Annotated in this window: 42 protein-coding genes and 1 riboswitch; of the genes, 17 read left to right on the plus strand and 25 right to left on the minus strand. The window is 68.7% G+C overall.

Features of this window, described 5'->3' with window-relative positions; genetic code table 11:
* The coding region (locus HR086_RS06900; protein WP_174465172.1) for a patatin-like phospholipase family protein at window positions 1-1,830 on the minus strand (1,830 nt) is incomplete at its 3' end.
* 297 nt (window positions 1,831-2,127) lie between these two features.
* On the opposite strand from HR086_RS06900, the gene HR086_RS06905 reads away from it, so the two are divergent.
* Window positions 2,128-2,481 (plus strand): hypothetical protein, encoded by a 354-nt coding sequence (locus HR086_RS06905; protein WP_141642337.1) that lies wholly within the window; start codon window positions 2,128-2,130, stop codon window positions 2,479-2,481.
* Window positions 2,482-2,549: 68 nt separating this feature from the next.
* Window positions 2,550-4,757: an ankyrin repeat domain-containing protein gene (locus HR086_RS06910; RefSeq protein WP_174465173.1), complete on the plus strand. Its 2,208-nt coding sequence runs from the start codon at window positions 2,550-2,552 to the stop codon at window positions 4,755-4,757.
* A 12-nt stretch (window positions 4,758-4,769) separates the two neighbouring features.
* On the opposite strand, the gene HR086_RS49530 is transcribed toward HR086_RS06910, so the two are convergent.
* The 3 genes from HR086_RS49530 to HR086_RS06925 all read right to left on the minus strand — a co-directional run bounded on the left by HR086_RS49530 (window position 4,770) and on the right by HR086_RS06925 (window position 7,991).
* Complete coding sequence (locus HR086_RS49530; protein ID WP_373564265.1) at window positions 4,770-5,963, minus strand: sensor histidine kinase; 1,194 nt, start codon at window positions 5,961-5,963, stop codon at window positions 4,770-4,772.
* A 638-nt stretch (window positions 5,964-6,601) separates the two neighbouring features.
* Window positions 6,602-7,276 carry a response regulator transcription factor gene (locus tag HR086_RS06920; RefSeq protein ID WP_174465174.1) on the minus strand — a complete coding sequence of 225 codons (675 nt, stop codon included), beginning with the start codon at window positions 7,274-7,276 and terminating at the stop codon, window positions 6,602-6,604.
* 112 nt (window positions 7,277-7,388) lie between these two features.
* Window positions 7,389-7,991 carry a sigma-70 family RNA polymerase sigma factor gene (locus tag HR086_RS06925; RefSeq protein WP_174455455.1) on the minus strand — a complete coding sequence of 201 codons (603 nt, stop codon included), beginning with the start codon at window positions 7,989-7,991 and terminating at the stop codon, window positions 7,389-7,391.
* Between the two features lie 220 nt (window positions 7,992-8,211).
* On the opposite strand from HR086_RS06925, the gene HR086_RS06930 reads away from it, so the two are divergent.
* The 5 genes from HR086_RS06930 to HR086_RS06950 all read left to right on the plus strand — a co-directional run bounded on the left by HR086_RS06930 (window position 8,212) and on the right by HR086_RS06950 (window position 16,189).
* Window positions 8,212-10,206 (plus strand): alpha-1,4-glucan--maltose-1-phosphate maltosyltransferase, encoded by a 1,995-nt coding sequence (locus HR086_RS06930; protein WP_174465175.1) that lies wholly within the window; start codon window positions 8,212-8,214, stop codon window positions 10,204-10,206.
* A 15-nt stretch (window positions 10,207-10,221) separates the two neighbouring features.
* The gene (gene treS / locus HR086_RS06935) at window positions 10,222-11,880 is read left to right on the plus strand and encodes a maltose alpha-D-glucosyltransferase (RefSeq protein WP_174455453.1); all 1,659 of its coding nucleotides are present in this window, start codon (window positions 10,222-10,224) and stop codon (window positions 11,878-11,880) included.
* Window positions 11,877-13,211: a phosphotransferase gene (locus HR086_RS06940; RefSeq protein ID WP_141642331.1), complete on the plus strand. Its 1,335-nt coding sequence runs from the start codon at window positions 11,877-11,879 to the stop codon at window positions 13,209-13,211. The genes treS and HR086_RS06940 overlap by 4 nt, the downstream gene beginning before the upstream one ends.
* Complete coding sequence (gene glgB, locus HR086_RS06945) at window positions 13,208-15,412, plus strand: 1,4-alpha-glucan branching protein GlgB (protein ID WP_174465176.1); 2,205 nt, start codon at window positions 13,208-13,210, stop codon at window positions 15,410-15,412. Before HR086_RS06940 ends, glgB begins: the two co-directional genes overlap by 4 nt.
* 567 nt (window positions 15,413-15,979) lie before the next feature.
* Window positions 15,980-16,189 (plus strand): hypothetical protein, encoded by a 210-nt coding sequence (locus HR086_RS06950; protein WP_141642329.1) that lies wholly within the window; start codon window positions 15,980-15,982, stop codon window positions 16,187-16,189.
* A 220-nt stretch (window positions 16,190-16,409) separates the two neighbouring features.
* On the opposite strand, the gene HR086_RS06955 is transcribed toward HR086_RS06950, so the two are convergent.
* The 3 genes from HR086_RS06955 to HR086_RS06965 are packed head-to-tail and all read right to left on the minus strand — an operon-like array spanning window position 16,410 to window position 18,534.
* On the minus strand, window positions 16,410-16,934 hold the full coding sequence (locus HR086_RS06955) for a gamma-glutamylcyclotransferase (RefSeq protein WP_141642328.1): 525 nt from the start codon (window positions 16,932-16,934) through the stop codon (window positions 16,410-16,412).
* Between the two features lie 11 nt (window positions 16,935-16,945).
* On the minus strand, window positions 16,946-17,539 hold the full coding sequence (locus HR086_RS06960) for a GbsR/MarR family transcriptional regulator (RefSeq protein WP_141642327.1): 594 nt from the start codon (window positions 17,537-17,539) through the stop codon (window positions 16,946-16,948).
* Window positions 17,536-18,534, minus strand: coding sequence for a polyprenyl synthetase family protein (locus HR086_RS06965; protein WP_141642326.1), 999 nt, complete (start codon window positions 18,532-18,534; stop codon window positions 17,536-17,538). Before HR086_RS06965 ends, HR086_RS06960 begins: the two co-directional genes overlap by 4 nt.
* 320 nt (window positions 18,535-18,854) lie before the next feature.
* On the opposite strand from HR086_RS06965, the gene HR086_RS06970 reads away from it, so the two are divergent.
* Entirely contained in the window at window positions 18,855-20,249 is a 1,395-nt protein-coding gene (locus HR086_RS06970) for an MFS transporter (RefSeq protein ID WP_371745619.1), read from the plus strand.
* Between the two features lie 26 nt (window positions 20,250-20,275).
* Here HR086_RS06970 and HR086_RS06975 read toward each other — a convergent pair whose 3' ends face one another.
* Window positions 20,276-21,808 (minus strand): methyl-accepting chemotaxis protein, encoded by a 1,533-nt coding sequence (locus HR086_RS06975; RefSeq protein ID WP_174455449.1) that lies wholly within the window; start codon window positions 21,806-21,808, stop codon window positions 20,276-20,278.
* A gap of 197 nt (window positions 21,809-22,005) precedes the next feature.
* Here HR086_RS06975 and HR086_RS06980 point away from each other — a divergent pair, with 197 nt between their 5' ends.
* Window positions 22,006-22,962 carry an alpha/beta fold hydrolase gene (locus HR086_RS06980; RefSeq protein ID WP_174465177.1) on the plus strand — a complete coding sequence of 319 codons (957 nt, stop codon included), beginning with the start codon at window positions 22,006-22,008 and terminating at the stop codon, window positions 22,960-22,962.
* A gap of 10 nt (window positions 22,963-22,972) precedes the next feature.
* Here the strand turns inward: HR086_RS06980 and HR086_RS06985 are convergent, their stop codons facing one another.
* Window positions 22,973-23,302, minus strand: coding sequence for a hypothetical protein (locus tag HR086_RS06985; RefSeq protein WP_174465178.1), 330 nt, complete (start codon window positions 23,300-23,302; stop codon window positions 22,973-22,975).
* Between the two features lie 82 nt (window positions 23,303-23,384).
* On the minus strand, window positions 23,385-24,743 hold the full coding sequence (locus HR086_RS06990; protein ID WP_174465179.1) for an amidohydrolase: 1,359 nt from the start codon (window positions 24,741-24,743) through the stop codon (window positions 23,385-23,387).
* Window positions 24,744-24,940: 197 nt separating this feature from the next.
* On the opposite strand from HR086_RS06990, the gene HR086_RS06995 reads away from it, so the two are divergent.
* Window positions 24,941-26,002: a hypothetical protein gene (locus tag HR086_RS06995; RefSeq protein WP_174465180.1), complete on the plus strand. Its 1,062-nt coding sequence runs from the start codon at window positions 24,941-24,943 to the stop codon at window positions 26,000-26,002.
* A gap of 9 nt (window positions 26,003-26,011) precedes the next feature.
* Here HR086_RS06995 and sugE read toward each other — a convergent pair whose 3' ends face one another.
* The 4 genes from sugE to HR086_RS07015 form a co-directional block, all read right to left on the minus strand.
* Window positions 26,012-26,338: a quaternary ammonium compound efflux SMR transporter SugE gene (gene sugE, locus HR086_RS07000; protein WP_141642317.1), complete on the minus strand. Its 327-nt coding sequence runs from the start codon at window positions 26,336-26,338 to the stop codon at window positions 26,012-26,014.
* Between the two features lie 18 nt (window positions 26,339-26,356).
* Window positions 26,357-26,426: riboswitch (guanidine-III (ykkC-III) riboswitch) on the minus strand.
* A 69-nt stretch (window positions 26,427-26,495) separates the two neighbouring features.
* Window positions 26,496-27,524: an ATP-grasp domain-containing protein gene (locus HR086_RS07005; RefSeq protein WP_174455444.1), complete on the minus strand. Its 1,029-nt coding sequence runs from the start codon at window positions 27,522-27,524 to the stop codon at window positions 26,496-26,498.
* Between the two features lie 2 nt (window positions 27,525-27,526).
* Window positions 27,527-28,597: a putative zinc-binding metallopeptidase gene (locus tag HR086_RS07010; protein WP_141642315.1), complete on the minus strand. Its 1,071-nt coding sequence runs from the start codon at window positions 28,595-28,597 to the stop codon at window positions 27,527-27,529.
* A 92-nt stretch (window positions 28,598-28,689) separates the two neighbouring features.
* Window positions 28,690-30,438, minus strand: coding sequence for a SulP family inorganic anion transporter (locus tag HR086_RS07015; protein ID WP_174462187.1), 1,749 nt, complete (start codon window positions 30,436-30,438; stop codon window positions 28,690-28,692).
* A gap of 214 nt (window positions 30,439-30,652) precedes the next feature.
* Here HR086_RS07015 and HR086_RS07020 point away from each other — a divergent pair, with 214 nt between their 5' ends.
* From HR086_RS07020 to HR086_RS07030, 3 genes are all read left to right on the plus strand, one after another.
* On the plus strand, window positions 30,653-31,369 hold the full coding sequence (locus tag HR086_RS07020; RefSeq protein ID WP_174455442.1) for an outer membrane beta-barrel protein: 717 nt from the start codon (window positions 30,653-30,655) through the stop codon (window positions 31,367-31,369).
* 148 nt (window positions 31,370-31,517) lie between these two features.
* Entirely contained in the window at window positions 31,518-33,353 is a 1,836-nt protein-coding gene (locus HR086_RS07025) for an aspartate:alanine exchanger family transporter (protein ID WP_174455441.1), read from the plus strand.
* 9 nt (window positions 33,354-33,362) lie between these two features.
* Entirely contained in the window at window positions 33,363-34,283 is a 921-nt protein-coding gene (locus tag HR086_RS07030) for an HAD family phosphatase (RefSeq protein ID WP_174465181.1), read from the plus strand.
* 60 nt (window positions 34,284-34,343) lie between these two features.
* On the opposite strand, the gene HR086_RS07035 is transcribed toward HR086_RS07030, so the two are convergent.
* Both HR086_RS07035 and HR086_RS07040 read right to left on the minus strand, forming a co-directional pair.
* Window positions 34,344-35,168 (minus strand): neuromedin U, encoded by an 825-nt coding sequence (locus HR086_RS07035; RefSeq protein WP_373564266.1) that lies wholly within the window; start codon window positions 35,166-35,168, stop codon window positions 34,344-34,346.
* Between the two features lie 176 nt (window positions 35,169-35,344).
* The gene (locus HR086_RS07040) at window positions 35,345-36,673 is read right to left on the minus strand and encodes a DUF1254 domain-containing protein (RefSeq protein ID WP_174465183.1); all 1,329 of its coding nucleotides are present in this window, start codon (window positions 36,671-36,673) and stop codon (window positions 35,345-35,347) included.
* A gap of 302 nt (window positions 36,674-36,975) precedes the next feature.
* Here HR086_RS07040 and HR086_RS07045 point away from each other — a divergent pair, with 302 nt between their 5' ends.
* Window positions 36,976-38,853 (plus strand): SulP family inorganic anion transporter, encoded by a 1,878-nt coding sequence (locus HR086_RS07045; protein WP_174462184.1) that lies wholly within the window; start codon window positions 36,976-36,978, stop codon window positions 38,851-38,853.
* Window positions 38,854-38,973: 120 nt separating this feature from the next.
* Window positions 38,974-41,883, plus strand: coding sequence for a patatin-like phospholipase family protein (locus tag HR086_RS07050; RefSeq protein ID WP_174465184.1), 2,910 nt, complete (start codon window positions 38,974-38,976; stop codon window positions 41,881-41,883).
* A 9-nt stretch (window positions 41,884-41,892) separates the two neighbouring features.
* Here the strand turns inward: HR086_RS07050 and HR086_RS07055 are convergent, their stop codons facing one another.
* The 4 genes from HR086_RS07055 to aspD form a co-directional block, all read right to left on the minus strand.
* Complete coding sequence (locus HR086_RS07055; protein ID WP_174455435.1) at window positions 41,893-42,783, minus strand: bile acid:sodium symporter; 891 nt, start codon at window positions 42,781-42,783, stop codon at window positions 41,893-41,895.
* Window positions 42,784-42,902: 119 nt separating this feature from the next.
* Complete coding sequence (locus HR086_RS07060; protein WP_174465185.1) at window positions 42,903-44,054, minus strand: hypothetical protein; 1,152 nt, start codon at window positions 44,052-44,054, stop codon at window positions 42,903-42,905.
* Window positions 44,055-44,087: 33 nt separating this feature from the next.
* Window positions 44,088-45,245: a type II asparaginase gene (locus HR086_RS07065; RefSeq protein ID WP_174455433.1), complete on the minus strand. Its 1,158-nt coding sequence runs from the start codon at window positions 45,243-45,245 to the stop codon at window positions 44,088-44,090.
* Window positions 45,246-45,280: 35 nt separating this feature from the next.
* Window positions 45,281-46,954, minus strand: a complete 1,674-nt coding sequence (gene aspD / locus HR086_RS07070; RefSeq protein WP_174455432.1) for an aspartate 4-decarboxylase — start codon at window positions 46,952-46,954, stop codon at window positions 45,281-45,283.
* Between the two features lie 274 nt (window positions 46,955-47,228).
* Between aspD and HR086_RS07075 the strand changes: the two genes are divergently transcribed.
* Together HR086_RS07075 and HR086_RS07080 are read left to right on the plus strand one after the other, a co-directional pair.
* Window positions 47,229-48,263 carry a formylglycine-generating enzyme family protein gene (locus tag HR086_RS07075; protein WP_174455431.1) on the plus strand — a complete coding sequence of 345 codons (1,035 nt, stop codon included), beginning with the start codon at window positions 47,229-47,231 and terminating at the stop codon, window positions 48,261-48,263.
* A 222-nt stretch (window positions 48,264-48,485) separates the two neighbouring features.
* Window positions 48,486-49,556 (plus strand): ornithine cyclodeaminase family protein, encoded by a 1,071-nt coding sequence (locus tag HR086_RS07080; RefSeq protein WP_371745617.1) that lies wholly within the window; start codon window positions 48,486-48,488, stop codon window positions 49,554-49,556.
* Window positions 49,557-49,559: 3 nt separating this feature from the next.
* On the opposite strand, the gene HR086_RS07085 is transcribed toward HR086_RS07080, so the two are convergent.
* The 5 genes from HR086_RS07085 to HR086_RS07105 form a co-directional block, all read right to left on the minus strand.
* Entirely contained in the window at window positions 49,560-50,558 is a 999-nt protein-coding gene (locus HR086_RS07085) for an NAD(P)H-quinone oxidoreductase (RefSeq protein ID WP_174455429.1), read from the minus strand.
* Window positions 50,545-51,072, minus strand: coding sequence for a MaoC/PaaZ C-terminal domain-containing protein (locus HR086_RS07090; protein WP_141642298.1), 528 nt, complete (start codon window positions 51,070-51,072; stop codon window positions 50,545-50,547). Before HR086_RS07090 ends, HR086_RS07085 begins: the two co-directional genes overlap by 14 nt.
* Window positions 51,069-51,959: an aldolase/citrate lyase family protein gene (locus HR086_RS07095; protein ID WP_174455428.1), complete on the minus strand. Its 891-nt coding sequence runs from the start codon at window positions 51,957-51,959 to the stop codon at window positions 51,069-51,071. The genes HR086_RS07090 and HR086_RS07095 overlap by 4 nt, the downstream gene beginning before the upstream one ends.
* A 20-nt stretch (window positions 51,960-51,979) precedes the next feature.
* Window positions 51,980-53,194: an aminotransferase class I/II-fold pyridoxal phosphate-dependent enzyme gene (locus HR086_RS07100; RefSeq protein WP_174455427.1), complete on the minus strand. Its 1,215-nt coding sequence runs from the start codon at window positions 53,192-53,194 to the stop codon at window positions 51,980-51,982.
* Window positions 53,195-53,200: 6 nt separating this feature from the next.
* A partial coding sequence (locus HR086_RS07105; RefSeq protein ID WP_254626218.1) for a condensation domain-containing protein occupies window positions 53,201-55,024 on the minus strand: 1,824 nt, incomplete at its 5' end.

The raw sequence follows: 55,024 nt of genomic DNA on the forward strand, positions 1-55,024 counted from the left end.
CGTCAGGACTCCGGCCCCCACCACGGGCCCCTGGGCGTTCATCCCCGCGTGGAGCTGGCAGTGCAGCCGCGTCGAGCCCTTCCACGCGTCCCCGCCCCGTCGATCATCGACGACCTTCGTCCCCTCCAGGAAGTAGTCGCGCCCTTGATGCGGGAAGCGCAGCCCATACGTCATCACCCTCGAACTGGGAGCGTCCGAGGGGCGGAAGATGTTGAAGCTTCCTCGTCGCACCGGCAGGTCCTCGCCGAACGGCGCGAAGCTCAACCGCGCCACCAGTCGCGCCGAGCACTTCACATCACTGACAAAGGCATCCAGGTCACCGACGCTGATGGTGCAGTGGATGGTCATCGGCTGGGCGCCTGGATGCAGGGCCCCTTGCGTGGGGTCGGTGACGCCCATCGAGAAGAGGCCGGTGAGGGACTCCACGAAGGTGAGGTCGGGTGAGGGCTCCGTGGTCCGGGTCATCTCCGGCGTGAGCGGCAGCCCCTGCTCACCGCATACGTCGAGGTAGCGCCACGTGTCCGAATAGCCCATGTCGATGAGGGCCGCCGCCGTGGCGCGCCCCGCGTAGAGGTCCGGGTCGAGCGCGAGCGGACGCTCGGGCTTGATGAGGTGGACGGCGATGGGACGCTGGTGGCCGGGCACGACCTCCCCTGCGTCGATGCGCTCGTTGAGGTCCTGGATGACGCGAAGCTGCGCGAACAGCGCGCCGTTGGTGCTCATCTCCACCAGGTAGGCGTATTGCTCGTAGAGGCCATCGTCGTAGACGGGCGTGTTGCCCAGGCACCACAGCACCCAGAGTTCGTTCGCGCCCCGGCGGATGGCATCGAGCAGGTGCGTGTCCTGAGTCCACAAGGCATCCGTGTAGAGCGTGCCGTCCCGCTCCACCGGTGGCATGAGGATGGGGGGAGAGATGGCCGCCAGCAGCAGCTCCCGGTCCAGGTCCCGATGCGGAATGGCCACGTCCGTCTTCCGCTCGAAGTCGCAGACATGGAAGGTGCCTTCCACGAGGGAGCTGGCGCGGATGGCTCCAAGGTCGATTCCCAGATGGGGGAAGACTCGACGGAGCACCTTCTCCGGGTCTCCGAGCGGCTCGACATGAAGCACGTCCAGCGTCTTCCTTGGCACCGCATGGGCGAGGAAGTCCTCCACGGACAGCGTCCTCCACCGCGCGCACGCCTCCCCGGGCGACGCTCCGGACAACAGCATCGCCAGATTGAGGGACCCCGCCGACGTCGCATCCGCGAAATGAAAACCCAGGTCCGCGTCCTCCAGCGCTCGAATCGCCCCCGCCTGCCATGCCGCGCGCAGTCCCCCGCCAATCAGGATGAGCGCGCGCTTCCGGGGACCTGGCGTGTCCACGAAGCCCGCGCCAGTGGCCGTCGAGGACGTCTCGCCCCTGTCCTGGGTGGAGAAGCGTGGGTCCTCCTCCGAGGAGGAAGCGACCTGCTCCGCCCGTGCCTCGGCCACGCCGTCGGGTGACGACGATTCGAGAGCGCGTTCCTCGGGCCGCATTCCGTCCTCGCGCCGCCACCTCCAGGGCGCCTTCCGGGTCGACATCTCCCAGGCGCCGCGCTCCGTGAGGAGGAGGTAGCCGAACACGAGCACGCCACCGACCAGACACACGAGCGCGAGGACGAGCAGCATCGACAGCCGCCTTCCCACCAGCACGCTCAGGTACAGCTCCGCGGCCACCGCGATGAGGATGGCGGAGAGGATGGCGAGTGCTCGGCGCCATGCCGGCCCCTGCATGCGCCACTGACGGTCTCGCTTTTCGGGCGACCGGATGGGCGATGGCGAGCGCGGTGGATTGGACGGTTCGACTGGCATGACGCGGGCCCCCTCGTCTCGACTCGACCAGGGGCCTCACGCTCGTGACGGACTGAACGCGAGACCCGCCCCCTCCGGCGGCACGGCGTCAGCCAGGGGAACCTACGGAAAACGTGGGCCGGCGCGGGGAGACGCGCAACCCGCGCATGGGTTGCGATGGCCAGCGATGGGACTTCCGACCGGGCACCGATGCACCCGCGAAGCGCCACCTCGGCCACTCGGGTGATGTGCCCCGGCTCGCGCCTTCGTGAAACACTGTTCGCTTGGAGTGCCCACCCAGGCTCCCGAGGAGAAGCGATGTCACCACAGCCGAGCGCCCCCTGGACGTCCTATGACGGCGGCACGTCCCTGGGCTGGATGGGCACCCAGGGCGGCACCATCGCTCGGGATGAGGACCAGGAGGGCCAGCTGCGCCTCACGTACGAAGTGGACGACTCCCGCTCCTTCCACGCCATCACCTGCTCCGTCACGGGGTGGCTCCTCCACCACCGGTTCTTCGACAACGCCGAGCAGGCCATGGAGGCCTTCGAGGCCATGAAGCCCGCGATGGAAGACCTTCGCGCCCAGCTCCGGGAAGGAGGGCCGGGCTCACCCGAGGAGGCTCGACGTGGAGGGCCCGTGCTCGCGGCGTTCCTCGCGCGCTTCTCCTGAGGCCGTTTCCACCGCGACATTTCCGACGGGGAAGCGTTGAGAAGGACGACTGCCCTGGAGCGCCCCCCATGTCACCCAAGAAGAAGCTGTCGAAGCCAGACGCCGCGCTGCTCTCCGCCGTCAAGAAGTCGAACGCCAAGGCGGTGGCCAGGCACCTGGCGGATGGGGCCGACCCCAACGTGAGCGACGACGAGGGTTATCCCGTGCTCCATACGGCGTGCGCAGAGGGAAACCTCGACGTCGCCCGGCTCCTGCTGGACGCGGGCGCGGATGTGAAGGGGCTGGATTCGGACTCCGCCACGCCCCTCGGCTTCGCCACCGCTCAAACAGGTGACGACGCCGTGGAGCTGGTGAAGCTGCTGATCGCCAGGGGCTCCGACGTCAACCACCAGTGGAAGGACGAGGCCCGCTCCACGGTGCTCACCGACCTGCTCAACCAGGAGACCAACGAGGAGCCCTCCGCGGAGGTCCTGAAGACGCTGCTGCGCGCGGGCGCGAACCCGAATATTACCAACGGTCGTGGCGAGACGCCGCTGATGTTGTCCGTCGACTACAAGGAACAACCCGAGCTGTTCGAGCTGCTGCTGGAGCACGGCGCCCAGGTGAACGCGGTCGACTCCAACGGCAGGTCGGTGCTGATGCAGGCCGTCCGCTACGGGAACGTCCCGGTGGCCGAGCGGCTCATCTCCAAGGGCGTCGACGTCAACGTCAGGACGACGGATAGCGATGGCAACACGGCGCTGACGATGGCGCTCGATCTGGATGAGATCTTCGGAGATCCATCCCTGGTGGTGCTGGGCGCGCTGCTCCGCGCGGGAGCGAAGCCGAACCAGCCCAACGCGCGCGGCTGGTACGCCCTCCATTATGCGGCCAGCCTCGAGGACGTGAAGTTCACCACGCTGCTGCTCGAAGCGGGAGCGGACCCGAAGGCCGCGAACGCGGGGGGCTACTACCCCATCGATACCGCGAACGGCCGGGGGAATACGCGGGTGGAGAAGCGCCTGCTCGCCGCGGGAAGCCCCACGCTGGAGCAGGCGGCTTCGCTTCGCGCGGAGAGCGTCTGGAAGCGCATTGGCGCGTGGGCCGCCAGACGCAACCCGACCTACGCCGAGCAACTCGCGAGTACGCGCCCCTCGACCGAGGCACGCGTCGTTGCCCTGGAGAAGGCGCTTGGGACCCCGCTGCCCCTGGACTTCCGCGCGTTCCTCCTCCGCTTCGGAGGCGGTGCACCGGCGGGAACGCCCGGCCTGTCCGTCTCCGAGTACGAAGTGCTTCCCGTCGACCAGATTCTGAGCACCTGGAAGGGGCTTCGGAAGCTGGTGGAGAAAGGCACCTTCAAGAAGGCCGAGCCCCATGAACTGTCCAAGTCCCAGAAGGACGTGAAGTGGACCTGGTGGCACCCCGGCTGGGTGCCTTTCGCGCAGGACGGTGGGGGCAACCTCAAGTGCGTGGACCTGGACCCCGGCCCGGAAGGAAAGCGTGGACAGGTCATCGGCTGGGAGATTCGCGGCGGCCCCCTGAGCCCCTATGCCCCGTCCATGGACGCATTCTTCGAGCACTACCTGGAGGGACTCGAGACCGGACGCATCGAACTGTACGGCGACGAGGAGCCGGACGAGCCCGAGGCCAGCGCGACCTCTGCTGCTCCCGTGACGGCTCCCGAGCCGCCAAGGGAGGGCACCGCCGCCGAGCGCGTGGAGGCGCTCTCGAACCAACTGGGAGCCTGGTACGAGGAGCACCACGCGCCCTATGCACAGCGCTTCGCCCGCACGAAATCCGCGTCCCAGCAGCAGGTGGACGCGCTGGACAAGAGCGTGGGGGCGGAGCTGCCCGCGGGCCTCCAGGCGTTCCTGCTCCGCTTCGGCGGGGGCGCACCGGACAAGAAGCAGGGCCTGTCCTTCTTCACGTATCAGGTGCTGAGCGTGAAGGAGATCACCGACCTCTGGACACAGTTGGAGACCCACCGTGAGAGCGGAGCGTTCGCGAAGTCCAAGCCCTTGGATCTCACCAAGGGCCAGAAGGAGCTCACCCGGACGTGGTGGAGCGCGGGTTGGATTCCGTTCGCGAAGAACGACCACGGCGAGGCGCTCTGCGTGGACCTCACCCCGGGCCCGGCCGGTCGGCGCGGACAGGTGCTGCGCTGGTCCGAATACGCGGGGCCCCTCGATGAGGCGAAGGCACCCTCGCTGGAGGATTACTTCGCCGACTACCTGAAGCGGCTCCGCGACAAGCGCTGGTACGTCCGCAGCGACAGTGACGACCTGCTCAGCTCCTGACGCCGCGTCCCCTCAGGCGTGCGGAGCGCGCGGCGCCGAGTCCTTGTCAGGAGCCAGCATCTCCCCCGAGAAGCACACCTCGAGCCCGCCATACTCGGACGGGTTCAACGTCAGGGCCCAGCCGTGGACCTGCGCGACGTGGTGGGCGATGTGCAGGCCCAGCCCCTGTCCTTCCGGGGCCCGGGTGCGCGCGACGTTTCCTCGGACGCCTCGCTCGAGGATTCGCGCTCGCTCCTCTTCGGAGATGCCGGGCCCGTCGTCGATGACGCGGAGCACGAAGCGTCCCTCACGGGTGCTCTCCAGCACGACGGCCACGTGCCCCTCCTCGCGGCCGTAGCGCACGCCGTTGCCCACGACGTTGCTGATGGCCTGCTCGATGAGCGTCACGTCGCCGAGCACTCGAACGGGCGTCGCGGGGACACCGCTCTCCAGGGAGATGCGCTGTTGCCGGGCGATGGGCTGATGGCGACCGAGGACTCGAGCAATCACGTCGTTGAGGTCCACGGGCGCGCGCTGGACGTGCGGCGCGCCAGCCTCCAATCGCGTCGCCGCGGTGAGGTTGTGGACCAGCGAGGCCATGTAGTGCGCCTCGCTCATGGCGGAGGACACCTCGGCCGCGTTCACGGGCTCGCCTCGGGAGAGGCGCTGCTGCATCGCGGACAGGTTGCCCTGGAGCACGGTGAGCGGCGTCATCACGTCATGGGTCGTGTTGGCGAGGAAGTCCCGCAGGCCTTGCTCGCGTGCTTCCTGTTGCGCCATCCGCGCCTGGATTTCCGCGCGAGCCTCCTGGAAGGCCCGGGCGAGGTCGGCGATCTCATCATGGCCGCGCACGGACACGGGCTGCTCGTAGCCGCTGCGCGCGGACGCACGCACGTCCTCGGTGAGCATGCGGATGCGGCGCACCACCGGGCCCAGGGCCAGCACCACCGCCGCGACGACAATGGACACAAGCAGGCTCCAGTCCTTGAGCGGTGGGAGGAAGAACGGCGAAGGCCCCGGAGGCTCCACACGACGGGCGAGGACGAAGGCGCACGGACCTTCGTCCCAGGACATGCGCACCAGCAGGTCGAGGACCCGCCGCCCATCCAGCTCCGAGCGCCAGGCGACCGTCGCCCCTTCGAGCGCGTCCTCACGGACCTCCGCTGTCAGCGCGGGCGCCCGAGGGTTCCGGGAAGTGAGCTGAGCGTCATAGGGAAAATAGAGCACCCGAGGAGGGGCCCGCCCTTCCCTTCCAGGCGGTGGTGGCCCATCGAAGGCGTCGCTTCCTCCCGGACGAGGCGGTGGTCCATCGAAGGCGTCGCTTCCTCCTGGACGAGGCGGTGGTCCATCGAAGGCTTCGCTTCCTCCCAGACGAGGCGGTGATCCCTCGAAGGCGTCGCTGCCGCTTGGACGCGGCGGTCGGCCTGGGGGCCTTGTCGGGGGAGGCTCCTCGTCGAGTGGACGTGCCTCGTCGAGCCCCGTGGCTCTCGGCACCGGCTCCCCACGAGACGGGAGTGCCTCATCCCTCCCTGATGCACCCGGCGATTCCCCGCGCGGTGGCAGCGCATCATCGTTCCCAGCCCTCCTCGGAGGCGGTGGTGGTCGTCCGTCGTCAACTCCACCTCGAGGCCCCAGGCCATCCGGCGGCGGACGCCCGGGCGGCGCGGGTCGCTCGAACGGGCGAGGTCGCCACGTCTCGGGCGAGGCCTCGCAGCGAGTGCGCTCCACCTGCATCTGCGCCAGCGTGGAGGCTTCGAGCACTTCCTCCTGCGAGCGTTCCCGGAGCGATTGCTGGAAGTACGCCATCGCCACCACGACAGGCAGCACCGCCGCCATCGCCGTGAGCGCCAGGCGCAAGCGGAGCTTCACGAACCGTCTCCCGCGACCAGTCGATAACCCACGCCCCACACCGTCTCCACACACTGCGCCGGCGCCAGCTTTCGCCGCAGCCGCGAGACGTGCACGTCCAGCGTCCGCTCCGTCCCCTCGCGCTCCGGATCCAACACGTGCTCGACCAGCCACTGCCGCGTCACCGCCTCGCGAGGCCTGCGGGCCAGCGCCGCGAGCACCTCGAACTCCACCCGCGTCAGCTCCACCACCCGCCCTTCCACGCGGACCTCCCGCGCCTGGAAGTCGACGCGCAACAGCCCCAACTCCAGCACCGCGTCCGCCTTCTGGAGCACCGGCCGGCGCAGCCGCGCGCGCACCCGCTCGATGAGCTCCTCCGGCCAGAAGGGCTTCGTCAGGTAGTCATCCGCGCCCAGCTTCAGCGCACGCACCTTGTCCAGCGTGTCGTTGCGCGCGCTCAGGATGAGCACCGGCACCTCCGAGAAGCCCCGGAGCGCCTTGAGCATGTCCAGGCCGTACGTCCCCGGCAGCATCAGGTCCAGCACCACCAGGCCCACGTCGGGAAGCTCCCCGGGCAGCAGCGCGCGGCCTTCCGTCCACCACAGCGGCTCGAAGCCCGCGCCCCTCAACTGCTCGACAATCTGCGCGCCGAGCCGAGCGTCGTCCTCCACCAGCAGGATTCGCTCCCCCATGTCCCGCTCGCCTCCTCCCACCCGGTCACCACGGTGCCGTCATGAATGGATGAATGAACGCCCACGGTATACCGAGGACCTTAAGACTCCCTTAACGGGAGCCGGCCGCGCCTCAGTCCGCCGGGCCGCGCTCGTCCCGGAGCAGGTCCGCGAGCTTCTCCAGCGCCAGCCGCGCCCGGGTCTTCACCGTGCCCAGGGGGTCTCCGGTGCGCTCGGAGATCTCCCGCTGCGACAGGCCCTCGAAGTAGGCCAGCTCCACCACTTCGCGCTGCTCGGGAGGCAGCGTCATCATCGCCCTGCGCACCCGCACGCGGTCCTGGCCCTGGGACGTCGCGTCGTCCGGAGCGGGAGGCGTCGCGCTCATCGGAGGCGGCTCGTGGGCGGAGCCCTCGGCGACTCGGGCGGCGGTGCCCATGGAGCGCAGCCGGTCGATGGCGCGCGTGCGAGCAATGGTCGCCACCCAGGTCTCCAGCCCGCCGCGGTCCGGGTCGAAGTCACGGGCGCGACGCCAGACCTCGAGGAAGGCCTCCTGGAGCACCTCCTCCGCGTCCGCTCGGGAAGGCAACAGCCGCAGCATCACCGCGAAGGCCCGGGCTCCGCAGCGCGCGTAGACCTCCCGCATGGCCACGCCGCTGCCCAGGGCGACCTGCTGGAGCAGGGCCCTGTCGGCGGCGGGGTCGCTCGCCCGCTGAGCGGAGGGTGGAGGAAGCGCCATGTCTTTCCCGGATACCGCAACCCGAGGTGCGGATCCCAGCTTCAAGTATGGGCAGCCGGGCAGTCAGCCCCTTTGAAGCCAACGGGTGGGCGTCCCCAGACCCCGTCCCTAACGTTCACGAGCCAACGCGGCCGACGCGCCAGTCGTCCTTCATCAACGCACCCCGCGACACGCCGCCCAGCTTCACCCCACCTCAGACCTATAAGGGCCGCGAGCCGATATGAAAGATCGAATCGGGAGCGTGTTCATCGAGGGAGTCAAGCCCCAGCTCGACGGCGGCCGCCACGCCGTCAAGCGTGTCGCCGGGGAGAGCCTCACCGTCCGCGCCGACATCTTCAAGGAGGGCCATGACGTCCTCGTCGCCGTCGTCCGCTGGCGACAGGCCTCTCCCCAGGAACAGCAGACCGACTGGCGCGAAGTGCCCATGCGCCCGCTCGGCAACGACGCCTGGGAGGCGGAGTTCCCCCTGGCTCGCAATGGCCGCTACCAGTACACGATTGAAGCCTGGCCGGATCTCTTCCGGACCTGGACGTCGGAGCTGAAGCGCAAGGTCGATGCGGGCCGGGACGTGCGCAGCGAGCTGTTGGAGGGCGCGGCCCTGCTGGAAGGCGCGGCGGCCCGAGCGCGCCCGGTGGACGCGGCCGACGCGCGGGTGCTCACCGAGGCCGCGGTGCGGATGCGTCAGCCCCCGACACCGGACCTGGTGGCCGTGGCGCTGGCGCCGGAGCTGGCCACGGTGGCGTCCACGTATCCCGACCGCGCGCTGGCGCGGCGGCACGAGCCGGAGCTGGAGGTGTTCGCGGACCGGCTCAAGGCGCGCTTCGGGGCCTGGTACGAGTTCTTCCCGCGCTCGGCGAAGCGCGATGGGCGCACGCATGGGACGTTCCAGGATTCAGAGGCCTGGCTGCCGTACATCCAGGGCCTGGGCTTCGACGTCATCTACCTGCCGCCCATCCACCCCATTGGCCGCACCGCGCGCAAGGGGAAGAACAACAGCCTCAAGGCGGGCCCGGAGGACGTAGGCAGTCCGTGGGCCATCGGCGCAGCCGAGGGGGGCCACAAGGCGGTGCACCCGAGCCTGGGCACGCTGGCGGACTTCCGTCACTTCGTGCAGGCCGCGCAGTCGTACGGCATCGAGGTGGCGTTGGACCTCGCGTACCAGTGCTCTCCGGACCACCCTTATGTGAAGGAGCATCCGGAGTGGTTCCAGCGCCGTCCGGACGGCACCATCAAGACGGCGGAGAACCCGCCCAAGCGCTACGAGGACATCGTCAACTTCGACTGGATGGGCCCCGCGCGCGAGTCGCTGTGGACGGAGCTGGAGTCCGTCGTACTGCACTGGGTGCAGCAGGGCGTGCGGACCTTCCGCGTGGACAATCCGCACACCAAGCCCATCCAGTTCTGGGAGTGGCTCATCCGCCGCGTGCAGGAGCGCCACCCCGATGTGCTCTTCCTCTCCGAGGCCTTCACCCGGCCCAAGGTGATGAAGGCCCTGGCCAAGGTGGGCTTCACCCAGTCGTACACGTACTTCACGTGGCGCAACTTCAAGGGCGAGCTCCAGGAGTACCTGGAGGAGATCACCCAGCCGCCCGTATCCGACTACTTCCGCGGCAACCTCTGGCCCAACACGCCGGACATCTTGCCGGAGCTGTTGCAGAACGCGGGGCCCGGTGCGTTCCGGTTGCGCGCGGCGCTTGCCGCGACGCTCTCCTCGGTCTACGGGATGTATTGCGGCTTCGAGCTGTGCGAGGGCCGCCCGCTGCCTGGCAAGGAGGAGTACCTGGACTCGGAGAAGTACCAGCTCGTCGCGTGGGACGCGGACCGGCCGGGCAACATCCGGGACTGGATTGCGCGGCTCAACAACGCGCGCCTGACGCAGCCCGCGCTGCACACCTACGACAGCTTGCGCTTCTTCGAGTCCGACAACGAGCGGGTCCTCTTCTACGGAAAGCGCACCCCGGACGGCACCAGCACCGTGCTGGTCGCGGTGAGTCTGGATCCGTACGCGCCGCAGGAGGCGCTGTTGCGACTTCCGCTGGAATGGCTTGGCGCGAACGCGGACGAGACCTATCAGGTGCACGAGCTGATGACGGATCAGCGCTCCCTGTGGCAAGGCTCGGACGTGCAGGTGCGCCTGACGCCCGAACAGCCCGCGGCCGTCTGGGCCGTCTACCGCTTCCGCCGTACCGAGCACGCGTTCGACTACTACGAGTGACAACCCGAGAGGCGTATGGACCTGGATCCCCTCTGGTACAAGAAGGCCCTCATCTACGAGCTGCACCTCCGAGCATTCCACGACTCCAACGGCGACGGGCATGGCGACATCCCGGGCCTCATCGAGAAGCTCCCGTACCTCCAGGACCTGGGCATCGACTGCCTGTGGATCCTCCCCCACTACCCTTCTCCGCTGCGCGATGACGGCTACGACATCGCGGACTACTACGGCGTCCACCCGGACTACGGCACGCTCGCCGACTTCCAGCGGATGGTGGAGGAGGCGCACAAGCGCGGCATCCGCATCATCACCGAGCTGGTGGTCAACCACACCAGCGACCAGCACCCCTGGTTCCAGGAGGCGCGCAGCGACCCGAAGAGCCCCAAGCGCGACTGGTACGTCTGGAGCGACACGGATGAGAAGTACAAGGGCGCGCGCATCATCTTCACGGACACCGAGCGCTCCAACTGGACGTGGGATCCGGTGGCCAAGCAGTACTTCTGGCACCGCTTCTTCAGCCACCAGCCGGACCTGAACTACGACAATCCTCAGGTGCAGGAAGCGATGCTGGACGCGATGCGCTTCTGGCTCAACATGGGCGTGGACGGCTTCCGCTGCGACGCGGTGCCCTACCTGTTCGAGCGCGAGGGCACCAACTGCGAGAACCTTCCGGAGACGCACGCCTTCCTCAAGCGCCTGCGGAAGACCATCGACGCCGAGTACCCCGGGAAGATGCTGCTCGCGGAGGCCAACCAGTGGCCCGCCGACGTGCGCGTCTATTTCGGCGACGGCGACGAGTTCAACATGGGCTTCCACTTCCCGGTGATGCCGCGCCTGTTCATGGCCATCCGCCGCGAGGACCGCACGCCCATCGTCGAAATCATGCAGCAGACGCCGGACATCCCGGAGTCGTGTCAGTGGGCCCTCTTCCTGCGCAACCACGACGAGCTGACGCTGGAGATGGTGACGGACGAGGACCGGGACTACATGTACCGGGAGTACGCCACGGACCCTCGGATGCGCATCAACCTGGGCATCCGCCGCAGGCTCGCGCCGCTGATGGACAACGGGCGCCGGCGCATCGAGCTGATGCACAGCCTGCTGTTCACCCTGCCCGGCACGCCGGTCCTCTACTACGGCGACGAGATTGGCATGGGGGACAACATCTACCTGGGCGACCGCAACGGCGTGCGCACGCCCATGCAGTGGACGGGAGACCGCAACGCGGGCTTCAGCCGGGCGGACTACGCGCGCCTGTACGCGCCCGTCATCGCGGACCCCGTCTATGGCTACCAGTCCATCAACGTGGAGGCGCAGGAGCGGGTGAAGTCCAGCCTCCTGCACTGGGTGAAGCGGATGATTCGCATCCGCCAGCGCTACCCCGTGTTCTCCCTGGGGACGCTGCGCTTCTTGCCCATGGAGAACCGCAAGGTGATGGCCTTCGTGCGGGAGTGGGAAGGCCAGACGGTGCTGGTGGTGTGCAACCTGTCACGCTTCGCGCAGCCCGCCGTGATGGACCTGCGTGACTGGGAAGGCAAGGTGCCCGTGGAGATGATTGGCGAAACGCCCTTCCCGCGGATCAGCGACCTGCCCTACCAGCTGTCGATGGGCCCCTACATGTTCTTGTGGTTTCGGCTGGACCAGCCGCTGCCGGGAGGAGGAAGCCGCGCATGACGACCTTGGACCTGACGAAGCTGCCGGAGTACCTCAAGAGCCAGCGGTGGTTCGCCGGCAAGGCCTGGCCCATCAAGCAGGTCAGCGTGGTGGACCACGCGAACCTGGACGCCACGCCGTGCAGTCTGTCGCTCGCCGTGGTGGAGGTCGTCTACGAGCTGGGCCAACCCGAGCGCTACCTCCTGCCGGTGAAACCCTCGGCGGAGGGCGTCAAGGACGCGCTGGAGGACGATGGCTGTCTGCGCGCCCTGTTCGACCTCATCCGCGACGGCGCCCAGCTCCCCTCCGCGTCGGGCCGCGTGGTGGGAGAATGGATTGGAGGGCCGGAGGGCCTGCTGGGCCTCCCCTCCCCGCTCTCGGTGCGCCGGCTGATGGTCGAGCAGAGCAACACCTCCATCGTGCTGGGTGAGAAGGTCATCGTGAAGGTCATCCGCAAGCTGGAGGCGGGGGTGAACCCGGAGCACGAGGTCGGGCGCTTCCTCGCCACGCGGACGACGTTCCGGGCCACGCCCGCGCTGCTGGGGGCGCTGCGATTGGAGGGCGCCGCCAGCGCCACGCTCGCGCTGGCACATCGCTTCGTCCCCGACGCGGTGGATGGGTGGAAGTACACGCTGGACCGGCTGCGCCAGGAGCGCCCCCTGGGCGAGCGCTTTCTCAGCGAGATGGAGGAGCTGGGCGGGCGACTGGGAGACCTGCACCAGGCCTTCGGCTCCGCGCCCATGGACGACGCGGCCTTCGCTCCGGAGCCGTTACTTCAGGAGGACCTGCAGCGCTGGAGCGCGTCCATCGTCGGAGAGCTGGGCGTGACGCTGGCCGAGGCCGGCCGGCTGCACCCGGACCTGGAGGGGCGCCGCGAGGGCCTCATCGAATACGCGAGGCGGCTGGCCCACGTGGCGCCCTCCGGACAGAAGATTCGCATCCACGGGGATTTGCACCTGGGTCAGGTGCTGCGGGCCAACGAGCAGTGGCTCATCTTCGACTTCGAGGGGGAGCCGGCGCGCAGCTTCACGTCGCGGCGCGAGAAGTACAGCCCGCTGCGGGACGTGGCGGGGATGCTCCGCTCGTTCGACTACGCGGAGGCCACGGTGGCGCTGGAGGGAGGCGCGCCGCGAGGACGCGTGGGCCCCAGCCGGGAGGCGTTCCTGGAGGGTTATCGCAAGGCAACCCAGGGAGCGACCTTCCTGCCCACGGACACGGCGGCATTCGAGACGATGTTGCGCGCGTTCGAGCTGGAGAAGCTCCTGTACGAAGTGAGGTATGAGATGCAGAACCGGCCTGACTGGGTGCGCATCCCCGTCGAGGCCCTCTTGAGGATGGAGGAGGCCCAGTGAGGAAGCCGGCGGACAAGGCACAGGTCGACGCGGAGCTTCGGCGCGTGGTGGAGCTGCGGCACCCGGAGCCCCACTCCGTGCTGGGCATCCACCCGGACGGTGACGGCGTGGTGATTCGCGCCTTCCGCCCGGACGCCGTGGCCATCCACGTCCTCCCGGAGTTCGGAGGCCGTGTCCCGATGACGCATCGTCAGGACGGCGTCTTCGAGGCTCGCGTCAACGGACGCGACAAGACCTTCGGCTATCTGCTGGAGGTGGAGTACCCCGGCAAGCGCGTCTTCACCCTGCGGGACTCGTACAGCTTCCTTCCCACGCTGGGGGAGATGGACCTGTACTACGCGGGTGAGGGGCGCCACGAGCGGCTCTGGGAGCGCATGGGCGCGCACCTCATCCACCACAATGGCACGCGCGGCGTGTCCTTCGCGGTGTGGGCGCCCACGGCGGCGGGCGTCTCCGTCGTCGGTGACTTCAACAGCTGGGATGGACGGCTGCACTCGATGCGGCGCATGGGCGCGTCGGGCATCTGGGAGCTGTTCGTTCCGGAGGTCGGAGAAGGCGCGCGCTACAAGTTCGAGATTCGCCCCGGCCAGGGTGGGCCGCGCGTGCTGAAGTCGGACCCGTTCGCCTTTCGCGCCGAGGTGCCTCCGGCCACCGCGTCCGTGGTGCATGACCTGGGACGGTACGGGTGGGGAGATGGCGCGTGGTTGGAGTCGCGCACCCAGAAGTCCGACGTCGCGCACCAGCCGTGGAGCGTCTACGAGGTCCACCTGGGCAGCTGGCGCCGGGTGGTGGAGGACGGGGACCGCCCCATGACGTACCGGGAGCTGGCGCCCGCGCTGGCCGAGTACGTCAAGCACATGGGCTTCACGCACGTGGAGCTGCTGCCCATGTCGGAGCATCCCTACGGTGGCTCATGGGGCTACCAGGTCAGTGGCTACTACGCGCCCACCGCGCGCTTCGGCCACCCCGACGACTTCCGCTTCATGGTGGACCACCTGCACCAGGAGGGCATCGGCGTCATCGTCGACTGGGTGCCCGGCCACTTCCCCCGGGACGCGCACGCGTTGGGCGAGTTCGACGGCACGGCGCTGTACGAGCACGCGGATCCGCGCAAGGGCGCGCAGCCGGACTGGGGCACGCTGGTCTTCAACTTCGGCCGCAACGAGGTGCGCAACTTCCTCATCGCCAACGCGCTGTTCTGGATTGAGGAGTACCACATCGATGGTCTGCGCGTGGACGCGGTGGCGTCGATGCTCTACCTCGACTACAGCCGCAAGCAGGGCGAATGGATCCCCAACCGCTGGGGCGGGCGGGAGAACGAAGAGGCCATCCAGTTCCTGCGCGAGCTCAACGACACCGTGCGCCGCAAGCACCCGGGCGTCGTGGTCATCGCCGAGGAGTCCACCGCGTGGCCCAAGGTCTCCTCCCCCGTCAGCGAGGGCGGACTGGGCTTCCACTTCAAGTGGAACATGGGGTGGATGCACGACACGCTGTCGTACTTCTCCAAGGACCCCATCTACCGGCAGTACCACCACAACCAGCTGACGTTCGGCCTGCTGTACGCCTTCAGCGAGCACTTCATGTTGCCGCTGAGCCATGACGAGGTGGTGCACGGCAAGGGCAGCCTGTACGGGCGCATGCCGGGAGACCCGTGGCAGAAGCGCGCCAACCTGCGCTCGCTGTTCGCGTGGATGTGGGCGCACCCGGGCAAGAAGCTGCTCTTCATGGGCGGCGAGTTCGGCCAGCCGGCCGAGTGGAACCACGACAAGAGCCTGGACTGGCACCTGACGCAGGACCCGGGGCACCAGGGCATCCAGCGCCTCGTCGCGAGGCTGAACCGCATCTACAAGGAGCTGCCGGCGCTGTACGACGCGGACAGCGAGCCCGTGGGCTTCCAGTGGCTCCAGCCGGACTCCGCGTCGTCGAACGTGCTGGCCTTCGTCCGCCGCTCGCGACAGCCCGGCCGTCACGTGGTGTGCGTGGCCAACCTGTCCCCCACCGTGCGCGAGAAATACCGCGTCGGCTTCCCTCTCCAGGCCAACTACGTCGAGGTGCTCAACTCCGACGCGGGCGAGTACGGCGGCTCCAACACGGGCAACATGGGGCAGCTCCACACGGAGGCCACGGGCTGGGATGGACAGCCGGCTTCCGCATTGCTCACCCTCCCTCCGCTGTCTGTCTTGTGGTTCACGCCGGGATAAAGACAGACATCCAATTGCAAACAAGACAATCACAGACACGCGCACTGCGTCTGGGATTGACTTCTTGTTTCATGGCGTCGAGCGTGGCGGCCCTGGGAAATCCCTGAACATCCAGGCATGTAGGCACAGCCATTCGACCGAGCCCTCGCTTGGGCGTGAAAGGCCTGAGCAGTGGGGCGAAAACCACTGATCATCAGAGCATGTAGGCACGAGAATTTTCGTGCCGCCGATCACGACGTGATCGGCTGGCTTCGGCTTGCGGAGGAACTTCGGACCCACTGTTCATATGTTCAGGTCCCCGCAAGCTCCCGATTTCACGCCAAGGAGACCTCAACTCCTGATGACTCCTCGACAATCCGGGTGGAGCCAGGGGCTGGAAACCACTGTCCTCGTGTTCATGTAGGCATGGGTCTTGAGATCGGAGCGTGATCTGAGCGGCGAGGCCCGGCGCCCGGTCCCCCTCCAGGCCACCCGAGCCAGGGTAGGCGCCATGACGCGGCCATGCATTGCGGACCCGCTTGGTCGCCCCCAGCGTATGGGACGACACCCCAGCGAGAGGAACGCACGATGGCCCGAAAGAAGATCGCCGAGGGATATGGCGGCACCAGCGAGCAACGCCAGCGACAGCTTCAGGGCGACAGCTTCTCCGAGCGTGCGCCACACACCCCGGCTGAATCCGAGGCCACCCGGAGCACCCCGGACAAGGATGGAACGATGGTCACCGTCCACCCGCTCGAGAACGAGGACGAGGACGACCTCTGGCGCGGAAAACCGTGACCGCGTGGCCTTCACCAGCCCCTGGTGATTGGCGAGCGTCTGGCGAGCTCAAGCGCGCATGAAGAGGAAGTACAGCAGCGCGCTCAGCACCACGGAAACGAGGATGCTGCCCAGACAGCCCAGTCGGTTCGAGAAGAAGAAGAACATGGACGCGGGAAGAACCTAGGCACCGCCGCCCGGAATGGCACGGTGCCCCGCTTCCCCTCGCGTCCGGCCGCCGTCAGGCCCCGCCGCGCTTCAGCCGCTCCACGTAGTCCGCCGGGAGCCCGGCCGCCTGCGCGCCCCGCACCAGGGCCTCCACGAAGCGAGGGCTCACCGGGCCGTCCTGCGCGGCACGCCTCGGGTTGGTGACGAAGGCCGTGGCCTCCACCTCCTGCCCGTCCACGAGCACCTTCACCGCGCGCTCGACGCACATGCCCGTCACGAAGCCTTCCTTGTGCTGGACGATGGGCCAGTCCTGGCCGCGAATCTCGAACAGGCGCCCGAACACCTGGCCTCCCGTCGCATCCGCCAGCCCCGCCACCCGGCCGCCCCACCAGCGCGACGGGAAGTCGTAGACCAGGTCCACGTCCACCGCCTCCGCCAGCCGCCCTTCCGGCAGCTCGAAGAACCCGTACGAGTGCTGCTGCTTCCACTCGTCGAACGCGGCCCGGTCCAGGATGGTCGAATACGCGAAGTACAGCCGCTTCGCGTTCGGGTCCGCGCCCTCGCGAGCCTTCATCACCTGGTCGTAATGCGAATCCATGTGTGTCCCCTCTACCGCTCGTTCCGGCGCGACGCGCCGTCCCGGAACACCGCCAACACCCCGGACACGTCCAGCCGCGACGTCTTGATGAACAACCGCAGCGCCCGCTCCACGTGCTCGGCCAGCGTGGCCATCTTCTCCAGCCGCTCCAGCCGCTCGCTCGGAACTTCGCCCGCCATCTCCGCCAGTCGCCGTGCCTCGGAGAGGTCCGCGCGGATGCGCGCCACGAAGCCCGCCTCGCGCTCCTCGATGACGTGCCGGACCATCCGCACCAGGTCCGTCTCCGCGCCGTAGCGCCAGACGGTGTCCTGCGGCAGCCGCACCCGCTGGATGACACCCCAGCGCTCCAAGTCTCGGAGCAGCATGGAGACGCCACCCTTGGACAAGTCGAGCTCGCGCTCGATTTCGCCCGCCGTCAGCGGCTCGCCCCGCAGGTACAAGAGCGCCCACACCCGGCCCTGGTTGCGCTTGAAACCCCAGAACTCGATGACATTGCCCACCGCGTCCACCGCGATGGCTTCCCACGGCGCCAGCCGGCCCTCGATGACCGGTGCGTCTGGGCTGCCCGGGCTCCCGTGTCCCCCCGTCCACAGGTAGCCCTTCATGCGGCCCGCCCCTGGACTTGCTCGGCGATTCCCGCCGACAGCTTGCGCGCCCAACCCACCAGCTCCGCGCCCGCGGGCTCGTGGGCGAAGTGGCCCAGCTTGTCCAGCGCCGCTTCAATCTCCACGTTCATCCGCGCCATGGACGCCTCCACCGCGCCGGTGGCCTCGATCGCCGAGCCAATCTCCTTCGTCCGGTCGGGAGTGATCGTGGAGAAGGCCCACGCGTCCTTCAGCTTCCGACGCAGGCTTTCGTCCTTGGCCACCGCCAGCAGGATGGGCATCGACGGCGTGCGCGAGTGCACGTCCGCGTACCGCGGCTTGCCCACGTCCGTGCCCAGGATGTCGCGGATGTCGTCGGCGATCTGGAACGCCACGCCCAGGTGACGGCCGAACCCGTCGAAGCGGTCCACCGCCTCCGGCAGGTTGGCCAGTGTCGCCGCCGCGTGCCCGCACCAGCCGAACAGCGAGCCCGTCTTGCCCTCGGCGATGAAGCGCAGCCGGTTGAGCGGCAGGTCCAGGTCGCCGCGAGCCTCCACCTCCGCGATGGCCGCGCGGGTCATCTCGGAGACGACCGACAGCGCGGACAAGGTCAGCCGGGAGTCGAGCTGCGCCAGGTGGTGCAGGCCGGTGGACAGGATGAGGTCTCCGCTCATCACCGCCACGATGTTGCCCCAGCGCGCGTTCACCGTCGGGCGGCCCCGGCGGAACATGCCCGCGTCCACCACGTCGTCATGCAGCAGGCTGGCCGAATGGATGAGCTCCGCGGCGACCGCCACGTCCACCAGCCGCTCCGGCGCGACACCCACCGCGCCGCCAAACAGCCGCACCAGCATGGGACGCGCGCGCTTGCCACCCGTGCCCACGCACAGGTGCCGGGCCGCTTCCATCAGCGTGTCGCCCTTCACGTCGGGACCGGCGTTGCCATCCACCAGCATGCCGTTGAGCCGCTGCTCCACCGCCGCCAGAAAGTCCGTGAGCTCCCGAGCCAGTTCCATGTGCGCCGTTCTCCTCGGACGTTCATATAGTTCAAGACCGCTTGAACTGCACCTGATTCCAGCGTCCCCTCCGGCCAGGGGGGCAGGCGGCTGAAGTCGCTCGGGGTCCGAGCGGGCGACCCAAGGGGAGACGGGGTCGGATTGAGGCGCCTGGCCGAGCCGTGCGACAGACGGAGGGCCCCCGCTCCCTCGTTGCAAGGACCGCGTTGAGCCCCCCCGCTGCCTTTCGTCGCTACGTCCTGAGCAGCTTCGCCTCGCTCGCCTCCGCCGTTCCCCTCTTCCGGCCGGGCTCGTCACTGCCCGGGTCGGCCGCGCCACTCATGGGCGCGCCCCCGGCGGACAGTCCGGACGGCCTCTCGCACACCCCCGCTCGAAGGCTGCGCGCGACGTTGGGCGCCTCCGTGGTGGAGGGCATGTTCACGGAGGTCTTCACCGCGTGCGCGGGTGCCACCGTGCTGACGGCGTGGGCCATCGCCTTGAAGCTGGGGCCCCTGCTGGTGGGCGTGATGACCGCCCTGCCCTTTCTTGCCCAGTTCGTGCAGTTCCCGGCGGCGTGGCTGACGTCCGCGTTCGGTCACCGGCGCGTGGCCCTGACGGCGGTGTGCCTGTCGCGGCTGGTGATGTTCCCGCTGGCGATTCTCCCCTGGCTGGAGCTGGAGCTCGCGGCGCGGCAGCACGTGCTGCTCGTGGTGGCCGGGGCGTCCGCGCTGCTGGGCGTGGTGGGCAACAACGCGTGGGTGGCGTGGATGGGGGAGCTGGTGCCTCGCGCGGTGCGGGGACGCTTCTTCGGACGGCGCACGGCGCTCACCACCCTGGCGGGCACCCTGGCCTCGCTCTGCGCGGGCCTGTTGATGGACCGCCTGCGGCCCAGCGAGGGCCTGGGCGTGGCGCTGCCCCTGCTGGCGCTCGGCGCCTGCGTCATGGGCGTGGTGACGACGCTGCTCATGGCCAGCCAGCATGACCCCGCGCCGCCGGGCACCACGCCCCGGCTGGAGCTCAAGGGCGCGCTGGTGCCGCTGAAGGACCCGCTGGCGCGACGCGTGCTGACCTACCAGGTCGCCTGGAACGCGGCGGTGGGCGTGTCCGCGCCGTTCTTCGCGCTGCACAGCCTCCAGAACCTCAAGATGACCTTCGTCATCATGGCGCTGCACGCCGCGGCCGTCGCGGGGGTGCGCATCCTCACCGCGCCGCTGTGGGGGAAGATGATCGACAAGGTCGGCGCGCAGCCCGTGCTGATGGCGTGCTCGCTGGGCATCGGCGTCATCCCCGCGCTGTGGTTGCTGCCCTCGGCGGGGACGCTGTGGCCCCTGCTCTTCGACGTGCTGCTCGCGGGCGCGCTGTGGAGCGGCCACGGTCTGGCCATCTTCGCGCTGCCGCTCAGCGTCGCGCCGCGCAAGGGTCGGCCCTTCTATCTCGCCGCCTTCGCCACGGCCGGAGGACTGGCCTACTCCGTCGCCGCCGCGCTGGGAGGCGCCATTGCCTCCGCCCTGCCCGAGACGTTCATCCTCGGCGGCAAGCCCTGGGTGAACCTGCACGTCCTCTTCGTCGTGTCCTCGGTGGCCCGGCTCGCCGCGGGCCTGCTCGCCGCGCGCCTCCCGGAGCCCGGCGCCCACCCCGTGACGTCGATGGGCGCGCTCGTGTCCCGGCTGTTGCCTCGAACGCGCGCCTCCCGCGTGCTGGCCCCGCCGAGCACCGGGAGTCACCGCCCGGGCTGAGCCTCATGCCTCGCACCCGTCGCTGCTCAGACGCGATAGGCCCGCACCACCTCGGCCACACGCTCGGAGAGCAGCTTCAGGGACACCGCGGATTCATTGGTGGCGGAGATGCGCGTCACGGTATCCCCCATCAGCGAGTTCAGCTCGTTGACGGCGGTGAAGATCTGCTCGATGCCCGTGGCCTGCTGGCTCACCGTCTGCGCAATCTGCCGCGCGGCGGCGGTGCTGTCCTGGACGATGGTGCTGAGCTGTCGCAGCGTGTCTCCGGATGCGCGCGCCTGCGTCAGCCCCGCCTCCATCCGCTGGGTTCCCTCGGCGGTGATCTGCACCGTGCCGGCGATGGCCTCGCCGATGTCGGAGAGGATCTTCCGCACCTGGTTCGTCGCGCGGATGGACTGGTCCGCCAGGGCGCGAATCTCCCGCGCCACCACCGCGAAGCCCTTGCCGTGCTCGCCCGAGCGCGCCGCCTCGATGGCCGCGTTCACCGCCAGCAGGTGCGACTGGTCCGCCAGGTCCTTCACCGTCTCGGTGATTCCGCCAATCTGCTGCGTGCGCTCGCTCAGCGACATGATGCGCAGGGTGATCTGCTCCACCTGGGAGCGCAGGTCCACCATGCCTTCGATGCTCGCGGAGACGGCGTCCTCGCCGGACTTTCCCAGCGCCTCCGCGCGCTCGGCGACCTCGATGACGGACTGCGCGGAGCTGGAGGCCAGCAACGCCGTCTGGCGGATCTCCTGCGCCGTCACCTGCGTCTCCTGGAGCGCGGCGGCCTGACGGGTGACCATCTGGTTCTGCTCGGTCGCGGACTCGTTCAGCCCCATCACCGAGTCGCTGAGCAGCTCCGTCGACGAGTGGAGCTGATGCAAGAGATCCTTCAGCTTGCCCACCAGCAACCCCACCGCGCGCGCCAGGTCGCCGACCTCGTCCTGGGTCGAGACATGCACCGGCTCTCGCAAATCGCCGTGCTCGGCGATGCGCCGCACGGCCCCGGTGAGCGCGATGAGCGGCGCGACGATGCGGCGGCTGATCACCCACGCCAACCCCATCAGCACCACCAGCGCGGCCAGCAGCACGATTCGCAGGTTGCCCACGATGCCGTTGATGTGGCCCCGGGCCTCCGTGCGATTGAAGCCCACGTGCACGGTGCCCAGACCGCCGGGCACCGGCGCCGCCATGTCCAGCAGCTCCACGTCCTCGGCTCGCAGCGGCGTGCCCTCCTTCGTCGCGGCCAGCTCGGAGACGTGGTCGCGCAACATCTGCGCGTGGCGCCCCGACACGCCCACCAGCGCGCCCTTCGCGTCCACCAGCGCCACGTACGCCAGCGCGCCCTCCTGAGCCACCGCGTCCAGCGTGGGCTGCACCTCGCCCTGCTCGCGATTGCGCAGCAGGTCCGCCATCGCCGCGGCAAGCGCCGTCGGCACCGCCGCGCTCATCGAATGGCCTTGCTCCTCGAAGGCCTCGCGAAGGCGCGGAATCGTGTACCCCACCGAAAGCAGGGCGAAGAACAGCGCCACGACGAGCGGCGCGAGGATGATTTTTTGAGAGAGAGTGAATCGCATCCGAGCACGAGGGAATGCAGGGCGAACGCGGCGCGGCCATTGTGGACGCGTGACTGGCAATGGCGCAACCCCACCCGCCGTTTCATGAAGACACACATTGAAGCAAGGGTCCGTCGGCACCCCAATCCGTGCTCGCCGGTGCCTGACTCGCCGTCTATCTTTCGCGGCGGCTCGCCGCTCCAGGAGAAAATTGCACCATGAAGCTTCGTCGCAAGGTCCTCATCACCGTGCTCGTGCTCCTCGCGGGGGTTCTCGCGGCCAGTCTTCGTCTGGACGTTTCTCCCCAGGAGCTGGAGGCGCGCTACGCGACAGCGCCTTCCCGCTTCGTGGAGGTGGATGGGTTGCGCATCCACTACCGGGACCAGGGCCAGGGACCCACGCTGCTGCTGCTCCATGGCTCCAATGCCTCTCTTTTCACCTGGGAGGGCTGGGTGCGTGAGCTGTCCGAAAACTACCGCGTCATCACCCTGGACCTTCCAGGGCACGGACTCACCGGGCCGGACGCGCGGGGGCGATACACCGCGGACGCCATGGTGGAGGTGGTAGAGGCATTTCGCGCGCGCCTGGGGTTGGAGCAGTTCGTCCTGGGAGGCAACTCCATGGGTGGCTCCATCTCCTGGCGCTATGCCCTGCTCCATCCGCGGCGGGTGACGCGGCTGGTGCTGGTGGACGCGGCGGGTTTTCCGCGCGACACGCCCGCGCCGCTCGTCTTCCGGCTCATGCGCGCGCCCGTCGTGGGAGAGGTGCTGTCACTCTTCTCCCCGCGCTGGGTCATCGACCGGAACCTGCGGGCCGTCTACGGAGAACCCTCGCGCGTAACGGAGGCTTTGGTGGAGCAGTACCACGCGCTCCTGCTGCGAGAAGGCAACCGGACCGCCACTCGCGAACGGATGCGGGCCGGCGGAGACGACGCGCGCTGGAAGCAGTTGGGGGAGCTGCGCATGCCCACGCTCATCCTCTGGGGCGCGAAGGACGCGTGGATTCCGCTGGAGCACGGCCAGCGCTTCGCCCGGGCCATTCCTGGCGCGCGGCTCATCGTCTATCCGGAATTGGGGCACGTCCCCATGGAGGAAGACGCCGCTCGCACCGCGAGGGAGCTGCGCGGCTTCATCGAGGCGTCCGCGCCCGCGCCGACCGGGCACGGTACGCTCTGAGCGAAGGCCCTCAACCCGGGGAGCGCGTCGTCGGAGGCCGCGAGGCGCCCTTCGCGGAGGCGCTTCGCTCGCGGGTAATATCCAGCAGCGTCACCAGCCGGCGCCGTGCGTCCACGACGTAGTGGACCGTCAGCTCCTCCACCTGGAACGTGGCCGGCTCCGGCGTGGGTGTCGCCAGGGCCGCCACGCCCTCCAACCGGGCTTGGATGTCGCGGTAGCGTTCCTGGGAGAGCCGAGCGACCTGGCTCCAGGCCGCCGCGGCGATTTCCACGGTGTAGGGTCGATGGGTGTTCCGCTGAGACTTCATGGCGGTGGTGGCATAGAGCAGGCCGCGTGCCACCCCACCTTTGAGGAAAACCGGACGGTTGGCGCCAGGACTTCTTGCGTCCCTGTAGAAACATCAGTCAGCGCCCCCGTGATTTTCAGTGCAGGCCCCGGGGCTCGGCTCCCTTCTTCGGCTCTTCATCCAGGCAGGCAAGGGCCGCCAGCAGCATGGACTCACAGCCGAAGCGCAGGCTGTCGACCGAGGGGTCGAAGCGCGACGAGTGGTTCGGCGGCAGGTTCCGGAGCTTCTCCCAGAGCGTCTTGCCCGAGGCCCGTTTCCACGCCTCGTGGGACGTGCCCCCGAAGTACCAGTAGACGAGCGGCACCGTGGCGCCGTGGCTCTCGCCGGACACGCGCCCGTCGAAGTAGGGAAAGTCCTCGCTGCCACTCTGCATGCCGGTGTCGATGATGCGGTCCTCTCCGAACCAGGCCGCGTGCGCGGAGCGAACCCGGGTGAAGTAGGAGTCGTCATTCACCATCACCCGCGTGTGGTGCATCACCTCGATTTCCGGCGGCTTGGGGGAGCGCCCCGCTTCGCACTCCGCCTTCGCCATGCGGGAGATGGCCTCGAGCAACTGCCCCTGGAGGTCATCGGTCGGCGTGCGCACCGTCAGCTCCAGCACCGCCTCGTCCGGAATCACGTTGGAGCGGGAGCCCGCGTGCAGGCTCCCCACGGAGATCACCGCGCCGCCGCGGGTGATGTCCACCTCGCGGGAGACGATGGTCTGCAGCCTCGTCACCAGGTAGGCGGCGATGACGACGGGGTCCACCGTCAGGTGTGGCTGTGAACCGTGGCCGCCCTTGCCGAAGATGCGCACCCGCACGTTGGCGGAGGCCATCATGCTGGCGCCCGGATGGTGCCCCACGATTCCCACCTGGAGCGGGCCCACGTGCTGGGCGAGCGCGACGTCGGGCTTGCCGAAGCGCTCATAGAGTCCGTCGCGCAGCATCGCCCGCGCGCCCTCGAGCGTCTCCTCCGCGGGCTGGGCGACCATCATCAGCGTGCCGCGCCAATGATGCTGTGAGTGGGCGAGCAGCTCCGCCACCCCCATCAGACAGGTGATGTGGACGTCATGTCCGCACGCGTGCATCACCGGCACCGTGCCGCCGTGCGAGTCCTTCACGCGCACGCGGCTCGCATCCGGGCGGCCCGTCTTCTCCTCCACCGGCAGCGCGTCCATGTCCGCGCGCAGCAGCACGGTGGGCCCCGGGCCGTTGCGCAGCACGCCCACGACGCCGTGACGGCCCACCTCCTCCGTCACTTCATAGCCGCTGTGCCGCAGCCACTTCGCCACCTTCGCCGCCGTCTGCTGCTCCTGCATGGACAGCTCTGGGTGCGCGTGCAGATCCCGATAGAACGCCTCCAACCGTGGAGCGAGCTGCTCGTGCGCGAGCGTCAGGTCGGGACGCCAAGCGTGCGTGGGCTCGGTCCGTTGCAAGGTCTCAGTCACTTCCATTCCACATCCTCCCCGATAGCGGCGGGAAGATGCCCCTCGCCTGGCGGACGGAGAGCGACAGGCACACGAAGCGTTGCCTTCAATGTCCGTGGACCAACGGGCTTGCCGTCAGGCGTCGGTTCGCTGTCCTCGCCGCGACGCAGACCGGGCGCGCGGGGCAATGGTCTTGGGTGGCTGTGTTCCCCACGTTGCCGTAGATGAAGACCGCCATCTTGAGTCTGGGAGTGTTGTTGAGCCTCGGCGCGAGTCCCGCGCTGGGAAAGTCCAAGAAGGACGAGGCCTGCACCGAGCCATGCGGCGCGCGCTCTCGCCAACTCAAGGACCACACGTTCCTCTTCCCCATGCTTCAGGGAAGTGCGTTCGTCACCACCAACGTGGGCATCCGGGAAGGTCTCGCGCGCTATGACGTCCCGGATGTCCCGGTGAACGACCTCGAGCCGCGGGACGTCCTGCTCACCGGTATCCAGCAGACGCTGGACCTGAGCCTGGGCATCACGGACTGGCTCGGCTTCACGGGCTTTGGCAGGGCGACCATCATCACCGGCTCCAACGCGGATGGGCTGCTGGCCTCGGGCGCCTCGGTCGACCTCGTCGGACAGCTTGGGGGCGTCGTGCGGATTCTGCGCAGCGACACGAGTGGAACGCAGCTCTCGTTCCGAGCGAACTACGGCTACAACCGGGGTCGGGAGATCACCCTGCTCCCGCTCATCAGCGCCATCGTGGATTCGCCCGGGGTAACGGTGGGGGGCATCATCGATGGAGACCTGGGTCAGCTGCTCTTCGTGCCCCGGAAGGAATCCAGCACCAAGGGCGGCCTCTACGTGGCGCAGTCTTTCGGACGGGTGTTCTCGCTCCAGGCCTCCGGGGCGGCGGAGTATGCGTGGCAGACGCGCCGCCCGTTCGACAGTGTCGCGGGAGGGCGGTTCGAGCAGAACACCCACGCGCTTCGCGTCTCCCTCTCGCTGGCCGCGACGCTGGACATCTACCCGGTGACGGCGGTGCCGCTGGCGGTGATGGGCGAGTACGTCTTCCGCACGGGGTTCCAGGAGCGGGTGGGCCAGGATGACCGGACCCTGAAGGACAGCACGGCGGCGCTAGGCATCTACTACTCCGGCCGAGCCAACCTCCAACTCGGCCTGGGCGCGGTGAGGACCTTCAACGCCGAACCGCACCCGGGCCTGGGTGCGAGAGGCCGCACCCTCGAATCCGGCGAGCCCTCCTTGTCCTACGGAGAACTCATCCTTCGCTACGTCTGGTGAGCACGGACCTCAGTGCCCCGCGCCGCTGGTGGCCTTCAGTCCGATGATGGCGACCAGGAGCATGGAGAGGAAGAGGATGCGCAGCGGGGAGATGGGCTCGTGGAAGAGGACCACGCCCAGCACCGCCGCACCGAGCGCTCCGATGCCCACCCACACCGCGTAGGCCGTGCCGATGGGCAAGGTCTTCGCCGCCGTGGACAGCAGGAACATGCTGGCGACGATGGCCACGCCCGTGAGGACGCTGGGGACAAGACGGGTGAAGCCCTCGGTGTACTTGAGGCCCACGGCCCAGCACACCTCGAGCAGCCCCGCGATGAGGAGAATGATCCACGCCATGACGTACGACTCCTGAGATGAGCGTCGTCTTGTCGTGACCGGGTACGGCGCACCTCGTCCGGGCCCGCCGTCCCCTCCCTGGGAACAACGGACGGCGAGGTCTATAGCGCCTCGCCCCTCCGGCTTCAACGTCCTCTGGCCCCCGGAGATTCCCCCCTCACACCCGCGGCACGGACTGCGCCTCCGTCACGGGCACGGCCTTCATGCGCGGGGACACCTGCCGCTGCATCGCGGTGTCGGCGATATGACGGATGAGCGCGGGATACGACAGCCCCCGCTCCCGCGCGCCGAGCGCCACCTCGCACTGCGCCTCCAGGTAGGGATTCGGATTCACCTCCAGGAGATAGGGGTCCTTCGTCCCACTGGAGAGCCTGAAGTCGATGCGAGCGTAGTCGCGCAGCTTGAGCGCCCGGAACGCGGTGATGGCGGCGCGGGAGACGCGCCCCAGCAGCTCATCCGACAAATCCGTGGGCAGCACCAGCCTCGGGCTGCCCGCGGTCTCCGGGCCGAACTTCACCTCGCGGTTGGCGATCTTCATCCGCTTGCGGCCCCACTTCGCGCCGAAGTCCAGCTCCACCACCGGCAGCACTTCCGGCCGCGAGGGGTCGCCCAGCACGCCCACGTACAGCTCGCGCCCTTCGATGAACTCCTCCGCGAGCGCCTCGTCACCGAACTCTTCTCGAATCTTCCGCACGCGCCGCGCCAGCCCCTCCAGGTCCTTCTCCACGCCCAGCCCCAGCGACGCATCCGAGCGGGCCGGCTTCACCACCACCGGGAAGCGCAAATCGCCGCTCGTCTGCAGGGACGCCCCATCGAAGGTGGCGAACCGGGGCGTGAGCACCCCGTGGTACTGGAGGAGCTGCTTGGTGAGGATCTTGTCCTGCGCCAGCAGCAGCCCCGCCGTCCCAGAGCCCGTGAAGGGCACCCGCGCCAGCTCCAACATCGCGGCGACGTTGACCTCCAGCCGGTAGTCGTCGGCGAACGTCTCGCAGATGTTGAAGACCAGGTCGGCGCGACTGCGGCCCACCATGCGGACCAGGTCGGACACGCTCTCGTCCACGCCAATGGCCACGGTCTCGTGTCCGCCCTCCTCGAGCGCCGAGCGGACCTGCCCCATGACAGCGTCCGCCGGCTCGCCCTTCGGCTGATAGTGGAGGACCGCGATGCGCCAGGGGCCCGGGGCCATGTTCACTCCTCGAAGAAGCGGTCGGTGTAGAGGTGATTCATCGCCAGGGCCGTCACGAGCGAGGCGATGCGCAGCGCCGCCTCCCTGCTGTCATCCGGGTGCAGCGTGAGCCCCAGCGACGCGGTCCTGTCCCCCAGGTGGTCCAGCAGCGCCCGCACCACGCTGGGACTGACCCCCGTGTAGTGGCTCACGCTCGACAAGAGCCGCTGCCGCTCGGCGCGAACCAACGTCTCCGCGCGCACCGGCGCCACGCCGGGCCCCTCGAAGATATCCTCCAGGAACTGGTCGAACGCGTCGCGCAGCTCCAGGTCCACCTTCTGGTCCAGCTCCCGCTGCCGATAGTGGTCGAGGACCGTGCCCTCCATCTCCTCCGTCGTCAGGTCCGGCTGGGCCAACTGGACTCGCGGTGGCGTACGGCCCAGCCGCCCCACCGTGTCCTCCACGTACTGGAGCTTTCGCAGCGCGCCCCAGCCCTGGTAGCGCTTGCGCCAGTCGCTGTCCGGCGTGAGCCACACCGCGAAGGTCTCCGCGAAGTCCTCGTCCGGGTGCTTCTGCGCGTACCAGCCCGCGATGTGGTGGACGTAGCGCCGCGAGAAGGGCCGCGCCTTGTAGTCGTCGCGGTACGGTCGCGAGTAGTCGCCGAACTGCTTGCGCCACTCCTCCGTCTCGTAGAGCTGGTGGGCGTAGTTGAAGGCGTGCCCGGCCTCGTGGCGCAGGTACATGAGGATCTCCCCTTCCGTCTCCACGCCGCCGCCCAGCTCCGCCTCGATGGAGTGCAGGTCCGGGTCCGCCAGGTAGAACGGCACGCCGATGACGGGCACGCCGGAAGGACAGCCCCACTCGTCGGACAGGTAGCACTGGGGCTTGAAGGAGATGCCTCGCGACTCCAGCTCCGCGTAGAGCTGGTCGATGTGCCGCTCCAGCGGCGTCCCCGCCAGTCGCAGCGACAGGTCCTTGATGCGGGCCTGCAGCAACTGCTCACGTCGAGGAGGCAGTCCGCCGCGTCCGTCTCCCTGCTGCGCCGGGTGCTTCTCACGCAGGGGGAAGGCGGGATGGGAGGGAGGAGTCCACATGCCCTCTTCTAGATAAGAAGCCCCGGGCCAGGCGGGCAGCCCTTCAGCGCGCGCCTGGCGGGCAGCCAACCAAGGCCCCGCTGAGCCGCGCGTCAGTGGGAGGCGGGGGGCGAAGGTGGCTCGGACTCGGGGCTCGTGCCTGGTCCGCGTTTCTGGAAGCGGGCCACGGCGGCCTCGACGGTGAGATAGACGTTCTCCTCGCCCAGCCGCTCCATCATCCCCGTGCGACGCAGCATCCCGCGCAGCGGCGCGTTCGCATCCGCGATGACCAGGACGATGCCCTGGGCCTCCAACTCGCGGCGCAGCTTCTCCAGGCCGTCGGCGGCGGTGACGTCCAGGTCGAACACCGCGCTCGCGTCCAACACGACTTCCTTCACGGGGGGCTTCGCCCGAGCGACCAGCGCGCGAAGCTGCTCCCGGAGGTGGCGGGCATTGGCGAAGAACATGGGCGCGTCGAAGCGATAGACGAGGAGGCCCGGAATCGTGTGCGTGCCCGTGTGTCGGCTGACGTCGTGCCAGCCGGGCACGCCTTCACGCTCGCCCAGGACAGCGTCGTGCGGGTGCGCCGCGCGACGGATGAGGTCGCCCAGGGCCAGCGCCACGGCGATGAGGATGCCCTGGAGGATGCCCAGCACCAACACGCCGAGCGTCGTCACCACCGCGAGCACCGCTTCCACGCGCCGCACCCGCCACAGAGCGACGACGGCGGCCACATCCATCAGGTACACCGCCGCGACGATGACGATGCCCCCGAGCGTCACCAGCGGGAGGTTCTTGAGCAGCGGCGTGAGGAAGAGCGCGAACACGGTGACCAGCACGGCGGCGACGACCCCCACCAGCTGTGACTTGCCGCCCATGGCGTCATTGACCGCGGTGCGCGAGTCGCTCCCTGTCACCGGGAACCCCTGCGTGAAGGCATTGGCCAGGTTCGCGGCCGCCTGCCCGAGGAACTCCTGGTTGCCGTCCAGGTGGTACCGGTGCTTGTCCGCGTAGAGGCGGCCGGTGAGCACGGAGCCGGCGTAGTTGACCAGCGCGAGGCTCAGCGCGGCCGGGAGCAGGACCCGGACATCGGAGAAGCCCACCGAGGGCAGGCCCAGGGACGGCGGTGCGGCGGCGACGGGCCCGACGACCTTCACCCCTCCGTGATGGAGCTGGAACACCTCCGCGGCCACGGTGGTGAGCACCACGAGGATAAGAGGCCCGGGCAGCTTCGGCAGGAAGCGCCGCAGGAGCACGAGGACGACGATGATTCCCAGCCCGAGCAGCAGCGTGGGCAGATGCGTCTTTCCCAGGTTCTGCCCCACCTCCAGCACCTGCCCCGGAAAGTCGTTGGCCTTGCGCTCCAGGCCGAACATCCGCGCCAGCTGGCTGCCGATGATGATGAGCGCCGCGCCGTTGGTGTAGCCGATGAGGATGGGTTTGGAGAGGAAGTCCGCGAGCGCGCCCGTCTTGAACAGCCCGGCCGCCAGGCTGATGAGGCCCACCATCAACGCCAGGAGCGCGGCGAGCGAGGCGTAGCGGGCGGGGTCCGTGCCCGCGACACCCGCCAGCGCGCTCGCGGCGATGATGGCGGCACCCGCCTCCGGTCCGAGCAGCATGTGTCGGGAGGGCCCGAACAGCGCATAGGCCAGCATGGCGATGGCGCCCGCGTACAACCCGGCGACAGGCCTGACGCCGACGATCTGCGCGTAGGCCAGCCCTTGTGGCACCAGCATGGCGCCAATGGTCAGCGCGGAGAGCAGGTCCGGACGCAGCCAGGACTTCTGATAGCCCCGCACCCAGCGCAGTCCCGGAACGAACCGCCGCGCGCTTCGCCATCCGTCTGTCGCCGTGAGCTTCATCGTCTCGTCTCGCTCCGGTGGGAACCCGCGCTCTGACGGTGCGTCGCCCGTGAATCGTCCGCATGGGCTTCCGGGGAGGGGCAGGCGCCCGGCGGGGCTTCTGCTCGAAGGACGACGGACAAGCCCCACGTGAGGGAGCGACGAGCCCGAAGCGCTCCGGGCCCGCGCGTGGCCACGTCCCCAGCTTCATCCGACTCAGTCAGGAGGACGTCTCATGTCTCGGTTCTTCGTCATGTCCCTGATGCTGACCACGCTGCTCACCGCTCCGCCCGCCCTGGGAGGTGCGTTGAGACAGGCGGCCGAATCCAAGGAGGACTTCATCGAACAGGAGCCACCCGTGGCTGGCAGCTTCACGTTCAACCTGGGCGTGGGCGTCGTCTTCCCACTCTTTGAAACCCACAGCCGGTTCAAGGAGGGCTGGGGATTCCTGCTCGGCGCGGGCTACCACCTCACCGAGCGCGTCAGCCTCCACGCGGAATACCAGTACAGCGACTACGACGTGAAAGAGGGCCTGCTGGCGGACACCAGCCTCTCCGGCGACCACATCATGCAGTACGGAGATCTCAACCTGCTCATCGGCGTCGCGCCGAAAGGACGGTTCGGTCTCTACATCACCGGTGGCCCGGGCCTGTACTACCGCAAGGTGGAGCTCACCCAGTTCGCGGGCGCGGCGCTCGTCCCGGTCTGCGACCCGTGGTTGCTCTACTGCACCAGCGACGTCGTCCCGGTGGACACCGTCATCGGCTCGCGCAGCACGACGGACTTCGGGTTGAACGGCGGTGTGGGCGTCTCCTATCGCGTCTACGGCCCGATGCGCGTCTATCTGGAAGCGCGCTACCACTACATCTTCGGCCCTGAGTACGACACGCCGACGGGCTCGCGACGGGCGAACGGCCAGTACCTGCCCATCAACCTGGGCGTCCGCTTCTGAGGCCCGCGCCATGACGCCCCGGAGGCCCCGGCGTCCCCGGCGGCCTCCCGGGGCGGGCGCACGATTCCACGCCCGCCTCCCCCCGCGGGGCTCCTCCTGAGAGGAGGGCCACGCACTACCCTGGATTGATATCTGGAGGGACGCTCGCATGAGAAGCCAAGCGCGCCATGCCGCCATTCTCGCAGGAGCCGCCGTCGTCGGGCTGGCTGTCATCGCCTTCGCACAGGGACAGCCGCCGCCTGCCATGCAGCCGCATCCCCACGGCGTCTTCGGCGCCATCCTGGACTACCTGCGCCGTCAGCCCTTCATCCTGCTGTTCCTCGTCGTGGCCGCGGGTTACGCGCTCGGTGAGGTGAAGGTGAAGGGCGTGGGCATGGGCTCCACGGCCGCGACCTTGCTGCTCGCCCTCATCGTCAGCTTCTGGGCCTTCCAGGCCTACAACATCGAGTACACCCTGCCGGAGTTCACCAGCACGGTGTTCTTCAATCTCTTCATCTTCGCCATCGGCATGAAGGTGGGGCCCCAGTTCCTCGGCGGTATCCACCGGGAGGGCAAGCACCTCATCATCCTGGCGCTGCTGGTACCGCTGCTGTCGTCGGCGCTCGTCTATGCGTCGCGCTTCTTCACGCACCTGGCGCCGGGGTTGCTGGCGGGTATCCTCTCGGGTGCGAACACGGCCACCCCGGGTTTCGGCGCGGCGCAGGCGGCGCTGGCCAGTGGCTCCGCGGCCCTGTCCGGGGAAGCCGCGCGCCAGGCACCGGGCAACCTCACCACGTCCTACGCGTTCCTCTACTGCATCAGCATGGTTGTCTTCACCGTGTTGATGTCGGTGATGCCGAAGATGTTCGGCAAGGACGCGGTGGCGGACGGCAAGGCGATGGAGAAGGAGCTGGCGGGCGAGGACTCCGCGCCGCTGCCGGGCACCGCGGACTCGTTCATCCGGGGCTACATGCCGTTGGACCTGCGGGTCTTCCGGGTGGAGAACCCGGCGCTGGAGGGGCGCACGGTGGCGGACCTGGACCATGCGCATCCGCGGGTCGCCATCGAGCGCATCTACCACAAGGGGCGCGTCTACAACCCGCCGCCGGACCTGGTGCTCAGTCGCGGTGACGAGGTGGCGATGCTCGGCCCCGTCTCGCTGCTCCTGGCGGGCGGGCCGCGCATCGGGCCGGAGGTGGACGACTCGAAGCTGCGGAACGTGAAGTTCGACACGGTGGAGTTCATCGTCCACAACAAGGACGTCATCGGAAAGACGCTGGGAGAGCTGGCGCTGCGGATGGGCCAAGGCATCTACCTCAACGCGCTCTTCCGGGCGGGTGACCAGCTTCCGGTGAGCCAGGACCAGGCGGTCAACAAGGGTGACGTGCTGCGCATCACCGGCAGCCCCAAGCGGGTGGCGGAGCTGGGCAAGGTGCTGGGGCCGCCGGTGAAGCCCAGCCTGTCCACGGACATCATCACGCTGGGCCTGGGGCTCGCCGCGGGTGCGCTGCTGGGCGCCATCACGGTCCCCATGTTCGGCATCCAGTTCAGCCTGGGCTCCGCGGTGGGGCTGCTCGTTGTCAGCATCGGGTTGAGCATCTTGCGAACGCACAACCCGGCGCTCGGCGGTCCGTTCCCGGAGTCCGCGCGTCAGCTGCTCGAGGATGTCGGGCTGAACGTCTTCATCGCCATCCTGGGGTTGAACTCGGGAGCGGGCGTGGCGCACGCCATCGCGGGCGGTCTGCTGGTGCCCACGCTCGTCATCGGCTCCATCGCGGCCTTCGTTCCTCCCATCATCGGGTGGATGGTGGGCCAGTACATCTTCAAGATGAACAGCGCCGTGTTGATGGGCGCCATCGCCGGAGCGCGCTGCAACAGCGCCGGCATGAGGGCCGCACAGGAGGCGTCGAAGAGCATCGTCCCGGCGATCGGCTATCCGGTGACGTTCGCCATCTCGAACCTGCTGCTCACCCTCATCTGTTACATGTTCGCCCTGATGGGCTGAGAGAAAGCCATGAGCGCTCCCCTTCCCTCCTGGAATGACGGCGCGGCGCGCAGGGCGCTGCTGGACTTCGTCGATGCGGTGACCACGGACGGGGCGTCCAGCTTCGTTCGGCCGGAGGACCGGGTCGCGGTCTTCGACAACGACGGCACGCTCTGGTCGGAGCAGCCCATGTACGTGCAGGCCCACTTCGTCGTGGACCGGGTCCGGGAGCTGGTGCCCGCACATCCGGAGTGGCGCAAGCAGCAACCCTTCCAGGCGCTCATCGAGGGGGACGAAGAGGCGCTGCGCAAGCTCACGGAGCATGACGCCGCGGCGCTCGTCGCGGCCACCCATGCGGGGATGACCACGGGGGAGTTCTCCCGGACGGCGAAGGCGTGGCTGGCGACCGCGAAGCATCCGCGCTTCCAGCGGCCCTTCACCCACTGCATCTACCAGCCGATGCTGGAGCTGTTGGAGCTCCTGCGGACGCATGGGTTCGACCTGCACATCGTCTCGGGTGGAGGCATCGACTTCCTGCGGGCTTTCAGCGAGGAGACGTACGGCATCCCCTCGTCGCATGTGATTGGGAGCAGCGGGAAGACACACTTCGACCTGCGGGACGGCCAGCCCGTACTGGTGAAGCTGCCTGGCCTCACCAGCCTCGACGATGGCGAGGGCAAGCCCATCAACATCCACCTGCACATCGGGAAGCGGCCGGTGCTGGCGTTCGGCAACTCGGACGGGGACCTCCAGATGTTGCAGTACACGGGCTCGGGAGATGGACCTCGGCTGCGGTTGCTGCTCCACCACGACGACGCGGAGCGGGAGTACGCGTATGACCGCGAGGCGAAGACGGGGCGCCTGGACCGGGCACTGGATGTCGCGGGGAAGGACGGGTGGACGGTGGTGAGCATGCGCTCGGACTGGAACCAGGTGTTTCCCCAGGGCTGACGGAGCATGTGGGTCAAGGCTCGCCCGTCCGGGAGCATGCCAGCACGCGTCCACTCGACGTCAGTGCTTCTTGTTCAGCGGGAAGAGAAACGAGAGCTGGACGCGCAGCTGCCACTCGGCCGCGCCCGGCAGGTCGGGCCGAATGGCGTTGTAGTACGCCGACACGGAGCCATTCAGGGCCTGCTTGCCCACGGTGACGACCTTGCCCGCCCCCAGGCCGAAGGGAATGGTCCACTGCTCGCCCGAGGGCGCCTCCCAGTTCGCAGTGAGGATGGGCGCGGACGTCACATACCAACCCTTCGGAAGGTTGTAGCTGATGAAGTACTGGAGCAGCAGTTGGTTGACCGTCTCCCGCTCGTCGGCACCGAACACGGAGAACACGTTGTTCGCCAGCACTCCAATGGACCAGGGAGAGGGCTGAACCAGCGCCACCACGGACGGCCCGACACTCCACTTCCCCGTGCCCAGCGCATCCGCCGTCCCCGTGGGCAGCAGGAATGCCGGGCCGATCCCCCAGATGAAGAGGCCTGGCTCCTTCGGCGCCACGAAGAACGTGGCCGACGTGTCACCCAGACCGAACGTCCCCCCACTCCCCTCCGCCAGGTCCGGTTGATAGAGAATGGGCACGATGAGGCGCGCGATGACGTTGAAGTCGTGCGTCAGCGGCAACGGCACCACCGGCTGGATGTTGAGGGTGTTGCGCACCCGGTCTCCAGGGTCCACCTCCAGGTCCAGGTTGTTCTGGAGGGGCACGCTGATGAGCGAGGCCACCGGGTTCTGCACCGCCTTGGCCAGCTCCTGCTGATCCGCATCTCCTCCTGGCGGCGAGGGAGGCTGCTGCTCCTCCGCGGACGAAAGCAGTGGGGCCGACAGCAGCAGCAGCACGGCCAACGCCCCGCCTCGACCCGCCCTCGGTGCTCGCATGTGCCCCCGCCCCGTGCCAGGAATGGCACCGAAGGGGATGTTCATCGGTGGGCGGCCCGGCAATGGAAGCCTCCCCGCGGGGCATGCGCACCGCTTTGGACCGTGCGTTGGCAACCCTCGCCGGGAAGGCGACGCGCTCAGTCGCTCAGCGCATCGATCGCGGGCGGGACATACGCACCTCGCATCGCCGACTCGGTGGGGCCGTAGATGCGCAGGAGGACATAGAAGCGCCCATCGGGGATGGGCAGCCAGTTGGCCACGCGGTGGGGCTCTGGCGCTTCGTGCTGGAGGAAGAAGGAAATCGAGCCATCGCTCGACTTCTTCAAGTCACGAGACCTGTCCCCCATCGAGTACCGCTGGATGGGATTCTCCACCAGCATGCGCGTCTCGCTGTCGTAGGCCGTGAGCGACCAGAAGAACCGCGCGGGAGGCAGCGCGTCCGCGGTGAAGCGAAGCACGTACCGGCTCCGGCTTCCGTCCAGCAGGCGGTCCTCGCCATCCAGGTGGGTGATGGGATAGACGGCCTCCTCGGCCGAGTTCGCGTAGATGTAGTTCCAGGCGACGCGCGCCCGCAGCAGGTAGTCGTCGCCGAACGCGCCCACCTTCGGGTCGGGCAGCTCCCAGCCGCGATGAAGCACGGGGCGCTGCTGGATGGCGCGGCGTGCCTCCTTCACCCCCTCCAGCATCGCGTCACGCACGGCTGGCGAGACCGCCTGTGCATTCATGCGCGCCCCGGGCCGCACCCCGAGTCGCGCGAAGCGCGCCAGCAAGGACTGCTCCGCATCCGTGAACCGGTGCCACTGCATCATGAAGTTGACGTACTCGAACGCCTTCAGCGACGCGTCCGCCTTGTCGTCGAAGTACGGAGGCCACGCCACGGCGGGCAGCTTCGGCGCCGCCTGCTTCGTGAGTTCATGGAGCGGCGTCAGCCGGAATCGCTGCTGGAGCGCGGCCGCCGTGGACAGGTCCTCGGGTCCACTGACGCCGATGCGCAGCAGCGCCGCCACGAACATCGAGGCGGACCGGATGACGAGCGCGTCGCGCAGCGAGTCGGGCAACATGCCGTCCCAGTCCGGTCCCGCGATGACGAAGCGCCGAGGGTCCGTCCCCGTGGCCCGCGTCCCGATGTACGGCAGATTATTCGTCGTGATGTCGACCAACTGGACGCAGAAGTAGCGTCCGCTCAGCTCGGGCGTGTCCAGCACCACGGGCTCGCCACGCAGGTCGAGGTTCGCTTCCGAGTAGAGTGTGTCGTTGTTCGCGGAGACGACGTCGCGGTCCTTTGGCGTGAACAGCCGAGCGAAGTGCAGGAAGCGATTGGCCGGCCGGACCTGCGGTGAGTCCGGCAGGAAGCCCAGGGCGAACAGGCGGTAGTGCTCCACCAGGGGCAGGCCGAAGACATAAGCATCGCGCGCGAGGTCCTGGATTTCCTGGGGCGTCAGTCCCGATGTTGATGACTCCAACATGATGGCACCTCTCCTGGCGTGACGAGGACAGCGCCCTCGCCCGCGCGGCTGGCTCACGTCCGGCAACCTGGGACGGAGCTGATTCGCACGCAACAGTCCAAGAGGACCGGTGGCAAGGCGCCCGCTGCGGACGACTGGTCCAGCCCCACCCGCCCCGAATCGAAAGGCTTGCTCGTCCCCTCGCCCGGCCTCGAAGGACAGGACTGTCGGCCTCATCGAATCCTTCGATTTCCCCCGCCTCGATTGTCAGACCCCCCGACGCTCAGCAACGTGTGCGGGACACGACAGCCGGAGCGCCACGCATGCCGGAGAGCCATCATCCCCACAGCGCCGCAGCCCACTCCGTCGCACGCTTCCTGCCATTCCTATCCTGGCTTCCCAAGTGGCGGCCGAGCTCGCTCAAGCGGGACGTCGCGGCGGCGCTGACCATCACCGCGCTCCAGATTCCAGAGGCCATGGCCTACGCGGAGCTCGCGGGAGTGCCACCGCAGGCGGCCTTCTACGCGGGCCCGGTGGCCCTGGTGCTCTATGCCCTGCTGGGCACGTCACGCCAGCTCGTGGTCGCCATCTCCGCCACCGTCGCCGTGCTCTCCGCGTCCACGGTGGCCGCGCTCGCGCCTTCCGGTACGCCCCGCTTCATCGCGCTCACCGCCGCGCTGGCCATGCTCGCGGGCCTCATCTCCATCCTCGCCGGCGTGCTGAAGCTCGGGCGAATCGCGCAGTTCTTCTCGGAGTCGGTCCTCACCGGCTTCGTCTTCGGTCTCGCCCTGGTCATCGCCATCAAACAGGTGCCCAAGCTGCTCGGCCTCGAAGCCGGGAGCGGCAACTTCTTCGAGCGGCTGTGGAACCTGGTGACCCACCTGGGCCAGACACACCCGCTCACGCTCGTCGTCGGCGTGGCGAGCCTCGCGGTATTGGTCCTCCTGGGCAAGCTGCTGCCGCGCCTGCCCGCGTCCCTCGTCGTGCTGGTGCTGGGCACCGTGGTCGTCGGGGTGCTCGGCCTTCAAGGGCGGGGCGTGAAGGTGGTGGGCGACATTCCCTCCGGCCTGTCGGGCCCCTCCATTCCAGACGTGGGCCTGGGAGACCTCTTGAAGCTGATGCCCGGTGCGTTCGGCATCGCGCTGGTGGCGTTCGCGGAGGCCATTGGACCCGCCCGGGTGCTCGCGTCGAAGCACCGTTATGAAGTGGACCCGAACCAGGAGCTCATCGGCCTGGGCGCGGCGAACCTGGGCGCCGGCCTCTTCCGCGGTCTGTCCGTGGGATGCAGCCTGTCCAAGTCCGCCGCCAATGACGCGGCGGGGGCGCGCACGCAGATGTCCAGCCTGCTCGCGGCCGCCATCCTCGCGCTGGTGGCGCTCTTCTTCACGCCGCTGTTCCGCACGCTGCCGGAGGCCACCCTGGCCGCCATCGTCGTGCTGGCCACCGTGGGGATGATGGACGTCAAGGAGATGCGCCGCCTCTTCAAGCTGCGCCGCACGGACTTCTTCCTCGCGGCGGGCGCGCTCCTCAGCGTACTCGTGCTCGAGGTGCTGCCAGGCCTGCTGGTCTCCGTGGGCCTCTCCGTGGCGCTCCTCGTCTGGCGCGCCAGCCAGCCCCGCGTCAGCGAGCTGGGACGCGCGCCGGGCACGCTGGACTTCGCGGACGTGCGGCGTGACCCCGCCCCGCTCACCGTGCCCGGGCTGCTGATGATTCGCCCCAACGAGGGCATCTTCTTCGCCAACGCCACGTCCCTCCGGGACGCCATCATCGGCCGGGTGGACAGCGCGACCTCGCCCGTTCACGCCGTGCTGCTGGACCTGGAAGTCACCGCGGACCTCGACGTGCCCGGCGCGGACATGCTCGCCGCGCTGAAGGAATCACTCGAGCACCGCGAAATCACGCTGATGCTCTCCCGCGTACTCGGGCCCACCCAGCGCATGCTGGACCGGACCGGCGTGACGGAGCACATCGGCGCGAAGAACATCCACCCGCAGACCTTGAACGGCGTCGTGGAGTACCTGTCACATCGGACCCACCACGCGAAGGCCGAATGGTCGCTCGTGCGAGACGGCCTCCATCGCTTGAATGCCCTGGTGGAAGAGGCCATCCCCGCAGCCGAGGAAGACGGCGACCGGCGACGGCTGGAAGCGCTGCGCCAGAAGCTGGCTCGGATTGACGACGGCTCATCGTCACGCGAGTAGTCGCCCGCCCTCCTCACGGCCGCCCCCTGGGACGCATTCCCAGACGCAACGGTGATATTCTGGACAGGTCGTACTAGCCAGAACTCATCGGACGGCCCGGCCTGTCCACCGAGGGGGCCCATGAGCAAGCGACGCCCGAGCCAGCGCAGTCAAAACGCGATGAAGCAACGAGCCGGGGCCGCCCTGCCCTCGGGTGCCGCCGCCGGAACCAACGACGTCCTGCTCACGGTGCCGGGCGTGACGCGAGACGCACCGCGCGCCCCCGCGTGGGTCACCTATCTCGAGAAGCGGCTCGCGACGGTCATCGCGCTGCTGGCGGCGGGCCTCGCGCTGACCAACCTGCCGCAGGTCCACAACATCGTGCTCCAGTTGCCGGGCATGGCGTCACTGCGGGCGGGCGGCTCCGCGCTGATGGCCGTGACGTTCTGGGCGTATGTCGTGCTGCTCGGCGCCTTCTTCTTCCTGAGCGCGATGTGGGTCTTCGTTCCGCGCGAGGGCTTTCCCCGGTGGATGGAGCACCGGAACCTCGTCAGCCGGGCGACGCTCGCGCTGTGTCGGAGGCTGGTGGCGTGGGCCCGCTTCCCCCTGGCGTTCCCCGCCCCGGAGCGCCGGACGCCGCGAGCCCTGCTGTACGGCGGCTTTGTCGTGGCGGGCCTCGCGCTGGGACTCGTGGGTTTTCTGGGGCTGCTGCCGGCGCCGTGGAAGGCACGTGACTCGGGGCCGGGCCTCGTGGCCGCGCTCACGGTGGCGGTGGGCCTGCTCGGGCTCCTCGGCCCGAGGCTCCTCGCGTGGAGGCCCTCGCTGCGCGTCCTGGCGGAGGTCGTCACGCGGGGACTGGTGATGTCGTTGGGCTCGTACTTCCTGGCGGAGTTGCTCTGGGGCTTCTTCATCCCGACGATTCCCGAGGCCAGCTTCCGGCTCTACACCATCTGGGCCATCTACCATCTGCTCTTCGTGATTCTGTGCGCGGCGCGCGCGCTCGACCTGGTGGAGAACGTGGTCCAGCGCGCCGTGCTCGCCCTCGCGCTGCTGGGCTCCGGAGTCGTCGTCGTGGGGCTGCTGGACCGGCAGGAATCCCTCCAGTCCCTGCCCCTGGCCGAAGGCAAGTCCATGAGTGAGGACGCCCTCTTCACCCGGTGGGTCGACACGGCGAATCGAAGACTCGACTTGATGTGCGACGGCCCCGTGGTCTTCGTCTCCGCCGCGGGAGGCGGCTCGCGAGCGGCCATCTTCGCCATGCTCACGCTGGAGAGCCTGAGCCGGATGCAGGTGAAGGCCCCCGACGCCACCACGGAGCGCTGCCGCGCGCAGTCCCTGGCCGACCATGTCCTCTTCATCAGCAGCGTCTCCGGTGGCAGCGTCGCCAGCGCGCACTTCTCCCACCGACTGGCCGCGGGCACCCTGGGGGCGACCGTTCCCGCGGACGTTCCCCTCAAGCACGCGCCTCGCGAGGAGCTCGCCTCCCACCTGATGAACGGGGCGTGTGGCCTGAAGGCGGAGCGCCTGTGGCCCCTGAGCAGCGACACCCTGGATGACATGTTCGTGGACTTCAACGCGCCCCTGCTGCGCGGCGTGGTGATGCCGGGGGTGAGCCGTGGCGGAGGGCTCGCGTCCTTCTGGTCGGACTACCTGGGCTGGCCCGCGAGCCTCCCCGACGACGGAAGTGTCCCCCTGCTCTTCATCAACACGGCCAGCGCTCGGACCGGAGGCCGCATCGTCACGGGCAAGCCGCCCCTGCCCGGCCGGCTGGTGAGTGACGGCACCCAGCCGGAGGCCCAGGCGCGATCCACGAGCGAGTTGACGACGACGGGAGACATCGCGCTCGCCGACGCGGTCCGCGCCTCCGCGAACTTCCCCTTCGTCGTCGACCTTCCGGAGGTCGTTGACGCCCAGGAGCACCGCGAGCCGCTCATCGACGGCGGCGTCTTCGACAACACCGGGCTGGACACCTTCGTCCTGCTGCTGCGGGGGCTCACCGACCCGGAGCGCTGGAAGACGAACCCCGCCGCGCGGGCCGCCATCGACCAGCTCTTCACGCAGCTCACGGACCGCGGCGTCCTCTTCGTGGAGATCGACTCGGGCGCGAAGCCGCCGTCGCTGGACGAGCGCGAGGCCTCCGTGGATGCCATCGGCACCCCACTGTCCGCCCTCTCGCGCGCCAGCCATGCCTTCGCGCGCGACATGGCCGACTACCAGAAGGCGGAGATAGGTCGCCTCCTCGCGAGCAAGCAGGTCCCCATGATGCAGACCCGCTACAACTACGGGGACGTGCAGCTGTCGGAGGACGCGAGCAAGGCACAGCGCGATTGCGTGGAGGAGAACCAGGACGAGGTGATGACAGCCTGGGCCCTGGGGCCCAAGGACAAGGGGCGCCTGCTGGGCCAGTTCCTCTGGCAGGAAGAGAGCGCGAGCAACCTCATCGCCAGCCACATCAAGAACCTCCGGGGCGCGGCCCAGACGCAGCGCACCGTCGCGTTCGGGGCCATCCAGGACCCCGTCGCCATCCACGCCCATCCGTTGATGGAGAAGCTGAAGGACCCGCTCACGAGGAAGCTCGCCGCGGAGATCACCCGACAGCTCGTCGAGGACCAGGTCTCCCTGCAGCGACAAGGCACCGCTCGCCTCTACAATCCCGACGCCCCGGCCGTGCAGGTCTTCTCCCAGGTCGACGCGAGCGCACCGGACCTCGCCACCAGCCTGGGGGATGGCCGCAAGGACGCGTGGGTCTACCTGGGCCAGTACCTGCCCGGATCCAACACGTGGCGCACCTGCTTCTACTGCAAGCCCTCCCAGACGGAGTGGTCCTTGTCGCCGCAGCAGTTCGTGGGCAGCACGCTGGAGAGCACCGTCCCCTCGCTCCTGAGGGACGAGCCCGCGACGGGAGAGCCGGCGGCGTACGGCAAGCCCCTGGGCGCCCTCGGCGTCGGGCAGCACGTCACCGTCAAGGAGGTCCAGGACTGGGGCAACCTGGGCTTCATCTGGGCGAAGGTGAGCATCAACCCCAAGGACTCCGCGCGGCTCAAGCGCTGAAGGGACACTTCAGGCTGGGACGCCGCCCGGGGGCACGCGCCGCGAGGACTCCGTGTCTCGCTGTCGCTTCACCCAGAACTTGTAGGGCGTCAGCGCGAGCAGGCGGATGACGATGTAGGCCCCCACCACGCCCGCGACCTCCAGGGCCCGGTAGTTCGGATAGCTCTGGATGATGATGGTCATCGCCAGCACCGGGTGCGCGAAGGCCGTGGCCAGGGCCACCGCCTTGCGGTCCTCCAGCCGGGGTCCCCCGGCCCAGTGTCCGAGCACGATGGAGATGGAGACGAGCACCACCAGCGCGAGGATGGCGAGCCACGCGATGTGGATGAGCCGGGGTCCGACGATGAAGAGCAGGACCACGGCCACGCAGAGCAACAGCACGCTGAACACCCGGCTGCACCACGGAGCCAGGGCCTTGGCCACGTTCGGAGCGTAGTACCGCACGGCGATGCCCACCGCGAGCGGCGGGAGGATCTTCACCGCCAGCAGGCGGAACACCAGCTCCGGGTTCGCCTTGAACTCGACGCCGAGCAGGCGGTCCACGCCCAGGACCCACGCGGGCACCGAGATGAGCGCGAACACGCTGAGCAGGAGCAGCAGGTTGATGGACGTTGAGGGATTCGCGCCCAGGGCCTTCGCCTGATTCACCTGCAGCGGCGCGCCTGGACAGACCGCCATCAACAGGATGGCGCTGGCCACCACCGTCGGAAGTCGGAAGACCTCCACCACCGCCAGGGCGACAAGGGGCACGACCAGCAGCACCACCAGCAGGGAGCGCACGTAGAGCGCGGGGCGCTCCAGGACGTGTCGAATCTCTCCGGGACGGCGCGCCAGTCCCTCGGTGAACATGAAGAGGGTCACGATGTTGCCCAGCACGAATGCGACCACGGACCTGAGCATGCTCGCCTCCTCTGCGGGCGGCGCGTGACTGGGCCCCCGCACAGGTATCTCCACCCCTGCCCCGTCGAGGGAGTCCAGGGCACCCGGGCACCCGGGCGCCTGCCCCGGCCCGCGACCGCTCAGCTCACGCTCTGACGGAGCTGGTGCACCACCGCGAGGAACTGGCGATCGAAAATCAGCAGGATGATGAGCGGCGCCGTCGCCGCCACGGCCACCGAGAGGAGCGAGCGCTGGTCCCACGGGAACAGCTTCATCCTCCGGGCGACCATGAAGGACGTGCCCAGGTCCGCCAGGGAGGAGAAGTCCGGTGAGCCCAGAGGGTCTGCGTCCGGCGCCCGACGGAACCACTTATCCTCGAACCGTCGCGAGTGGTGCGCGGCGACCGCCGAGAACCACGGGTCTCCCTGCCGCTTGGCGTGCACCAGTTGCCAGGAGAAGAACCCCAGGGGCGCGAACACTGCGATGCACGCGAGGACGGCGTAGAGGACCTGCGGCATGATGTATTCCAGCGGAGTCTGGGTGATGGCCGAGGCATTCGTCCGGAACGAATACGCCGCGACAGGGACCGCCACCGCGAAGACCACCGGCGCGAAGCTGCCCTGGCAGATGGAGAGGAACCCCAGCCCGCCCGACTGGTCCGGGTGGGTGGGAACCAGCCGGAGCGGGAGCCGTGAGACCCTCAAGAGGAAGACGCCCCATACGAGGGCGCGCCACGCCCACCGGAACGCGAGAAAGCGCACCAGGGGCTGGCTCACGCACTGGTACCACCCTCCCGGGAGGGAAAGCCTGGGCGTGGGGTCCGACACGAAGAACCACTCCCGCGCCGGGTCCGGCGGGGACACGATCGCGAGCGCGATGACGATGCCCAGCAGCATCAGCTCGATGCTGCGAGCGTCGCGCCAGCGTGTCAGGCTCCGGGCACAGGCCTCGAACGACTCACGGCTCCGGTCCTCCACCAGGTTGGCGCGGAGGAACTGACGCGCCGCCACACAGACGCGGCCATCGATGTATGGCTCGGCCGCGACGATGACGGGCAGCGACAGCAGGAGCTCCGCATGCACCTGGAGCTCGGAGAACAGCAGGCGGGTGCTCTCCGGCCCCTGGAGCAGCGCGAGCAGCATCAGGGGCACCCACGTCACCAACGTGACGGAGACCGCGGCCCAAACGGCGTTGAACCCCGGCGGCCTGATGATGCGCAGGCCGCGCTCCAGTTCGAAGAACGGCCCACCCCTCACCAGGGAGAAGTCGGGAAGTGTGTGGGAGTCGGCCATGATGAATGGGGCCGGAGGCTCGATCCCCGGTCCTCAGTACTCCTCGAACATCCGCTGCACCTTGGTCGGGTCCTTCGTCTCCAGCAGGGCCAGCTGCAGCAGCACGCGCGACTTCGCCGGGTTCAGCTCTCCGGAGGCCACGAAGCCCTTCTGGTCGTCGTTGATTTCATTGTTGCGGAGGACGAGTCCGCTGGGCAGCCGCGTGCTGCGCACCACCACCAGGCCCCTCTTCACGTGCTTGGCCAGCGTGTCGAGCGCCGGCTGGGTCATGTTCCCATCCCCCACGCCCGCGATGACCAGCCCCTTGGCTCCGTTCTTCACGGCGGAGTCGATGAGGTCCGGGCTCATGTTGGCGTGGGCGTAGAGGATGTCGACGCGGGGGAGCGTGTCCTTGCCGGTGACGGAGAACTCGGAGTCGACGGTGTGCTTCTTGTCCATCCTCTCGAACCAGTGGACGTCACCGGTGTTGACGACCCCCGCGGGGCCCCGGTTCGGGCTGCGGAAGGTCTCCACGTTGGTGGTGTTCGTCTTGGTGACGTTGCGAGCGGTGTGGATTTCGTCGTTGATGACAATCAGCACCCCGCGCCCCTTCGCCTCCGGGGACGCGGCCACCGCCACCGCGTTGTAGAGGTTGCCCGGCCCGTCCGCGCTGATGGCGGTGGCCGGACGCATGGAGCCCACGAGCACCACGGGCTTGTCGCTCTTGACGACCAGGTCCAGGAAGTACGCCGTCTCCTCCAGCGTGTCGGTGCCGTGCGTGACGACGACGGCGTCCACGTCCGGCGAAGCGAGCAGCTCGTTGGTGCGCTTCGCGAGCTTCAGCCACACCGAGTCGTTCATGTCCTGGCTGCCGATGTTCGCCACCTGCTCACCCGTCAGCTTCGCCACCTTGTCCAGGTTGGGGACGGCCTTGATGAGGTCCTCGACCTTGAAGGCTCCGGACTTGTAGCCATACCCCTGCGGATTGGCCTGCGCCCCGGCGATGGTGCCGCCGGTGGCGAGGATGCGCACGGACGCCAGTTCCTTGGGGGCCTTCCCTGGCGTCGCCTGGGCACCGCTCGAGCCCGACGTGCCCTGCGACTCGCTGGAGTTCGTCGGCGGCCGCCCCTCCTGCGCGGCGATTCCCGCGCCTGTCAGCAGCAAGCCCAGCGCGGCCAGCAGCCCTCGCACCGTGTTCTTGGAACCGTTCATGGTGGACCTCGATTGGGGGTTGGCGTCACGGAAGCTCAGGAGTCCAGGCGGGTGCCCTTCCACTCCTGGATGGCGCGGATGACGATGTCCTTGAGGCTCTGGCCAATGCGCGGATAGTCGTCGTCATCCAGGTTCGCGAGCGACACGCGCGCCGACCACTCCGGCCCCTCGAAGCCGCTGCCGTTGAGCAGCACCACGCCGTGCTGGCGCGCCAGGGCGAGCACGATGTCGAGCGGATCGTGCCGCGACTCCGCGTACTCGACGAAGGCCTGCCCCACGTGCTTGCGCGCCCACACGTCCAGGTCGAGCGTCTGGTAGTACGACGTGCGCAGCGGATCGTCGGGCAGGTCGATGTCCAGCCCCTGATACAGCGCCGCGAGCCTGTCCCGGCAGATCTTCCGACAGCGCTTCTTGTACGTGTCGTCCTTGTCCAGCAAGGCGAACAGCGAGAAGAGCGACATCTGGAGCTGCTGCGGCAGGGACAGTCCCGCGGTGTGGTTCAGCGCGACGGCACGACTGTCGGCCACCATCCGGTCGATGAACTTCAGGCGCTCCGGTTCCAGCAAGATGGAGCCATACCGCTCGTTGAGCATCTCCCGCTGGGCCTCGGGCAGCCGGGCGATCATCGCGTCGACGATGTTGTCCTCGTGGAGCGCGACGACACCCAGGCGCCACCCCGTGCAGCCGAAGTGCTTGGAGTAGGAGTAGACCAGGAGCGTGTTGTGCGGCAGCTCCGCCGCCAGGGAGCGGAAGCCCTCGACGAAGGTGCCGTACACGTCGTCGGTGAGGATCAGCAGGTCGGGCCGCTTCTTCCGGACCAGGTCCACGAGCAGGTCCATCGACTCACGCCGCATGGCCGTCGCACCGGGGTTGCCCGGATGCACGACGAAGAACGCCTTGATGCGCGGATCCTCCAGCTTGCGCAGCTCCGAATCCGGGTACTGCCACGCGTGGCGGCCTTCCTCCGTCATCGCGCTCTGGCGGATGTCCACCGTGCGCAGGCCGAACTCCTCCAGGCGCGGAATCTCCAGGTAGGGCGTGAAGATGGGCGTGCCCAGGGCAATGGTGTCGCCCTTCTGGAGCAGGCCGTTCACCATCAGCGACCGGAAGATGTACGTCATGGCCGCGGTGCCACCCTCGACGGCGAACAGGTCGAACCGCCCCGGCGGCGGACGGCTGTCACACATCTCCTTGGCCAGGTAGGCCCGCACGATGCGCTCGCAGTGGACGAGCATCCGGTCCGGCACCGGATAGTTGTCGCCGATGGCCGCGTCGGTCAGCTCCCAGACGAACTTGTCCGCATCGAAGCCCAGCGTGGAGACGCCGTAGTCGAGCGCGTCGCGCAAGAGACGGATGCCCGCGCTGTCCTCGCTCTCGTCGAGGAACTTGCGCAGCCGCGCGGCGATGCCCGGGGACTTCGGCATGCCGGCGAGCCCCACGTCCGGCTCGTTCCACGTGCGGCGGGACTCGCGCAGCGCGAACTGTCCCATCAGGAAGAACGCCTCGCGGGGCGTGGTGGCAATCCAGTTGGGGTTGCCGCGGCCCGCGTTGAGCATCACCGCCGCTCGCGTCTTCGCGGATTCATCCGCCAGCTCGATAAGCGTGTCCTTCAGCTCGAACGGACTGAGCTTGCGGAGCTCTTGCGTGTCGGGGGCATCCGCGTCCCGTGGGGCGCCCGTCTGCGTCTCGGTCGTCGTCTCCGTGCTCATATCCGTCTCGCTCCTGCGACGCCCCACCGGCTTGGGTGCTGTCGGTTCGGGTCGAACCACGTTGGCGAGAGGACTTTGTCCACGCGTGTACAGGCCGCCAATCCACGCGAGGACTCGCGCCGGGCGCTCGCAGGTCCGGGTGCTCGACCGCGGCGGCACGTCGCGAGCCCCGCCCTGGAGGGCCGGCTTGTCGTCCGGAACGGCGCCACCCAGCTTGCCCCATGGGGACCGGACACGTTCCCTCCTGGCGGGGTTCCAAGGAGCGAGGCGACGAATGAGCGGCACGGAGGTCGTTGGTGATGCCACGCCCCTGGAGGCGCGCGTCTCGCGCGCCGGCAACGAGGTCGTCACGGATGCGGCGCCCGGAGACGCACCGTTCCCGGGCATGGCGTGGATCCCCGGTGGCACGTACTGGATGGGCTCGGACCACCACTATCCGGAGGAGCGGCCCGCGCATCAGGTGACGGTGAGCGGCTTCTGGATGGACCGCCACACGGTGACGAACGCCGACTTCGCGCGCTTCGTGGAGGCAACGGGTTACCTCACCGTGGCCGAGCGTCCGCTGAATCCGGACGACTTCCCGGGCGCGGCCCCGGAGCTGCTCGTGCCCGGCTCGCTCGTGTTTCGCAAGGCGGCCCAACGCGTGGACCTGAAGGACCTGTCCCAGTGGTGGGCCTATACCCCCGGCGCCTGCTGGAAGCAGCCGGAGGGACACGGCAGCACCTGGAAGGGCCTCGAGTCGCATCCCGTGCTCCACGTCGCCTACGAGGACGCGGAGGCCTATGCCGCCTGGGTCGGAAAGGCCCTGCCCAGCGAAGCGGAGTGGGAGCGCGCGGCCCGCGCGGGACTGGACCGCAAGGTCTACGTCTGGGGCGACGAGTTCTCCCCTGGAGGCCAGCACATGGCCAACATCTGGCAGGGAGAGTTCCCCTGGCAAAACCTGAACACCGATGGTTTCGAGGGGACCTCGCCAGTGGGGACCTTCCCACCCAACGGGTACGGCCTGTTCGACATGGCGGGCAACGTCTGGGAGTGGACCACGGACTGGTTCCAGGAGCGGCACCAGGGCAACGGGGGCAAGGCGTGCTGCATCCCCGTCAATCCACGGGGCCCTCCGTCGAGCGGCAAGAGCCTGGACCCCTGCACGCCACAGGTGAAGATTCCGCGCCGCGTCCTCAAGGGCGGAAGCCACCTGTGCGCGTCCAACTACTGCTTGCGCTACCGACCCGCCGCACGTTCTCCGCAAGCCGTGGACAGTGGAACCACACACATCGGATTCCGATGTCTCGTCCGTGTTCCAGAAAAGTGACGCATCCTCGGAAACCACGAGCCGTTGGATGGAACCGCGGCAAACACGCCAGTTTCCGCCGGTTTGGGCACCCCCTGGTCGCGAACATGAAAGCCCTGCTAGTTTGCGCTCCCACTACAGACCTGTGTTATCAGCAGGCCCTGTTTCGCTCGCCAACTGCTGAAACAGTGAATCAGCCCAGGGGTATTACGAGTGAAGAGCGACGCGACACGGACACTGTTGGTGACTCGGTCCGACCTGCGCTGCATCGTGGAGGAGCTGGGCGCGGACGCGCTGATGGACGAGCTCATCCGTGCACTGACCGAAGCGCTGCGCACGTTTGACGGCGAGCTCACGGAAGTGCGCAAGCGTGACGGTTTCCTGTTGGATCACCCGCGTCAGCCAGGCTGCCTGGAGTGGATGCCGGTGATGCAGCGGGGCAGCGCGGTGACGGTGAAGATGGTGAGCTACAGCCCGTTCAACCCCGAGGCTCACGGGCTGCCGACCATCATCGCGACCAACAGCCTCTACGACGTGCACACCGGCCATCTGATTGCATTGATGGACGGCGTCTTCGCCACGGCGCTGCGCACGGGCGCGGCCTCCGCGGTGGCCACGCGCGCGCTGGCCTCGCCGGACAGCCGCGTCATCGGCCTGGTTGGCTGCGGGGCCCAGGCTGTCACGCAGCTGCACGCCATCCGGCGCGTGTTCCCCATCAACGAGGTGCTGGCCTTCGACACGAATCCGGAGGCGCAGCAGTCACTCGCGCGCCGCACGGCGTTCCTGGGGCTGGACGTGAAGGTCGTGACGCTGGCGGAGCTGGAGGAGCGCTCGGACATCATCTGCACCGCGACCTCCGTCGCCGTGGGAGGCGGGCCGGTCATCTCCGGCAAGGCGCTCAAGCCGCACGTCCACATCAACGCCGTGGGCTCGGACCTGCCCGGCAAGACGGAGCTGCCGAAGGAGCTGCTCGAGCGCAGCCTGGTGTGCCCGGACTTCCTCGTGCAGTGCCTGGTGGAGGGCGAGTGCCAGCAGATTCGCCCCGAGCAGGTGGGCCCGGACCTCACCACCCTGGTGAAGAACCCGGACGTGTACGAGTCGTGGCGGCAGCGCTCCACCGTGTTCGACTCCACGGGCTACGCGCTGGAGGACCAGGTCGTCACCGCGCTGATGCTGCGGCACGCGGAGCGGCTGGGGCTGGGCACGTCCGTGGGCCTGGAGACGGTCGGCGGCGACGCGTTGGACCCCTACGCCCTGCTGCGCGAGCCGGACGCCGCGCCGGTGCGCGACCTCCGCCGCGCCACGGGGAGCTGAGCTTCAGACCTCCAGGACGATCTTCCCGAAGCTCGCGTTGGACTCCATGTGGCGGTGAGCCTCCGCCACGCGCGCCAGCGGGAAGGTGGAGTCGATGATGGGGCGGACCCTGCCGGCGACCAACTCCGGCAGCCACCGCGCCTGGAAGCGCCGCGTGACGGCCGCCTTGGCCTCGAGCGGCAACGGGCGCAGGGCCATGCCCTTGATTTGAAGCCGGCGCAGCACCACCTGCTTCAGGTCCACGTCTCCGCGCATCCCATCCATCAGCCCCACCAGCAGCAGGCATCCGCCCAGGCGCAGCGAAGCGAGGTTGCGCTCCAGCGCCGCGCCGCCAACGAAGTCCTCCACCAGGTCCACGCCGCGCCCGTCCGTCCACCGCGCGAGCACCGGCGCGAAGTCCTCCTGGGTGCGCACCACGCCCGCGTCGGCGCCGAGTTCGAGACACCGGCGCTTCTTCTCCTCGCTGCCCACGGTGACGAATACGCGTGCGCCCACCGCGCGCGCCACCTGGATGCAAGCGGTGCCAATCCCGCTGCCCCCCGCGTGGACGAGCACGGACTGGCCCGGGCCCAGACCGCCCAGCTCCAGCAGGGACTCATGCGCGGTGCAGTACGCCTCTGGCGTGGCCGCGGCTTCGACGAAGGACCAGCCCTCCGGCATGAGGACCGCCATGCCCTCTTCCATCAGGCACGCCTCCGCATAGCCGCCGCCGTCCACCAGCCCGAAGACCCGCTGGCCGGGCGCGAAGGAACGAACGGCCACTCCCACGGCCTCCACGACACCGGAGACCTCCACCCCGAGCAACGGACTGGTGACATCCGGAGGCAGCGCGTAGCCCCCGGCGCGCTGCGTGGTGTCCGTCCGGTTGAGGGCGGAGGCGCGCACCCTGACGAGGAGCTGGTGAGGGCCCGGAACCGGGCGAGGAAGTTCCGCCAGATGAAGCTGCTCCGGACCGCCTGGACGCCGCACCACCACCGCCGTCATCACTTCAGTAGTTCGCATCCACGTCCACGCCATGGCGCCGCAAGGGCACGAGGAAGGAGCGCTCGAAGGTCATCACGACGGTGCCGTCCGCCTTGAGGCCCTTCGTCTCCACGGTGACGACTCCCTGTTTCGCGCGAGAGCGGGACCTTCGCTTCGCCAGCACCCGGCTCTCCGCGTAGAGGGTGTCCCCCACGAAGACGGGGGCCGTCAACCGGATGCGATCCCACCCGAGGTTCGCCACGCCCTTGGCACTGGTGCTGTTGAGACTCATCCCCCCGACGATGGCCAGGGTGACGAGGCTGGAGATGAGCGGCTGCTTCCACTCCGTCTTGCTGGCGTAGACGGCGTCGATGTGGAGCGGGTGCGTGTTCAGGCTCAGCAGGGACTGCCACATGTTGTCCACGTCGGTGATGGTTCTACCCGGACGGTGCTCGAAGACATCCCCCACCTCGAAGTCCTCGTAGAAGAGGCCGTGGGTCTCCCGGTAGCGCTGCTTGCCCACCTTCTTGTGGGCAGCCACCAATTTCTTCATGAGTCTCCACTCCTGGAACCCGCCCGGAGTTGGACGGGTGCCAGAGCCTCCTCGAGCTGGACGCTGGCCAGCACGCGCCGAGCCACCGTCACCAGCGGAGGACCAATCATGCTCCCTCCGACGACGTGGATGCCGCCTTTTCCATCCCCCGCCTGCGCCAGCACGCGACGCGCGTGGGCCACCATCTGCGCGGTGGGCCGCAGCGCCGCGTGGACGACGCCCACCTGGTCCGGGTGGATGACGATCTTCCCGGTGAAGCCCAGCGCGCAGACCCGGCGCGTCTCGTCCTCCAGCTCCGCCAGGTCCTCCAGGTCGAAGAACGGCGAGTCGATGGCATTCACCCCGGCGATGGCCGCCGCCATGGCGATGCGTGAGCGCGCGTAGAGCAGCGGCTCCCAGGCCAGGGGCACCCCCAGCTGCGCGGACAGGTCCGCGGCGCCGAAGATGAGGCCCCGCAACCGGGGGGTGGCCATGGCGATGGCGTCCACCGCTTCCACGCCGCGCGCCGTTTCGATGATGGCCAGCAGCGCCAGCTCCGGGAAGCGATCCCCCAGCAGCGCCTCCACCTGGTGGAGCTCCGACGGGGACTCCACCTTCGGCAGCAGCAAGGCGTCCAGCCGGGCGTTGGAGTCCAGGAGGGCGAGCACGTCGCGAAGACCCGCCTCGGTGCGAAGGCTGTTGATGCGCAGGCACAGGGGGCCGCGGGGCCTCGACGAGGACAGATAGGAGATGGCCAGTCGACGCGCCTCGGACTTGAGGGTCTCCGGGACACCGTCCTCCAGGTCCAGCAATCCCAGGTCCGCCCCCACCTCCACCGCTTTGTCGAAGCGCATGGGGTCGATGGCGGGCGTCACCAGGAAGGACCTGCACTGCAATGGCATGGTCATGATGCGCTTGGCTCCATCGCTCAGGACTCAGGCGAGGACAGCTCCACCACGGCATCGCAGAGCCGCTGGAGGTCCTCGGGGGAGATGTTGGAGCGCAGCATGATGCGCAGCCCCGCCCGTCCCTTCGGGACGATGGGGAAGAACACCGCGGACGCGTAGAACCCCCGCTCCATCAACTTCCGCGAGCGCTCCACCGCGGCCGTCTCGGGTCCCACGTCGATGATCTTGATGGGGAAGTCCTCGCCGGCGGTTCGCGTGGGAACGCGCTCGTCGAAGTAGCGCACGTTGGCGCGCAGGGTCTGCTGACGCGCGGCCAGCTCCGGCCCGCCATGGATGCGCGCGGAGGCCAGGCTCGCGCCGATGGCTGGAATCGCCAGGCTCTGCGACCAGCCGAGCGGTCCCGCGAAGCGGCCCACGAGGTCCGCGTGCTGCCCCGGGCCGAGCATGATGGCGCCACCCGCGGTGCCAAAGCCCTTGCCCAGCGAGCCGATGATGATGGTGCGCGGGTTGACCTCCCCGCCCATCATCGCGCGCACGTAGCCCTCTCCCGCGCCGCCGTAGATGGAAAGCGAGTGGGAGTCATCGAAGTAGAGGAACAGCCCGTACTTGTCCTGGAGGGCGAACAGGTCCTTCACGATGGCCACGCCGCCCATCGAGTAGAACCCGTCCGCGACGTAGGCGACGCGCGCGTGCTTGCGGCAGAGGTCCTCGAGGAAGTCCAGGTCGTTGTGTGGCGCGGTGATGACGTGCGTCTCATCGGCGCAGATGGGCTTGATGAGGTTCATCGAGAAGTGCGCGGACTTGTCGAAGACGAGGATGGGCTTCTGGCCATCCGGCAGCAGGTGCCCGGAGGCGATGAGGGGCAACAGGCCCGCGCTCGCGGAGCTGGCGGAGTTGGTGACGACCGTCTTGGCGCGCCAGAGCGCGGTCAGCTCCTCCTCCAGCGCATCCAGGTCCGCCAGCCGCACGCGCAGGCGGGAGATGGACATGGTCATCGTCCGCTCTCGCTGGAGGACCTCGATGGCGCCCTGGAGCACGTCCGGGTGCGAGTCGAGTCCCAGGTAGGAGCACGAGCAGGTGTTGAAGAACTCACGTCCATCCGGCAGCGACAGCGAGCCGTGCCCGGTGTTGTGCACGGACAAGTCCAACAACCCCGCCTCCTTGGCGGCGGTGAAGGAGGGATTGCCGTGGCCAATCATCGACTCCGTGTTGCGATAGCGATTCTTGAGTTCCATGACGGCTCACTCCTGCACTTCGAATCCGGGGACGACCGCATCGATTCCTACCGCCAGGTCCGGCGACGCCAGCACGCGCTCGAGGAGCACGACGAAGGCGTCGCGGAGACGTCGCGGAGTGTCCGGCTCGAAGAGGTCGGTGTTGAACTCCAGCAGGCCGGAGAAGCCATCCCCCCGCTCCTGCAAGGACAAGGTCAGCTCATAGATGGACGCGCCCCGGTCCGCGGGCATGGGGACCAGGGTCAGCTCCGGGAGCACCAGCGCTTCCATGGGCGTGTTCTGGAGGACGAACATCACCTGGAAGAGCGGCGCTCGATCCGGCTGTCGCTGGGGGACGAGGGCATCCACCACCTGGTCGACCGGCACCTCCTGGTGCGCGTAGGCGCCCAACGTGACATCGCGAACCCGTGACAGGAGCTGTCGGAAGCTCGGGTTGCCCCGCAGGTCCACGTGCAGCGCCACGGTGTTGACGAAGAGGCCGATGAGCGACTCCAGCTCCGGGAGCGCCCGGTTGGCGATGGGCGAGCCGATGACGATTTCTTCCTGGCGCGCCCGGTGGCAGAGCAAGGTGCCGAAGAGCGACAGCAGCGCCATGAACGGCGTCACCCGCTCCTTCTGGCAGAGCAGGTTGAGGGCATCACTGCGCGCGCGCCCGAGCGCGACGGAGATCGACGTGCCGTTGAACGTGCGCGTGGTCGGACGGGGCTTGTCGACGGGGAGGTTCAGCAGTTTCGGGGCTTTCGCCAGCGCCCCACGCCAGTAGCCCAGCCGAGCCTCCAGCTCCGCGCCGGAGAGCCAGCGACGCTGCCAGGCCGCGTAGTCCGGGTACTGGATGTGGAGCGGCGGAAGCGAGGGCGTCTCCCCGCGCGCGAAGGCCGAGTACAGGTGCACCACCTCGCGGGTGATGATGCTCTCCGACCAGCCATCCGAGAGGATGTGGTGCTTGCTGAAGATGAACAGGTGTTCGTCGTCCGCGAGGCGTATCAGCGAGCCGCGCACGAGCGGCCCCCGGGTGAGGTCGAAGGGCCGGCGAGCATCCTCCGCGATGCGCCTGAGCAGCTCCGTCTCCGCGTCCTCCCGGCCCCGGAAGTCCTCCATCGGGAGGTCGATTCGCATCGACGCGGCGACCTTCTGCACGGGCCTGCCGTCCTCCTCGGTGAAGGTGGTGCGCAGCGACGCGTGGCGATCCACCAGCCCCTGGACCGCGGCCCGGAGCGCCTCCACCTGCAGCGCGCCCTTGAACCGGTAGGCCGCAGGCTGGTTGTAGGCCGTGGACGTGGGGTTCGCCTTGAACAACCGCCACAGTCGCTCCTGCGAATAGGACAGCGGCGGGAGTGAACCGCGAGAGGCACGAACCAGCGGAGGCAGCACACTCAAGGGCTCGCGCGGCGTGGACTCGATGCGCCGGGCCAGCGCCGCGACGGAGGGCGCCTCGAACAACGTCTTGAGGTGGACCTCCGCCTTGAGTTGATTCCGGAGGCGGAACACCAACTGGGTCGCCAGCAGGGAGTGGCCGCCCATGCTGAAGAAGCTGTCGGTGACGCTGACGCGCGGCAGCTTCAGCACCGCCGCGAAGGCCTCCGCCAACTGCACCTCCAGCGCGTCCCTCGGTGCCACGAAGGGCGCCGCGCCCCGCAGGCTCTCCACGTCTGGCGCCGGCAGCTTGCTTCTCGCCAGCTTCCCGCTCGGCGTCAGCGGCAGCGCCTCCAGCTTCATCAGCGCAGGCGGCACCATGTGCTCCGGAAGCTTCCGCGCCAGCGCCTCGCGCAGCACCTCCGGCTCCCACTCCACGCCCTCCCCCAGCACCACGTACCCCACCAACCTCTTGTC

The organism is Myxococcus sp. CA039A, assembly GCF_013336645.1.
GTDB lineage: Bacteria > Myxococcota > Myxococcia > Myxococcales > Myxococcaceae > Myxococcus > Myxococcus llanfairpwllgwyngyllgogerychwyrndrobwllllantysiliogogogochensis.

Excerpts from the sequence above, each read along its gene's own strand:
- HR086_RS07045 (WP_174462184.1), top strand. The coding sequence starts at position 36,976 with ATGCCGGAGAGCCATCATCCCCACAGCGCCGCAGCCCACTCCGTCGCA.
- HR086_RS07075 (WP_174455431.1), top strand. The coding sequence starts at position 47,229 with ATGAGCGGCACGGAGGTCGTTGGTGATGCCACGCCCCTGGAGGCGCGC.
- HR086_RS06940 (WP_141642331.1), top strand. The coding sequence starts at position 11,877 with ATGACGACCTTGGACCTGACGAAGCTGCCGGAGTACCTCAAGAGCCAG.
- HR086_RS07090 (WP_141642298.1), bottom strand. The coding sequence starts at position 51,072 with ATGAAGAAATTGGTGGCTGCCCACAAGAAGGTGGGCAAGCAGCGCTAC.
- HR086_RS07050 (WP_174465184.1), top strand. The coding sequence starts at position 38,974 with ATGAGCAAGCGACGCCCGAGCCAGCGCAGTCAAAACGCGATGAAGCAA.
- HR086_RS06965 (WP_141642326.1), bottom strand. The coding sequence starts at position 18,534 with ATGGAACTGGCTCGGGAGCTCACGGACTTTCTGGCGGCGGTGGAGCAG.
- HR086_RS07015 (WP_174462187.1), bottom strand. The coding sequence starts at position 30,438 with ATGAAGCTCACGGCGACAGACGGATGGCGAAGCGCGCGGCGGTTCGTT.
- HR086_RS06960 (WP_141642327.1), bottom strand. The coding sequence starts at position 17,539 with ATGAAGGGCTACCTGTGGACGGGGGGACACGGGAGCCCGGGCAGCCCA.
- HR086_RS07055 (WP_174455435.1), bottom strand. The coding sequence starts at position 42,783 with ATGCTCAGGTCCGTGGTCGCATTCGTGCTGGGCAACATCGTGACCCTC.
- HR086_RS07040 (WP_174465183.1), bottom strand. The coding sequence starts at position 36,673 with ATGTTGGAGTCATCAACATCGGGACTGACGCCCCAGGAAATCCAGGAC.
- HR086_RS06925 (WP_174455455.1), bottom strand. The coding sequence starts at position 7,991 with ATGGCGCTTCCTCCACCCTCCGCTCAGCGGGCGAGCGACCCCGCCGCC.
- HR086_RS06910 (WP_174465173.1), top strand. The coding sequence starts at position 2,550 with ATGTCACCCAAGAAGAAGCTGTCGAAGCCAGACGCCGCGCTGCTCTCC.
- HR086_RS07065 (WP_174455433.1), bottom strand. The coding sequence starts at position 45,245 with ATGAACGGTTCCAAGAACACGGTGCGAGGGCTGCTGGCCGCGCTGGGC.
- HR086_RS07100 (WP_174455427.1), bottom strand. The coding sequence starts at position 53,194 with ATGGAACTCAAGAATCGCTATCGCAACACGGAGTCGATGATTGGCCAC.
- HR086_RS06920 (WP_174465174.1), bottom strand. The coding sequence starts at position 7,276 with ATGGGGGAGCGAATCCTGCTGGTGGAGGACGACGCTCGGCTCGGCGCG.
- HR086_RS07020 (WP_174455442.1), top strand. The coding sequence starts at position 30,653 with ATGTCTCGGTTCTTCGTCATGTCCCTGATGCTGACCACGCTGCTCACC.
- HR086_RS07085 (WP_174455429.1), bottom strand. The coding sequence starts at position 50,558 with ATGCGAACTACTGAAGTGATGACGGCGGTGGTGGTGCGGCGTCCAGGC.
- HR086_RS06995 (WP_174465180.1), top strand. The coding sequence starts at position 24,941 with ATGAAGACCGCCATCTTGAGTCTGGGAGTGTTGTTGAGCCTCGGCGCG.
- HR086_RS07005 (WP_174455444.1), bottom strand. The coding sequence starts at position 27,524 with ATGGCCCCGGGCCCCTGGCGCATCGCGGTCCTCCACTATCAGCCGAAG.
- HR086_RS06980 (WP_174465177.1), top strand. The coding sequence starts at position 22,006 with ATGAAGCTTCGTCGCAAGGTCCTCATCACCGTGCTCGTGCTCCTCGCG.
- HR086_RS07030 (WP_174465181.1), top strand. The coding sequence starts at position 33,363 with ATGAGCGCTCCCCTTCCCTCCTGGAATGACGGCGCGGCGCGCAGGGCG.
- HR086_RS06970 (WP_371745619.1), top strand. The coding sequence starts at position 18,855 with ATGGGCGCGCCCCCGGCGGACAGTCCGGACGGCCTCTCGCACACCCCC.
- HR086_RS07010 (WP_141642315.1), bottom strand. The coding sequence starts at position 28,597 with ATGTGGACTCCTCCCTCCCATCCCGCCTTCCCCCTGCGTGAGAAGCAC.
- treS (WP_174455453.1), top strand. The coding sequence starts at position 10,222 with ATGGACCTGGATCCCCTCTGGTACAAGAAGGCCCTCATCTACGAGCTG.
- HR086_RS06990 (WP_174465179.1), bottom strand. The coding sequence starts at position 24,743 with ATGGAAGTGACTGAGACCTTGCAACGGACCGAGCCCACGCACGCTTGG.
- HR086_RS07095 (WP_174455428.1), bottom strand. The coding sequence starts at position 51,959 with ATGACCATGCCATTGCAGTGCAGGTCCTTCCTGGTGACGCCCGCCATC.
- aspD (WP_174455432.1), bottom strand. The coding sequence starts at position 46,954 with ATGAGCACGGAGACGACGACCGAGACGCAGACGGGCGCCCCACGGGAC.
- HR086_RS06975 (WP_174455449.1), bottom strand. The coding sequence starts at position 21,808 with ATGCGATTCACTCTCTCTCAAAAAATCATCCTCGCGCCGCTCGTCGTG.
- HR086_RS07025 (WP_174455441.1), top strand. The coding sequence starts at position 31,518 with ATGAGAAGCCAAGCGCGCCATGCCGCCATTCTCGCAGGAGCCGCCGTC.
- sugE (WP_141642317.1), bottom strand. The coding sequence starts at position 26,338 with ATGGCGTGGATCATTCTCCTCATCGCGGGGCTGCTCGAGGTGTGCTGG.
- HR086_RS06955 (WP_141642328.1), bottom strand. The coding sequence starts at position 16,934 with ATGGATTCGCATTACGACCAGGTGATGAAGGCTCGCGAGGGCGCGGAC.
- HR086_RS06930 (WP_174465175.1), top strand. The coding sequence starts at position 8,212 with ATGAAAGATCGAATCGGGAGCGTGTTCATCGAGGGAGTCAAGCCCCAG.
- HR086_RS07060 (WP_174465185.1), bottom strand. The coding sequence starts at position 44,054 with ATGGCCGACTCCCACACACTTCCCGACTTCTCCCTGGTGAGGGGTGGG.
- HR086_RS06950 (WP_141642329.1), top strand. The coding sequence starts at position 15,980 with ATGGCCCGAAAGAAGATCGCCGAGGGATATGGCGGCACCAGCGAGCAA.
- HR086_RS06905 (WP_141642337.1), top strand. The coding sequence starts at position 2,128 with ATGTCACCACAGCCGAGCGCCCCCTGGACGTCCTATGACGGCGGCACG.